This is a genomic window from Modicisalibacter sp. 'Wilcox' (assembly GCF_010993675.1).
Taxonomy (GTDB): domain Bacteria; phylum Pseudomonadota; class Gammaproteobacteria; order Pseudomonadales; family Halomonadaceae; genus Modicisalibacter; species Modicisalibacter tunisiensis.
On record NZ_WNXF01000004.1, the window covers coordinates 1 to 53642 of the forward strand.

Genomic DNA, 53642 nt, shown 5'->3' on the forward strand with positions numbered 1-53642 from the left:
GTCCCTCCACCCCGGCAAGTCTTCTCCATACTGCCCGTGTTGGGTCATTTCCAACATACAAGCGACTTCAGTCGCGATGAACCCGCCACCGGGACACCGCTGTCGGGGATGAATCCCCTCCCACAGGTGACTCCGGTTAGCCGGCCGGGCCTTTCCGTGAACAACCTGGTGGGTTTACACGGCTAGCACAGCCCGCCGTTGACCGAGAGCACCTGGCGGGTGATGTAGCCGGCGTCCGGGCCGCACAGGAAGCTCACCGCGCCGGCGACCTCGTCGGCGGTGCCCGGGCGCTGCATGGGAATCGCGCGCCGGGCCGCCTCGGTGGCCTCGGCGTCGACCATGTCGGTTTCGATCAACCCCGGCGCCACGGCGTTGACGGTAATGCGCCGCTTGGCCAGCTCCACCGCCAGCGCCTTGACCGCGCCGATCAGCCCGGCCTTGGCGGCGCTGTAGTTGACCTGGCCGCGGTTGCCGATCAGCCCGGACACCGAGGACATCACCACGATGCGGCCCGGCCGCCGCCGACGAATCATCGGCATGACCAGCGGGTGCACCACGTTGTAGAAGCCGTCGAGGCTGGTCGACAGCACGCTGTCCCAGGCCGTGTCGGTCAGCGCCGGGAAGGCGCCGTCGGCCGTGATGCCGGCGTTGCAGACCACCCCGTAATAGGCGCCGTGGGCCTCGATGTCGGCTTCCAGGGCGACGCGGGCCGCCGCGCGATCGGTCACGTCGAAGCACAGCACCCGCGCCGCGCGCCCCAGGGCGCGAATCTCCTCCGCGACCCTCTCGGCCTGCGCCTGCTGGCGACGGCAGTGCAGCACCACATCGAAGCCGTCGCGGGCCAGGCGCAGGGCCACGGCGCGGCCGATGCCGCGGCTCGAGCCGGTGACGAGGACGGTGTCGGGGCGGGAGTCAGGCATGCGTGGCCTCCTCGTCGGCGGGCTGGAAGATGGTCAGCCGGCCCTCGGCCAGCAGGGTGTCGTCGTCGGCCGCAAGCACCCGGCCCGCGAAGTGGGCCAGGCCGTTGTCGGCGACGAAATCACGCGTGACCTGCACGCGCAGCGCCCGGTCCACCGGGAAGGCGGGGCGGTGGCTGGTGAAGCGTCGCGTGCCGACCAGAAAGCCCACCGCCGGGGTCGCACCGTGCCGGGCGGCGTGCCAGCCGGCCCAGGCGGCGACGCCCTGCGCCAGCCACTCGAGGGCGACCCAGCCCGGCACCGCGCCGTCGCTATGGAACAGGCGATTGGTGGCGGGGTCGACGCTGGCACTCAGCGAGGTCTCGTCCACCGCCAGCAGGCGATCGAGCAGACACATGGCCCCCTGCTGGGGGACGTAGGGCGCGATCGCGCAGGGCAGGGGCGTCATGGACCGTCCTCCGGCGCGTCGCGGGCCAGCAGCAGGCTGACGTTGTTGCCGCCGAAGGCGAAGGAATTGGACAGCGCGACGCGGGGCGCCCCTTCGGGAGTGTTGACCAGCGGCAGTCGCGGCAGCTCGGGGTCGTCGACGCCGTCATGCACATGGCGCGGCAGGAAGCCGTGGTGCAGGGCCAGCCAGCAGAACGCGGCCTCCAGCGCGCCGGCCGCACCCAGCGTATGCCCGGTCAATGCCTTGGTGGAGCTGCAGGCCGGGGGTGTGGCGAACAGCTCGCTGACCGCCCGGGCCTCCATGGCATCGTTGTGGCCGGTGCCGGTGCCGTGCAGGTTGAGGTAGTCCACCGCCTCGGGCGCGCAACCGGCCTGGTCCAGGGCGGCGGCCATCGCCGCGCGGGCGCCGCTGCCGTCGGGGCGCGGGGCACTGACATGGTAGGCATCGCTGCTCTCGCCGGCGCCGAGCAGCTGAATGCCGCCGGGCTCGCGGGTCACCAAGAACAGCGCGGCGGCCTCGCCGAGGTTGATGCCGGCGCGGTTGGCGGAAAACGGCAGGCTGGGCGCGTCGCTGACCGCCTCGAGACTGGCGAAGCCGTTGACCGTCAGCCGGCAGAGGCTGTCGGCGCCGCCGGCGATCACCGCGTCGCACTCCCCGGCCAGCAGCAGGCGTCGCGCGCTGGCCAGGGCCTGGGCGCTGGAGCTGCACGCCGTGGACAGCACATGTACCGGCCCGGTCAGTCCCAGCCGCTCGGCGACGAAGCGGGCCGGGGCACCCAGCTCCTGGCGCGCATACTGGAAGTCCTCGGGCAGCGGGCCGTCACGCCCGGCGACGGCCAGGGCCTGCTCGGTCTCGCCGATTCCCGAGGTGCTGCTGCCCAGCACCACGCCGATGCGCTCGCGGGGGTGGCGTGCCAGCACGGCCTCGAGGCTTGGCCCCAGGCGCTCGAGGGCCCGGGCCAGCAGCCGGTTGTTGCGGCTGCGGTGCGCCGCCGGCCAGGCCTCGTCGGCGGGCAATGGCACGGTCACCCGGCCCAGCGGCAGGCGTCGGCCGGGGGTGAAGGTATCGCTCGTCGTCAGCCCTCGGCGGCCTTCGCGCAGGGCCGCGATCAGGTGCCGCGGGTCGTCGCCCAGGCTGCAGACCACGCCGGGGGCGGAGAGACGGCACGGCGATCGAACAGTGGCATCACTCATGGGAGGTCTCCGGCAGCGGGGAAATGCGCAGGCGGTAGCCGCCCCGGCGATCGTCGAGCCGCACCGTCTCGGCGCGGGCGAACTCGGCGTCGGCCGGGGTAATACGAGCCACCGTGCGCCCATGATGGCGAATGATACGGGCTCCGTCGGCGACGTCCACCGTCCAGGGCGTGCCGTCGAAGGCGGCCTGCAGCGCGGCGACCGGCCACAGGCACCAGTCGAGCCGGGCGGCGAGCCAGTCGGCCGGCGGCAGCGTGTCGCCGAGCGTCGCCAGCGGCACGTCGCCCTCGCGATAGCGGCTGTCGCCGTCCTCGTGGATCAGGGTCACCAGCCGCTGACCGTAGGGCGTGAGGAAGGCCGCCCGCCAGCCGGCGCCCCGGACGCGCAGCACCGCCAGCAGGGTCCGGGGTGCGCGCCGGGTGTCGTCCGGCATCAGGCTGATGCGCCGCTGGACGGTGGTCGCCGTCGCGGCCAGAGACTGGCGCGGCGCGGGCGGCAGCGGCGGGGCCAGCGAGCAACCGCCGAGCAGCAATGCCAGGCAGGCGGCCGGCCAGACCGGACGGCGTTTCATGGGCGGGCCTCCGGAAGAGGCCCGCACAGCTCGGCCAGCAGGTCGAGCCGCCGCCGGCTGGCGGTGACCAGGGGGTTGCCGCGGTCCCAGGCGTAGCCGGCGAGTACCGCGCTGATCCGGCGGCGCAGCTCGGCGGGCGGGTCGGGGTGAAAGATGATGCGCTGCAGGCGGCCGTCGTACCAGGCGTCGACGAAGGCGCGGAAGGTGGCAATCCCGGCGCGCAGCGGGCGTTCGAACTCGGCTGCCCAGTCGGGCGACTCGTCGGCCAGCGTACGCTCGACCAGCGGCACGGCCATGTCCGCCGAGCGCAGCGCGATGGTCACCCCGGAGGAGAACACCGGGTCGAGGAATTCGCCGGCGTTGCCGAGCAGCGCAAAGCCCGGGCCGTGCAGGCGCTCGACGTCGGCGGAATAGCCGGCCAGTGACTCCACCGGACGCACCGGCTGGGCCCCGGCGAGCAGCTCGCCGAACCGCGGTTCGGCGTCGACCAGCGCCCGCCAGCGGCTTTCGGCATCGCTTCCGGCGGCCTCGAGGGTTGCGGTGTCGCCGACCACGCCCACCGAGGCGCGGCCGTCGCGAAACGGGATCAGCCAGTACCACAGCCGCGCGTCGTCAGGATGCACGCCGATCAGGATCTTGTCGCGGTCGAAGCGCGCATCGAGATCGGTCGCCACATGGGTGAACAGGGCCGTGCGTGACTCGAGTCGCGGGTCGCGGGCCAGCCCCAGTCGGCGGGCCAGCACGCGGCCGTAGCCGCTGGCATCGAGGATGAAGCGCGTCTCGAGATGCCGGGTGTGGCCGGTGTCATCGTGCACCGTGAGCCGGGGGTGCCGGGCGTCGGGTTCGACGGTTTCCACCGTGGTGGCGAAGTCGACCCGCGCCCCGCGTGCCCGGGCGGCGTCGATCAGGCGCTGGTCGAAGTCGGCCCGTTCCACCTGAAAGGTGGTGGACCAGCCCGGCGTGGTCTTGTCGTGGAAGTCGATGACGGTCGATACGCCGCGATGGGTGAAGGCGGCGCCGTTCTTGAGCTGGTAGTCGCCGGCCAGGACGGTATCGAGCAGCCCGGCGCGCTCGAGGTGTTCCATGCACTGGGGCAGCAGGCTCTCGCCGATCGAGAAGCGGGGGAATTGCGTGCGTTCGACGACCTGCACTCGATAGCCGGCATCGGCGAGTCGGGCGGCGGCCAGGGCGCCGGCTGGGCCGGCGCCGATCACGACCACGTCGCTGGTGTCAGTGTTCGCCATGCGGTCTCTCCTTGATGCGAGGCGGGGCGGGACGCACCCAGGGCACCAGCAGCCCGACCAGCGTCAGGCCGATGAGGCAGGTCAGTCCCAGATAGTGCAGCGCCGGGGTGGCGCTGAACGCGAGCAGGCCGAAGGCCAGCACGCTGGTCAGCGTGGACAGGCTGACCGCCAGCCAGGTCGCCGGGCGCCGCGCATGCTCGGCGCTGAAGATGCCGGCGTCCAGACCGATCCCCAGCACCAGCAGCATGCCCAGCTGGCTGAACACGTTCAACGGCACGCCGACGATGGCGTACACCGCCAGGGTGCCGAGCAGCGCCCCCAGCGCGGGCGTGACCACGCGCCAGGCCTGCCGGCGGTAGCGCAGGACGAGCCCGGCCGTCAGCAGGGCCAGGGCCAGGCCGACCCACAGGCTGACATGCCGGCGCAGTTCGCCGAGCAGTCGCGAGAGACGGGTCACGCGATCGACGTAGGCGATATCGGGCCGGGCGTCGGCGATGGCCGCCAGGCGCTGGCGCTCCGCGGCCGTGTCGACGCCGTTCAGCACCAGGGTGGCGGCCAGGCGCGTGGCGCCATCGTCGGTCGTGACCGGCCCCAGCCACAGCCGGCGGTCCGCCGCACCGGCGGGCGCATCGAGCCAGGTGGTGACATCCAGCCGTGGCACGCTGTCGAGCGTGGCGCGGGCCTTGTCGATCACCGAACGCGGCAGGCCGGCGCGCTCGACCAGCGTCGCCAGCGGCTCGCCGTAGAGGCGGCGTATCGCGGCGAGGTTGGCGTCCTGAGTGCCGGGCGGCGGCACATGGTCGGCCAGATTGCGGTAGCCGATGGTCAGGCCGTCGGCGATGGCCGTGTCCAGCTGGTGTCCGAGGGCGGCCAGCCGCTCGAGCAGGGCGCCTTCGACGCACCGGGTCGGGTCCGGATCGCGCCAGCGAGCCCGGCGCAGGGAGGAGTCGTTCATGACGAAGCCCTCTTCTTGACGCGCTGGCGCACGAGCCACTCCCCCGCGAACAGCAGGGCCATGGCCAGATAGGCCAGGCCGCCGTTGTACAGTGACCATAATGCAGGATCGCCATGGATCACCGTGGCCAGGGCCAGCGTGCCGTTGACGGCGAAGAAAGCGCACCACAGCTGGGTGACCCGGTAGGTATAGCGCACCCCGCTGGGCGGCAGGTCCGGGGTCCGACGCCGCGCGAGTCGTTCGATGGCACTCGGCGGGTGGCGCAGCGAGCGGGCGAACAGGCCCAGCAGGACGGCGTTGACCAGCACCGGCCAGAGCCGGATGACCAGGCTCGCCTGCCCGCCGGCCGCCAGCAGCACGACGGGGATGCCCAGCCAGGCGGCCCAGTGCCTGTGACCGGCCGGCAGGCGCCAGGCGGCGAGCCCGACCAGCATCACCAGCCAGGGCCAGCCGCCGGCCAGCGGCCAGCGGGTGACCAGCCAGGGCCAGGCCAGGGTCGCGGCAGCGATCAGCAGGCCGGCGGGCGGGCGTGCGGGGGAGGGCCGGTCCATGCGGTGGCGTGCGTCAGCGCGGGTTACTGGGTGCGGCGCGCCTCGACCAGCGCCGCCAGGGTGCGCAGGTTGGCGAAATGGCGCCGGGTTTCCTCGCTGTCGGCTTCCAGCTGGATGCCGTAGCGCTTCTGCAGTGCCAGGCCCAGTTCGAGCGCGTCGATGGAATCGAGCCCCAGGCCCTCGACGAACAGCGGCTCGTCGGGGTCGATGTCCTCGGGGGTGACGTCCTCGAGTTCCAGGGTGTCGATGATCAGCTGCTTGAGCTCGTGTTCCAGGTCTGTCGTCATGGCTCCCTCATCCCTTGTGGGGGCGGTTGAAATAGGCTTCCAGATGCTGCGTCAGGTCGCCGATCGTCCGCGGTACGGCCTGCACCGGCATGCCCGGGGGGATCGGCGGGCCGACCTCGATGCGAAACGCGGGACGGCGCGGCGGCACACGATACCACGGCTCGCCCTTGGTCAGGGTACTGGGGCGGCAGTCGATGCGCACCGGGGTGATGACGGCCTGGCTGGTCACGGCGATGGCGGCACCGCCGCGGCGCAGCCGCACCGGCCGTCCGGGCGTCGAGCGGGTGCCCTCGGGGAACACGATCAGCGACTGGCCGTCGGCCAGCGCCCGGCATGCCGCCCTGAGCGTGGCGCGTGGCCGGCGGTTGGTGATGAAGCCGGCGGCGCGGATCACGCCGGCCGTGACCGGGTGGCGGGCGAGCGGTCCCTTGACGATACAGTTGGCATTCGGGGTGAAGGCGAGCAGGAACAGGGCATCGATCAGGGTGGGGTGGTTGGCCAGCAGCAGGCGGCCGCCGGCGGCCAGCCGCTCGACGCCGGACACCCGGTAGTCGATCAGCCGGGCGTGGCGCAGTGTGGCCAGAAAGCCGCGGCAGGTCAGGCGTACCAGATGACGGGTGCGCCGCTGGGCGACGGCCCGGTCGGGGCTGGTCAGCCGCATCAGGGGCGCGCACACCGCGCCCACCGTCAGGGCGGCGAGGGCGAAGCCGGCAAAGGCCAGGGGGGTGACCGACTGGCGCCACAGCTGATCGAGATGGCGGGTCATGCGGATTGCCGGAGTCGAGGCGAGCGCCATCAGGGGGCCAGTCGCCAGGCACGGCCGCGCAGCGGGCTCCCCAGTTCGCCGCCGTCACGCAACCAGGCGATGGCATCGGCGGGCTGCGGCGGCTCGCCGCCGCCCGGCCAGGGGGACTCGTGGATCACCGGCCCGGTGTCGAGCGCCAGGCGCATGGCGAGCGCCGCCGCCCCGCGGGACGCCGGCGCGTGGCCGGCAAAGCGCGACGGTACCGGCACGTCGCTGAACACGGCGACGACCTGCGGCGCCCCTTCGGCCAGGTAGCCGCGTGCCTCGCTGAACAGGGCGGCCAGTTCGTCGCCGCCGGCGGCAATCGCCTGCAGGGAGCGACGGTTGCCGCTGGCGATGGAGTAGACGCCCAGCACGGCGTTGTGCACGGAGAGCCCGAAGCGGGCCGGTGACAGCGGGGCGTCCTCGGCGAGCGCGTAGAGCAGTTCGAGCGTGCGCTCGCCGTCCCCGTGGCGCGAGGCGTGCAGCAGGATGCTGTCCGCGCCGGGGTCCAGCTCGGCGAGCAGGTCGGCGACCGCGCGCCCGGCCAGGTTGACGCGGCGGCGCAGCATCGCCGGCAGCGAGCGGCCGGCGGGGCGGGCGTCGGTGACGATGCGGGCATCGCGCTCGGCGTCGCCGTCGGGGAGCCAGGCGCGCCAGTCTTGGAGATGGAGAGAGGGCGAGGTCATGGTGCCGGATCCTGTCACTGCCGGGGGCGCTGCGCGTCGTGCCGGGACGGCCGTCGGCGCTGGCTATACCCTACGCGAGTCGCCGCCTGCGGGCCACCGCGTTCGAGCCACCGTGGCGCCCATGGCCCGACTCAGGCCAGCACGCCGAGGTGCTCCATCAGCAGCAGCGAGCCGATGCCGATCAGGATCACGCCGCCGACGATCTCGGCGCGCTGACCGACCACCTGACCGAGCACGCGGCCGAGCATGACGCCCAGCGTCACCATGGTCAGGGTCGCCAGGCCGATGAACGCGGCGGTGGAGACGATGTTGACATCGACGAAGGCGAGCCCGACGCCCACCGCCATCGCGTCGATGCTGGTGGCGAAGCCGGTCAGCGCCAGGCGCAGGAAGGAGTGCCGGGTGGGGCGTTCGTTTTCCTCGTCCTCACTCTGCGAGAAGCCTTCCTTGATCATGTGCCCGCCGAGCAGCAGCAGCAGGGTGAAGGCGATCCAGTGGTCCCACTCGGCGACGTAGCGCGAGGCGGCCATGCCCATGGCCCAGCCGATGACGGGCGTGGTGGCTTCGATGCTGCCGAAGATGAGGCCGGTGCGCAGGGCTTCACGGAAGTGGGGGCGCTGGAGGGCGGCGCCCTTGCCGATGGCGGCGGCGAAGGCATCCGTGGACATGGCGAAGGCCAGCAGAAGGGTGGAAGCCAGGGTCATGGTCATCTCCGGGTCGGGCGATTGGCCAGGGGCATGCCGCGCGCGCCCGACCACGAGCGCGCGGTATGCCCTTGGTCTCGCCAACCGGAATCGGTCGCCTGCACCACGACGTGGGCGTCGAGCTTGTTGATGCAGGCCTCCTCGCCGTCGTCAGCAGCGAGGATCGGCTACTCCCCAAAGGAGCGCCGATGCTAAGGCATCGGCCGGGAAAATGCCAGGAGAGGGGGCCGCCTCGGCCTGTTAACGGCCGAGACGGCGATGGGTGGCGCGTCCGTCTCGGCCTCGGGCCACCGCCAGGGGCAGCACGCGAGGCTCGGGCGACTCGGGCACGGCAGGGACCGGCGAGAGCACCATCAGACGGTCCCCGCGGGCGAGGGTCTCGAGTGCCGCCAGGTCGTGAATCCGCACTTCACGGCCCCGGGTGGTCACCAGGCCCTGCTGCTGGAACTGGCCGAGCACGCGACTGACCGTTTCCATGGCAATGCCCAGGTAGCTGCCGATTTCGGCGCGGGACTTGGAAAAACGAAAGCAGTGGGCGGAGTAGCCGCGGCGGCGAAAGCGCTCCGACAGCTCGCAGAGCAGGGTGGCCAGGCGCTGCTCGGCCGACAGTGCCCCATCAGCAGCCGATCCTCGCGCAGCGTCCGGCTCATGCTGCGGAACAGCTGGGTGCGCAGGTCGGGCAACTGCGTGGCCAGCGTGTCGAGGCTCGGATAGGGGATGTCGCAGATGGTGGCGGCTTCCAGCGCTCTCACCGACCCCGGGTAGCGCAGTGTGTCCAGGCCATCCAGGCCGACCAGTTCGCCGGGCAGGAAGAAGCGGGTCAACTGTTCCCGTCCGCCGGTATGGCTGACCTGCTTGAGGCTGCCCGAGCGCACGACGAGCAGGCTGTGCAGGGGCGCGCCTTCCCGTGCCAGCAGGCTGCCCTTCTTGAAGTGGCCCGGCCGTCGCACGATGGCGTTGAAACGCTCCAGATCCCGGTCGTCGAGCGACTGCGGCAGGCATAGCGATCTCAGGCTGCAATGCCGGCAATGGACGTCGTCGGCGTCGCCGCGACGTTGGGGCCGATCGTTGTGGTCCGCCATCGAGTCCCTCCCTGAACTGGTCTTACCAGTCCGAAAGTATAGTGAGACGTCTCAACTTTCCAGCCTAGCAGCCTTGATGACGATCAATATTCGGCGCGATGTCTAACTTTAGTTGGGGGAGGCGAGCAGGCGGAGTGGTCACACCCCGCGGACCGAGCAGGATAGTCGCGCGAAGGATCACGCCGACGGGGCACGCAGCCCGGGCGAGCGGGCCGCAAGCCGCGGCGGCGGGGGGGAGTCAGGTGTGCGGGCTTCGATACCCTCGGCACGGTGAGCGGCGTGGCCAGCGGCCACGGCAGCGTGGCCCTGGATCGAGCGGGAGTGCGGACTAGCCCCTTTTCGCCAGTCGGGAAAGATCGGCAACCACATTCGCGGTGGGGTCGCTGTCGCGAATCATGAACTCCGCCTCGCCCTGTTTATTGAAGGCGAAGGCGGCACTCGAGTGGCTCACGTCGTAGTTGCCTTCCTCGTCCTTGTCGCCGTATTCGTAGGTAATGCGATACCGATTGGTCAGCTCGTCTATCTGCGCGGTACTGCCCGTCAGGCCGATAAACTGAGGGCCGAAGTAGTTCGTGTAGCGCTTCATGACATCGGGCGTATCCCGGCCGGGATCCACCGATACGAAAAGCACCTGAATGTCGTCGCGAACCTCGGCATCGACCTTCCGGATGGCGGTCGCGAGCCCGGCCAGCGTGATCGGGCAGACGTCGGGGCAGTGGGTATAGCCGAAATACAGGATCGTGTTCTTGCCCAGGTAGTCCTCGGCACTCACATCTCGGCCGTTTTCATCCACCAGTTCGAAGTCCAGGTCCGGCATGAACTCGGAGACATCGGTCGTGCGCCAATTATTGTCGCTGCATCCGGCCAGCCACAGCGAGCCGAGCAGCGGGAGTAGCCATTTATGCATCATCACCATTCCTGCAGGCGTCGGCTACAGCGAGGCCGGCGAAACCACGTCAAATACCACGGGAAGCCGCGTGTCGTCGGCGAAATCGAGCGTGACATCAACCTTGTCGCCCATGCCCAGGGGCCCTTGACGTTTCATGAACATGAGATGATAGCCCTTGGGAGCGAAATCGAGGGTCTCGCCGGGGTCGATCGTCAGTTCGGAAATCGGCTTCATGCTGGCCATTCCGTCCTTGTTCATGCTCATGTGCATCTCGACCCGGGCAAAGGCATCGCTGTCGGCGCCCACCAGGGTGACGGGGGCGTCGCCGCCATTATGCAGATGAAAGTAACCGGCTCCGGGGGTGTCGCCGGGCATCAGGCTCAGGCGGGCATCGGTCACCGTCAGGCCTTCGGCATGGGCGGTGCCGGTCATCAGCAGGAGGGCCAGCAGACCCGGGATCAGCCGATGGGGAGAGGCTTGCCATCGAGTTTCACGTCTGTCTGTTGCCATCCTGTCTTGTCTCCATTCGGTGCCATCGAGGGTCCGGACCGGTCAGGGAAAACCGGTTGGTCGCCCGCGAAAGGGATCGCGGCATGCCTGGCGGTATCCGCATTACCTTAGCGATTGCCCGGCTTTCTTCAAGGCGCTGCGACATTATGTCAAGGGCCGGTATTCGGCGGGAAATCGCGCTGCCGGGAGGCGTCACGCCCTGTCGATGCCGCGAAAGATCCGGCAGCACCGGTCAGCAGGGTACCGGCACGAATTGGCGCGGCATGCATCGCTATCCGGCCGTCAGGAGCAGAGGTCCGACAGGTTGCAGTTCGACTGGAAGGCGCGTGACTTGACATCCAGCGAGAGGCGATCGTTGACGGTGTCGTAGAAGAAGGAGGCATAGCCCTTGTCGGAGTCGCTGGTGCGGTACAGTCCGCAGACCCCATAGCCGTATTGCACGTCCTGCAGGTTGAGAAGCTCGACCTGGCCCGAGGTCTTCAGGCTGGCAGCAATGGTCTGCTGAATCTGCTGGTCCCGGCGAGAGTCGGCGATGACTTGACCACCGAAGATGACGGCGGCCAGTGCCAGCATGATGAGCACCGGCGTCGCCAGCAGCAGAATGAAGGGGCGTGAGTACATCATGAAGCGAAAGCCTATGCCGATCGCGGCCGGCAGGCAAGCGGGTCGGGTGCGTTCGAAGCGCGGCGTTTGGCCGCATGGCCCTGTCGAGGGAGTCAGCGGCTGCACGGGTCATCCATCACTACCTCGCGGGGCCGGTAACGCCGTGCCAGGGCGTCGACGGCGATGTTCAGCCCGGCGGTGACCAGCAGCAGGAAGAACGCCTGATCGAACATCAGATACTGGAAGCTCGAATCGATGTGAAAGCCCAGGGTCGCGACCCCCAGCATGCCGAGCAGGGCGGTTTCGCGAATGATCACTTCGGCGCGGTAGAAGACCAGGGCGAGCAGGCCGGGATAGAGACGCGGCAGCAGTTCGTAGGCGTAGCGGCCGCTGGCGGAGAGTCCCGGCATGCCGGGTTCGAGGCTGTCGGCGTGGCGGGCGGCGAGAAAGGCGATCAGCGCGCCGTTGTGCAGCGCGAGCGCCAGCCAGGCGGGCAGCATCGACGGGCCCAGCAGCAGCAGGAAGATGAACGCCAGCATCAGCTCCGGCGTCGAGCGCAGTCCGACCAGCAGGGCGCGTCCGCCCAGCCGCGTGGCCGGGTTGCCGAAGTGGCGGCTGGCCAGCGGCCACAGCAGCAGCGCGATGACCAGCGCACCCACGGTGCCCATCAGCCCCAGCAGCAGGGTGTTGCCGATCGCCGGGCCGAGATCGGGGATGTCGCCCAGCCAGGCGATGAGCCCCGCCCAGTCGCCATTCAGCAGCGGCGCCGGCCACAGGTCGTGGCTGAGAAAGCGCCACAGCAGGTCGCCATCGACGTGCGGCCAGGGGCCGAGCAGGAACAGGCTGGCGAATGCCAGCAGCGGCAGCAAACGGCGGTGCCCCCAGACACCGATCGTGCCGATCAGCAGGTAGAACAGCCAGAGCAACGCCCCGGCCTGATGGTAGTGGCCCTCGCGGAAGGCGCTTTCCAGGTGGAAGCCCAGGGTCGGCAGGCCGACGAAGCCCAGCAGCACACTGGCACGCAGCGAGCATTCGAAGCGGTAGCGGGTGTAGGCGGCCAGTCGCTCCCAGGCCAGCGGCAGCTCCGCGTAGACGAAGCGCGACAGGCGGCCGACGCCGGGGGGCAGGCTGTCGGCGGCGTCACGCGGGGTCTGCTCGAGAATCTCGGCGTAGACCTTGGCGAAGATGCCGGCATAGGGCACGGCGAGCGCCGCCAGGGCGGTCACCGCCGAGAAGCCGAAGACCTGCAGGAACAGCAGCGCCCAGAACAGCTCGTGGATGGCCCGCACGAAGGCGCAGCCGGTGCGCACCAGCCGCGAGCGGAAGAACACCAGCGCCAGCGGGAAGCCCAGCAGCACGCCGAGCAGGGTGCCCCACAACGCCACGCTGACCGTCAGGCCGATGGCCTGGAGCGGCGAGCTCAGCTCGCCCCAGTGCGGCAGCGCCAGACCCGTCGCCATGCGACCCAGCTCCGCCCAGGGGTCGTGAGCGACCACCGACAGGTCGGCGAAGGGCAGCAGCACGGCGCACAGCGCGACCAGCACCAGCGAGCGTCGGGCCAGTCGCAGCCCGGGCGAGTCGCCGCGCAGCATGCCCGGCGCGGTGGGTTCAGCCATGCGCGGCCTCGTCGGCCGGGGCGCTGGAGGCGGCGTCGGCGTCGGGGTAGAGACGGTCGAGGTCGTCGAGCGTCAGCGTATCGGTCGCGGCGTCGAGCACCAGCCGGCCGTCGCGCAGCCCCCAGACACGATCGAAGTGGGACAGCGCCAGCTCCCGCTGGTGCAGGGCGACGACGCTGGTGTCGTGACGGGCATCGATCAGCGCCAGCAGGCGCAGGGCCTGGTGGGGGTCGACGCTGGCCACCGGCTCGTCACCAAGGAAGAGGCGCCGCCGCTGGTAGAGTGCGCGGGCGATCGCCACGCGCTGGCGCTGGCCACCCGACAGCCGGGCGACCGGGCGTCTGAGCAGGCCGGCCAGGCCCAGCTCGCCGCACAGGGTCTCGATCTCGGTCCAGGCCCGGCGGTCGGGCCGGATCAGGTTCCACAGGTTGGCCAGCGCCGAGTGGCGCTCGAGGCGGCCCATGTAGACGTTGTGGTAGACCGCCAGCTGCGGCACCAGGCCGTGGCTCTGCGGGCACCAGGCGGCGTCGGCGGCGAGGCGCCGGCGCAGGGTGGCCAGCAGCGTCGACTTCCCGGCCCCGCTCTGGCCGAGCAGGGCGATGCGTTCGCCGACGCGCAGGGTCAGCGACAGCCGGGGGAGAACGACCTGGCTGGCGTGGCCGACATCCTCGTCGGCCAGCGACAGCAGTTCGGTGACGCTCATGCTCAGCGCAGCAGGCCGAGGTCTTCGCCGACGGTCTCGATCGGTGCATAGGCATCGTTGGAGACCGGGATGAAGCCCTGGCGCGGGAAGCTCTCGAGCAGGTCCGGGTCGGTCATGCCCAGCAGGGCCTGACGGACGCGGTCGGTGAAGCCGTCGCCGAAGCGCGCGTCGACATCGCCGCGGATCGTCCACTGGTAGTCGGGGTAGGCGGGGGTCTCCCAGACCACGTGAACCTTGTCGGTGTCGACGCGGCCGGCTTCCACGGCGGCGTTCCACACCGAGTAGTTGACCGCGCCGACGTCATAGGTGCCGGACTCGACCAGGGCGATGGTGCGGGTGTGATCGCCGGAGAAGCCGACCCGCGAGAACAGTGCCTCGGGGGCCTCGCCGAAGCGCTCGCGCAGGTAGTACTCGGGCATCAGCCGGCCGGAGGTCGAGGTCTTGGCGCCGAAGGTGAAGGAGTGGCCCTCGAACGACTCGGGCAGCTGGTCCTGGTCGGCGGCGATGCCGGTGTCGGCATTGGCGATGAAATAGCTGTGGAAGGCGGCGTCCTCGACGCCCTGGGCCAGTGCCTGCGAGCCCGGTACCAGGCGGCGCGCCTGCACGCCGGACAGGCCGCCGAACCAGGCCAGCTGCACCTGGTCGTTGCGGAAGGCGCTCACCGCGGCGCTGTAGGACTTCACCGGCACGTATTCGACGTCGACATCCAGGGTGTCGGCCAGGTAGTCGGCGACCTTCTGGAAACGCTCGACCAGACGGGTCTGGTCCTCGTCGGGAATGGCGGTGAAGCGGAAGGTGTCCTGGGCCTGGGTCTGGGCCACCGGGGCCAGGCCCAGCAGCATCAGGGTGGTGGCGATCAGCCGTCGCATCGCGGGGCTCCTGTCTAGAATGGGGGCGCTATTGTTGAGCCTGGCGGCGGAGGGGGCAAGTCCGGCGTGGCCGCCCTGCTAGGATTCGGCGTCCGGGGCGGGAAAGCGTGTGGCCTGCAGGCTGTCCTTGATCTTCTTGAGATGGGTCTGGAAGTCCTCGCCGCGGCGCAGCGTCACGCCGGTGGCGAGCACGTCGATCAGCGCCAGGTGGATCATCCGCGAGGTCATCGGCATGTAGACGTCGGTGTCCTCGGGAGCGATCACCTCGAGCGTCTCGGTGCACTCCCGGGCCAGCGGCGAGTCGGGGGCGGTGATTCCCAGCACCACGGCGCCGTTGCTGCGGGCGAGGCGGGCGATCTCCACCAGTTCGCGGGTGCGTCCGGTGTAGGAGATGATCACGATGGCATCGCCGGTGTGGCTGGCGGCGGCGACCATGCGCTGCATGAGCACGTCCTCGTAGACCATCACCGGCAGGTTGAAGCGGAAGAACTTGTGCTGGGCGTCCTGGGCGACCGGGCCCGAGGCGCCGAGGCCGAAGAAGCTGATCTGCTTGGCCTGGATCAGGTAGTCGACGGCGCGTTCCACGCGCTTGGCGTCGAGTGCGCGGCGAGCGTCGTCGAGGGCGGCGATGGTGGCGCCGAAGATCTTGTCGCCGTAGCGGGCGGCGTCGTCCCCGCGTTCGACGCTGCGGCTGACATAGGGCGTGCCGCCGGCCAGACTTTGTGCCAGCTTGATCTTGAAGTCCGGGTAGCCCTTGGCGTCGAAATTGCGGCAGAAGCGGTTGACGGTGGGTTCGCTGACCGAGGCCGCCTGCGCCAGGGTGGCGATGCTCAGTCCGGTGGCGGTCGCCGGGTCCTGGAGAATGACATCGGCCACCTTGCGTTCCGAGCGGTTGAGCTCGTCGAGGCGGGCGCGAATGCGCTCGAGAAGGTCATGGCTGGCCATGCGAATAACGGCTCCTGATGCAATATGTAGTGATTTAACTACATTGGTAGCCACATCCTAGCGTGACGCTCGGGATAACGCCAAGCGCGGGCCACGACAGGATGGCATGTTTGGTAGTAAAATTACCGATTAATCTTGCCGTGAAACGCATCAATGGCATATTTTATACGTAAGATTACCAGATTGAAGGGGTTCGAGGCATGACCCAAGACACCACGCCCGACATCGATCTGGCGCTGTTCGGCGCCCTCGGTGACCTGGCCCTGCGCAAGCTCTACACGGCGCTTTACCATCTCGATCGCGACGGCCTGCTGGGCGCGTCGACGCGCATCCTCGGCCTGGCGCGCCAGGACATCGACGCCGAGGCCTTCCGCCAGCGCGTCCAGCAGGCGCTGAAGAAGCACGTCAAGACGGCGCTGCTGGAAAAGACCTGTCTGGAGCGCTTCATCGCGCGCCTCGACTACCTCCAGCTCGATTTCGCCACCGTCGAGGGCTACGACGCCATCGCCCGGTGGCGCAAGGACGTCGAGCGGCCGATGACCGTCTATCTGGCCGTGCCGGCGAGCATCTACGGCGATATCTGCCGCAACCTGAGCGCCAGCGGCAGCCTGGACGAGCAGACGCGCGTGGTGGTGGAAAAGCCCATCGGCTACGACCTGGAATCCTCGCGGCAGATCAACGACGCGATCGGCGAGGCCTTCCCCGAGTCGCGCATCTATCGCATCGATCATTACCTGGGCAAGGAAACCGTCCAGAACCTGATCGCCCTGCGCTTCGCCAACCCGCTGTTCGGCAACCAGTGGAATCAGAACCAGATCTCGCACGTCGAGATCACCGTGGCCGAGCAGGTGGGCATCGAGGGGCGCTGGGGCTACTTCGACAAGGCCGGTCAGCTGCGCGACATGGTGCAGAACCACCTGCTCCAGCTGCTCTGCCTGATCGCCATGGACCCGCCGTCGAATCTGGATGCCGATGCCATCCGTGACGAGAAGGTCAAGGTGCTCAAGGCCCTCAAGCCCTTCACCCAGGAGACCATCGGTCGCGACGTGGTACGCGGGCAGTACATCGCCGGGTCGATCAACGGCGAGAGCGTGCCGGGCTATCTGGAAGAAGAAGGCGCCAACACCGAGAGCCGCACCGAGACCTTCGTCGCCATGAAGACCGAGGTCTCCAACTGGCGCTGGGCCGGGGTGCCATTCTATCTGCGCACCGGCAAGCGGATGCCCGAGAAGCTCTCGCAGATCGTCATCCACTTCCGCCAGCAGCCGCACTACATCTTCGATCCCGACCAGCGCGACCTGGCCGCCAACAAGCTGATCATCCGCCTGCAGCCGGAAGAGGGCATCGCCCTGCAGGTGCTGACCAAGGACGGCGGGCTCGACAAGGGCATGCGCCTGCGCCCGGGGCCGCTGCACCTGGACTTCAACAGCGCCTTCCCCAAGTCGCGGATTCCGGATGCCTACGAGCGGCTGCTGCTCGAGGTGATGAAGGGCCAGCAGTACCTGTTCGTGCGCCGCGACGAGGTGGAGTACGCCTGGCGCTGGTGCGACCAGCTGATCGAGGGATGGAAGGCCCGCGACATGCCGCCGCGGCGCTATCCGGCGGGGTCCTGGGGGCCGGTGGCGTCGATCGCCATGATCACCCAGGACGGCCGTAGCTGGTACGAGGACTATTGAGCGAGGCGTGACTCCATGACGACCGAGATTTCTCCGCGGGAGCGGCTTGCCGCGCAACTGGCCGAGGCGGTGGCCGGGGCGTTGAGCGCCGACCTGGAACAGCAGCCCCGGGCGCTGCTGGTGGTGTCCGGCGGCTCCACGCCGGTGACGTTCTTCGCCCGGCTGGCGGCCATGGCGCTGCCCTGGGAGCGCATCGACGTGACCCTGGCCGACGAGCGCTGGGTCGGCGAGGACAACGCCGACAGCAACGCCCGGCTGGTCCGCGAGCAGCTGCTCGTCGGTCCGGCGGCAGCGGCGACCTTCCATTCGCTGACCAGCGGCGAGGCGACGCCCGAGCAGGGCGCGGCCACCGTGGCCGAGCGCATCACCGCACTGCCCTGGCCGGCCAGCGTGGTGATTCTGGGCATGGGCGGTGACGGCCATACCGCCTCGCTGTTTCCCGACAGCGGCGAGCTGGGGCTGGCACTGACCACCGATGAGGCGGTCGTGGCCGTGCGCGCGCCGAGCGTTGCCCAGCCGCGCATCACCCTGAGCGCCGCCTATCTGCACCGGGCTCGCCGCCATGTTCTGCACATTGTCGGCGACAACAAGCGCTCGGTGCTGGCGCAGGCCCTGGCCGGCGACGATGCCCGCGAGCTGCCCATCCGTGCCTTTCTGGCCTGTCCACTGGCCGTCTACTGGGCACCCTGAACCGAATTGCTGGAGCATGACATGACCACTGAAAAGCAGCTGCCTTCCACCCGTACCACCGAGCTCGACAGCATCTGCCAGAAGGCGGAGGTGATTCCGGTGCTGACCATCGAGCGACTGGAAGATGCCGTGCCGCTGGGCCGTGCGCTGGTTGAAGGCGGGCTGCCGGTCCTCGAGATCACGCTGCGCACCGACTGCGCGCTGGCGGCCATCGCGCGCATGCGCGAGGCATTGCCGGGGGCCAGCATCGGCGCCGGCACTGTGCTGACGCCGGCCCAGTATCGCCAGGCCGAGCAGGTCGGGGTCGACTTCGTGGTGACCCCCGGCGCGACCGAGGCGTTGTACCGTTATGGCGTGAGCAGCCCGGTCCCCATGCTGCCGGGCGTGGCAACGATTTCCGAGCTGATGACCGGCTGGCAGTTCGGGTACCGGCGCTTCAAGTTCTTCCCGGCTGAAGCCAGTGGCGGCGCACCGGCGATCAAGGCGTTCGGTGGGCCGATCCCCGAGGCGCGCTTCTGCCCGACCGGCGGCATCACCCCGGACAATGCCGAGGACTATCTCAAGCTGCCCAACGTGATGTGTGTCGGCGGTTCCTGGGTAACGCCCAAGAAACTGATCGAGGCGGAAGACTGGGCGGGCATCAAGGCCCTGGCCCGCGAGGCCGCCGAGCGCTTTCACCACTGAGCCATCCCGCCGGTGAGGCGGGCGACTGTTCTCTCTCGACAGCCTATGCTGTTGCTTGGCCCGCTCCCCTGGGAGCGGGCCTCTTTTTTTGTCCTGCCCTTTTGCGCGGCTGCCTTACTCTGGCGTTCGCCGGGGCGGGGGTGGCGGCACGTCGTGAGCGAGCGCTGCTAGCGAGAGCGCTCCTGATAGGGCTCGGCGCGGTACTGTGTCTTCCATTCCAGGAAACGCTCGGCCGGCAGCGGTGCCGAGAACCAGTAGCCCTGGGCGTGCTCGCAGTTCAGCGAGGCCAGCAGCCGGGCCTGCTCGGGGTTCTCGATGCCTTCGGCGACCACATCGCAGCCGAAGCTGTGGGCCAGCTGGATCACGGTATTGGCCAGATTGCGGTCGTGGCTGCTGTGGAGCATGTCATTGATGAAGGCACGGTCGATCTTCAGCGTGTTGACCGGCAGCGTCTTGAGGTAGGCCAGCGAGGAATAGCCAGTACCGAAGTCGTCAATGGCGATGCGGATGCCCTGATCGGCCAGTGTCCTGAGTGTCTCCCGCGCCAGGCTGACGTCCTCCATCAGTCCCGACTCGGTGACCTCGACCTCCAGGGCATGAGCCGGCAGGCCGGCATAGCGCAGGCGTGTCAGTACGCGCCTGGCGAACCCTGACGTCATCAACTGTCGGGCGGCGACGTTGATGGCGATGCTGAAGTCGTCATCGACCTGGCCCTGGCCGCGCCATTTCCGGGCCTGACGTATGGCTTCGTCGACCACCCAGTCGCCGATGGCGAGAATCTCGCCACTGGTCTCGGCCAGGGGGATGAAGTCCCCCGGCGAGACATGACCCAGTTCGTCGCTGGTCCAGCGCAGCAGGGCTTCGGCGCCGATCAGCCGGCCGGTGCGTAGCGACACCTTGGGTTGGTAGACCAGTTGCAGTTCGCCCCGTGAGGTTGCGTCGCGGAGGAGCTGCTGCATGCGGGCCCGTTGCTGGTGGCGCTGCTCGAGGCCGGCCGAGTAGAAGCCTATCGGCGTATCGCCCGGCGACGGCAGGGCAAGGCTGGCCTGGCGGACCAGTTGCTCGGGTGTGTCGGCCTCCTTCTCCGCGCGGCTGATACCGATGCGGGCGGTCAGCGACATCAGTGCGTCGCCGATCTGGTGGTCGCGCGCCAACAGGGTCAGGATGCGCCTGGCCCGGATGTGCAGGGTGTCCTCGTCCGAGGGGGCGTGGCAGATCAGCAGCAGCTCGGCCCCGCCCCAACAGCCCATCACGTCACGCGAGTGGGCCTCGCTGGCCAGCAGGTGGCAGGCATGCTTGAGCAGGGCATCCGATGCCGGATAGCCATGCAGGCGTGCGATGTCGTCCAGACCGTCGAGGGCGATGAACAGCAGGCAGGTGCCGCGGCCCGTCGTCAGGTGGCGTTCCAGCCACTTGACCAGAGCGCTGCGGTTGGGCAAGCCGGTGATCGGTTCCTGATAGGCCAGGCGCTCGAGTTCGGTGGTTCGCTGGGCCACCAGCTGTTCGAGCCGGGCGTTCTGGTCCGTGCGTTCCCGATACAGGCGGCCGGCCTGCAGGGCGTTGTGGATTCGCTGCAGGGCTTCCTGATGATCGAAGGGCTTGTTCAGAAAGTCGCGGGCGCCGAGCTCGAGCGCCCGTGAGCGGGTGTCGCGATCGGTCTGCGCGGTCAGCACGATCACCGGCGGTCCTTCACCGTTCCAGCGCTGCTGCAGCTCACCGAGCAGGGTCAGGCCGTCGATATGCGGCATGCGCACGTCGAGCAGCAGCAGGTCGGGCGGTGTGTCGTGGCAGTAGTCGACTACCCGGCGCGGATCATCGAGCGTGGCGACCCGGGTGAAGCCCTCGTCGTCCAGCAGGTCCTCGAGCAAGGCGAGATTGGCGGGGTTGTCGTCGACCACCAGGATGTGGCTGGCGAGCAGGGCGTCCTTGTCAGGCATCGCTGGCTTCCTTCTTGAAGCGGGTCTCGAGGGCGGCGGGCGGCGGCTCGGGGTCGCCGGCCGGTGCGTCATCGGCGCGGCGAAGCTCGATCCAGAATCGGCTGCCGGCGTCCTTTTCGCTGGTGACGCCGATGCGGCCGTGCATCTGTTCGATCAGCTGGCGGGTCAGTGTCAGACCGATGCCGGTCCCTTCAATGGTGCTGCCTTCCGCCTCGAGGCGGTTGAAGGGCTGGAACAGCTCGGCGATGCGCGCCTCGGAGATGCCGACGCCGGTGTCCTCGACACTTACCCGAAGGGTGTCGCCGTGCTCGGCCAGGGTGACCACGACGCGGCCCTCGGGGCGGTTGTACTTGATGGCATTGGACAGCAGGTTGAGCAGCACCTGCTTGAGGCGGGTCGGGTCGGCGAGCACGCAGGGATCGGCCGTCTCCGCTGGGCCATGCAGGGTGACGGCGGCCTCCCGGGCCAACGGTGCCAGGCTTTCCAGCGCCGCGTCGCAGATATCCCTGACCGATACTGCCTCGAGGGCCAGCGTCATGCGGCCGGCCTCGATCCGGGAGAGATCGAGGATGTCGTTGATCAGGGCCAGCAGGTGTTCGCCGCTGCTGCGAATCTGGGCGACCTGCCGCTGCTGGCGTTCGGAGAGCGGGTCGCGGCGGCCGTTGGCGAGCAACTGGGCGAAGCCGAGAATGGCGTTGAGCGGGGTGCGCAACTCATGGCTCATCGCCGAGAGAAAGTCGCTCTTGGCGCGGCTGGCCCGCTCCGCCTGATCGCGGGCCCGGGTGATTTCCTGCTGGATGCGGTCGCGCTCGGAAAACTGGCGGTAGAGATTGATCAGCAGCGCGCAGGTGGCGTTGAATGGCTCCAGCCATGCCACGGTCTCGGGAGAATATCCGTCATCGCTGTTGGCGGTGGCGTACATGCCGATCACCCGGCCGTCGTGGACGATGGGCACGCCCAGGTAGTTGTGGATCGGCGGGTGTCCGGGCGGAAAGCCGCCCCGGAGGGGGTGGTTGGCCAGATCGTCGGTGATGATGGTATCGCCATGGGCGAATACGCGACCCAGCAGCGAGCCGGGGTTGGTCAGGCGCATGTCCCCCGAGCGCAGTTGTTCCATCAGCCGGCGGGATTGCGCGTTCCACGAGAGGTCGGTGATGGCGTGGATCTTCAGGGCCGGCCCCTCGGCCTCGTGCAGCACTTCGCCGATCAGTGCGTAGTCGCTGCCGGTCAGTTCGCGCAGGGCTTCCATCAGGAAGTCCCACAGGCGGCGGCCCGACATCAGGGCGCGATAATCGGTGATGCCCTGATGCAGGACCCGCAGCAGCGTCTGCTGGCGATGATGCCGACGCTCACGACTTTGCGCCTTGCGGTGGGCCAGGTGCAGGCGGATCAGCTCTTCCGCCTGGGCGGCCAGCATCGCCAGGCTTTCCTGCTGGCGGGCATCGAAGCGGCGCGGCCGGGTGTCGATCAGGCACAGGGTGCCGACGACGTGGCCATCGAGGGGGCGCAGCGGATGGCCGGCATAGAAGCGGATGCCGTCGATCCGATCCACCAGCGGGTTGTCCCGAAAGCGCGCGTCCAGTTGCGTGTCCTCGACCACCAGCGGTCGATCGTCGGCGACGACATGGCCGCAGAAGGAAACGTCCCGCGGGGTCTCCCGGCAGTCCAGGCCGCGCGCCGACTTGAACCACTGGCGGTCGACGTCGACCAGCGAAATCAGCGCCGTGGGCACGTCGAACAGGCGTGCGGCCAGCTCGGTCAGCTGGTCGAACTCGATTTCCGGGAGGCTGTCGAGGAGTTCGAGGCGGTGCAGGGTCCGCAAGCGTTGTGCTTCGTTGTCGGGAAGGCGTGGTGGCTGCATGGCAAGACTGATCGTTCCTGACGCTTGATGACCCGCGGTGGCGAAAATGGCGCCGCGCCCTGATCCCTGGCATGGCAGACCGCATTTGACGTCTTATCGGCCTGTAGCCGACAAAACTTGAACGGGATGGCACCCGAGCGAGGACGAATCGGAGCGTCACCGCCGATACCCAGGCGAGTACCGAGCAAGGTACCGAGGAGAGTGTCACGATGCAGAGCATGGACCCGATGACGGGCCATTCGGACGAACGCCTGTCCAGCCCGGCGGCCCAGCGCAACCGCGAGCCGATTCTGGCCACGCTCGCGCCGCTGCTGGGCGGGGTTCGAACGGTGCTGGAGCTGGCTAGCGGTACCGGCGAGCACGCCGTGCATTTTGCCGCGGCGTTGCCGGACGTGCGCTGGCAGCCCAGTGATCCCAGCGAGTCGGCCCGGGCCTCGATCGCCGCCTGGCGAGCGGAGAGCGCCCTCGGCAACCTTGCCGAGCCGCTGGCCCTGGATGTGGAGCGGCGCCCCTGGCCGGTCGATGCCTTCGACGCCCTGGTGGCCATCAATCTGCTGCACATCGCCCCCTGGTCGGTGACCGAGGCCCTGCTCGGCGAGGCCGGCGACCGCCTGCCGGCCGGCGCCCCGGTGTTCCTCTACGGCCCCTTCCTGCGCGACGGCGTGCCGACGGCACCCAGCAACGAGGCCTTCGATGCCGAGCTGCGCCGCCGCGATCCCCGCTGGGGCCTGCGCTCGCTGGCGGCGGTGTCGACCCTGGCGCGTGCCAGCGGGCTGCACCTCGAGCAGGTCGTGGAACTGCCGGCCAATAATGTGGGCGTGGTGCTGCGGCGGCAGGGGGCTCGATAGGCCGGGTGCTTGATAATCGGGCCGATGCCCCAAACACTGGAGGCAGGGTCGATTGCGGCCCTGCCTTCACCATCAAGGGAGTGAGTGCCAATGACCGATCATGACCTGTCCGAGGATTTTCGTCTGCCGGTGGGGTGCCCCGCGTGCGGCAGCCATCTGATGCGGGTGTCCGAGGTCCACAATCCCGACGACAAGGTGTTCTGTGCCTCCTGCAACGCCTATGTGTGCCTCTATCACGAGGCGCAGGAGATCCTGCGCAAGGGGCCCGGCAGCGAAAGCGAGGCGCTGCTCGAGAAGGCCGTGAACGCACGGCACTGACCCGTTTCCCGGCCCGGTGACGCCGGCCTGGCGGCCCGTCGTGCGAGCCGCCGGGCCGGCGTCGTCGTGTGTGGCGCCTTCTACAGCAGGTCTTCCGCGGCCATGGCCAGCCGCGAGCGCTCGACGCTCTTCAGGGTGATGTGGCCGGCATGCGGCCAGTCGCGGAAGCGTTCGACCACCGCGGCCATGCCGCAGGTGTTGGCGGTGAGGTAGGGCGTGTCGATCTGGCCGACGTTGCCCAGACAGATGATCTTGGTGTTGCGCCCGGCCCGCGAGATCAGCCCCTTGAGCTGCTTGGGGGTGAAGTTCTGGGCCTCGTCGATGATCAGGAAGGTGTCGTTGAGCGTGCGCCCGCGCATGAAGGTCGGCGAGCGGATCTGCACTCGCGAGCCGATCAGCTGCCGGGTGGCGCCCTCGCTCCAGTTCGTGGTGCCGTCGCGCTCGTCGCGCAGCAGGTTGTCCATGTTGTCGTGGAAGGCGCCCATCCACGGTGACATCTTCTCCTCCTCGGTGCCCGGCAGGAAGCCGATATCCTCGCCCATGGGGATCGGCGCGCGGGTGAAGACGATGCGCTCGAAGCGCTTCTGGTCGAAGGTCTGCTCGAAGGCGGCGGCCAGGGTCATGTAGGTCTTGCCGGTACCGGCGGTGCCGGCGATGGTCACCAGGTCGATCTCGGGGTCCATCAGCAGGTTGAGCGTGAAGTTCTGCCGGCTGTCATGGGCGTGCACGCCCCAGACCCCGGCGTGATGGCGGTAGTTGGTGAGCAGCTCGAGCCGGGCGCCGCCGACCCCGCATTCGCGCACGATGGCCTCGAAGTCGGCCCCGTTGTCGCTGTCGGCCACCAGCATGCCGGCATGCCAGTCATCGGGCAGCGCGCCGGTCAGTGCATAGCAGGTCTGCTGGTCGATACGCTCGACGCTGACCTCGACGTCGAGGGACTCCCAGAGCCCGGCGCCATCCGGCCCGGCCTGGGCGTAGACCCGGGCTCCCTCGATCATGGCGTCGTTGTCGCTGAACGCGCGGTCGTTGCGATAGTCCTCGACCGGCACGTTGAGCGCCGCCGCCTTGACGCGCAGGTTGATGTCCTTGGTCACCAGGATGACCGAGGCATCCGGGCGTTCGTCGCGCAGCCGGCAGGTCTCGGCCAGCAGGCGGTTGTCGGGACTGTCCTCGAGCGGGTCGAGCGGCTTGAGGTCGCTGTAGCAGAGAAAGCGCAGGCGTCCGGTCTGGCCGGTGCCGGGGAGTGGAATGCCGGCACGGATCTCGTCGAAGGTGGCGCTGGCGGTGAGTTCGGAGAGGGTGCGGCTGACCTGGCGCGCGGTGCGGGCGATGTCGCGCAGGCCGTTCTTGTGCTTGTCGAGTTCCTCGAGCACGGTCATGGGGATGACCACATCGTGCTCCTCGAAGTGATACAGGGCGGCAGGGTCGTGGATCAGGACGTTGGTGTCGAGCACATACAGGCGGGTTGCCTTCTTGTCGATACGTACCATCGGCGTGAGCACTCCTTGGTTGATGGCCCGCTCGACGCTGACAGCCGAGCATGGCGCGATGATGACAACCACGGGCGTGAGCCCTGAACGGGGTGGCGGGAGTCGCGTGTCGATGGTTCTCCTTGGGTCGGGAGGCCGGGCGGGAGCCTTTCCGTCAAGATGGGACGAGTTGGCGTGAAACGCCAGTCACGGCGTTTCACGCAACGGCGGCTGTCGCGTCACGTCTTGATGCCGCCCCAGCCGTGCTGATGGCAGTCGCAGTTCGCATCCTGGCAGGGCTGACGGTCGGGATGGGCGCTGGCACAGGCCGAGCAGCAGTAGTAGTGGCCGTTGACCGGCAGCGCCGTGTCGGGCACGACGCACTGGCAATAAGGGCACTCGCAGATGCGTTTCTCGTCCATTCGAAGCCTCCGTTACCATGTCATGATGGGATTCAGTGTAGAAGGGGGAAGCTCGGGTGTGGCAAGCGCCTGCCGGGGTCGGCGGGGCGAGTGACACGCTGCGAAAAAGTGGGCAGGGTAAACAGTCGGATCAGGGGCAGAGGTGGGTCATGCCGGAGGGGCGTCGTGTTCTGCAGGTCGAGGACAGCGAGTCGAGGGTCGCCATGACACGGGCGGCACGGAAAGCGGCGGGCCGGGCGGGCCAGCCGCACGGTGCGGGACGGTCGGGAGGGACGTTGCATGACTCCCATGGCTAACGCCGATATTCGGGCCAGGCTCGAGCGCATGCGCCATGACTACGGGCTCTGGCTCGGCCGGGAGTGCGCCGATCTGTCGGCCCGGGCGCAGGAGCTGGGCAATCCCATCCTGAACGGCGCTCCCTGGGAGCCGGTTCGCGGACGGCTGCATCGCATCGCCGGTTCGGCGGGCACCTTCGGCTTTCAGGAGGCCAGTGAAATCTGTCGGCTGCTGGAGCATCGCCTGGAGCGGATCCTGCAGACCGGCGCCTCCGGCGACGCCGGGGTCTTCCTGCGCGAACTCGGCTCCCTGCCGGCGCTGGTGAAGTCGCTGACTCCCGAGCGGCTCTCCATCGCCGACGACCTGCTGCACTCCCCGGTCGTGGCCCGGGCACCGGAAGACCGGGAATCCCGCCAGCCGCTGATCTTCGTGCTCGATGACGACGATGCCACGGGGCAGCAGCTGTGCCGCATGCTCGAGAGCTTCCACTACCGGACCTGCCGGTTCGGCACGGGGGAGGCGCTCGAGCGGGCGTGCCGCGAGCAGCGCCCCGATGCGCTGATCCTCGACCTGCACCTGGCGGTCGAGGATGGCCTGGCCATCGGCGAGGCGGTGCAGCACCTGTTCGCCGAGCCTTTGCCGCTGTTCGTCACCAGCCGGGCCCAGGCCTTCGAGGACCAGCTGCGGGCCGTGCGGGCCGGCGTCGTGGGGATCATCTCTCATCCGCTGGATCCGATCCGGCTGGCCGACATGCTCGAGACGCACCTGCGCCGGCATCGCCTGCCGCCGGCACGGGTCCTGCTGGTCGATGACGACGAGATGATGCACACCTATCATCGCCTGTTGCTGGAAGAGGTCGGCTTCACGGTGATGACCCTCAGCCGCCCCGAGGGGATACTCGAGGCCATGGAGGGGTTCGCGCCCGACGTGCTGGTGCTGGACGTGCACATGCCCCAGTGCAGCGGCCCCGAACTGGCCCAGATCGTGCGCTACCATCCCCGCTGGCTGCAGGTGCCGATCATCTACCTGTCGGCCGCGCTCGATGCCGGCGCGCAGCTCGAGGCGATGACCAAGGCCGGCGACGACTTCCTCACCAAGCCGATCGCGCCCGAGGCGCTGGTTGCCGCGGTCACGGCACGGGCCCGGCGCTCCCGGGAGCTGGCCGCCGCGCTGTCCCGCGACGGCCTGACCGGCCTGCTCAAGCACGCCGACATCAAGGCGCGGCTGCAGGCCGCCATTGCCCAGGCCCGGCGGCGTGATGCCAGCCTGTGCCTGGCCATGCTCGACATCGATCACTTCAAGTCGGTCAACGATACCCACGGTCATCTGGCCGGCGACGAGGTGATTCGTGCGCTGGCCAACCTGCTGCGCCGCCGGCTTCGCGAGAGTGACCTGATCGGCCGTTACGGCGGCGAGGAGTTCCTGCTGGTGCTCAATGACTGCGAAAGCGCCCAGGCCTTCAAGGTGCTCGACGAGTTGCGCGAGTCCTTCGGCGCGCTGACGTTCCATGGCGACGAGCGGGACTTCCAGTGCACCCTGAGCGCCGGCATCGCGGTCATGGCGTCCGACGTCGCCGGCAGCGATGCCCTGATCAACGTGGCCGATCAGCACCTGTATCGGGCCAAGCAGGCCGGTCGCAACTGCGTGATCGGGGCTCGCGGGTCCGGCACGCCGCGCTGACTCGTCAGGGCGCCTCGGGCCGGCGGCGCCTGGCCTGTCTGGCGATCAATCGCGCGAGGTGCGGTCCGAACAGCAGCACCAGCACGAAGCGGGCGAGCTGCATCGCCATCACGTAGGCCACGTCGACATGGGTCGAGGCGGCGATGATCGCCACCGAGTCGGCGCCGCCGGGGCTGGTGGCGAGATAGGCGGTGAGCGGATCGAGCCCGGCGAACACCACCAGCAGGACAGCGAAGCCCCCGCAGATTGCCACCAGGCAGACAATCGAGACGAGCACGCCGGGCAACGAGCGGGCGACATGGACGAGGATGGCGCGGTCGAAGCGCAGGCCTATGTTCCAGCCGACGAAGGCGTAGCTGACGGCGAGCAGGGGCGCGGGCAGCGCGAGGGTCACGCCGCCGAGATCCTGCAGCAGTGTGGCTCCCACCAGCGTTACCAGCAGCGGGCCGGCGGGCAGGCGCGAAACCCGGCCGGTGACGGCGCCAAGGACGATCACGCCCAGTGTCATTGCCAGGGCGGCAGGCTCCACCGCAACGAACCACTCCCGGCCGGACGAAGCACCGCCGGCGCCTTCCGGCATGAAGAACGAGGCCACCAGCGAGGCGACCAGGGTCACGATCACCACCCGCAGATACTGCATGAAAGCGACCAGTCGCACGTCGGCGCCGAACGACTCGGCCATCAGCACCATGGCGGTGGCCGCGCCCGGTGCCGAACCCCAGATCGCGGTGGTGCCCGGCAGTACCTGCCAGCGTGCCAGCAGCCAGCCGAGCAGGCTGCTGGCGGCGATCACCGCCACCACCGCCAGGCCGAAGGTGGGCCAGTGCCGGCCGATCTCGTGAAGGATAGGCACGGTGATGCTCTGGGCGATCAGGCAGCCGATGCTCGCCTGGGCGAGCAGAAACGGCCGCCGAGGCACGCGCACCCGTCCCCGCCCCACGGCGACCACCACGGCGGCGGCCATCGGCCCGAGCAGCAGCCCGGCAGGCACGTTCAGGCTCACCAGGGCGACGGCGAGCAGCGCCGAAAGCAGGCTCAGGGCCAGCCACTGCACCGCGGGGCTGCGCGAGGCCAGGTCGAATGTCGGGGCTCGGGCGCCGCCGGGCATCAGGCCAGTGCCAGGTCGGCACCGACCACGACCTCGCCGCTGCGCGGCGCCAGCGGCATGCCGACGCTGCCGCGCTGCAGGTCGACGAGGACGAGGGCGGTGGTTCGAGGATCGAGTTCGAGCATGGAATACCCCGGTCGTGGGAACGGAAGGAGGTCGTGGCGACAGTGTAAGCCATTCGCAGGGTAATGGTTGAGTCGAGAGGAGGAAATGCCGGGGAAGGGGCCGCCACCCGCGATGGCGGGATGACGGCCGCTCCGGGCGGGGCTCAGCTGAACAGCCAGGGATCGAGCAACCCGCTGGGGTAGGTCAGCGTCAGGAAGTGCGCCATGCCGACCAGGAAGACCACCACGCCGACGGCCATTCCCGCCGATGTCCACGGCTTGAGTCGGGCGATGCCCACCAGGAAAGCCAGACAGAAGATCGCCGCCGTACTGATGAAGCCCAGCCCGATGATCGCCGCGATCAGCGCGCAGAAGCCCGCCAGCCAGATCAGTTCCTCCCGGCAGGCCTGACCCTGCCACTGGGGCCGGCGAAGGACGTAGCGCGCCGTCTCGGCGAGACAGCCCACCGCCATGATCGCGATGGCCAGCTTGGGAAACACGCTGCCCAGCAGCGAGAGGCCGGCGACATCGCTCCAGGCGAACGCGGCCAGACCCAGCAGCCCCGCCAGCAGCACGACGTCCACCGCGCCGAAGACGGGCCGTGCCCGCTCGGCCAGGATCGCCGCTTCGGTGTCGGCGGTGTCGCCATTCACTCTTGCCTGGCGGCGTTTCAGCCACAGCGCCTTGAGGGCGGGGATGAACAGCACCGCCAGGATCAGCGCACCGATGATCATCACGCCGGGGCGGGCGAACGCCGCGCTGCCCTGGAACTGGACCGCCTGATAGAAGTAGGTCTCGGCACCCGGTGCCAGGACGAAGCCGATCAGGAAGGCCGGGCGGGACCAGTTGGCCTTCTTGAACAGCACGCCGATGGCACCGACGGCGGCCAGCGCGACCAGGTCGCCGGTGGCCCGGGTCGCCTGGTAGGCGGCGAACAGGATGAGCACGGTGATCAATGGGGCGAGAATGGTAAAGCGCACCCGCGTGAGGCTGGCCACCGGGCCGGCCAGCCCCAGGCAGAGGCCGGCACCGAGGATGTTGGCCAGCGCCAGCGACCAGATGATGGTATAGGTCAGATCGAGGTGGGTCTCGATCATGCCGATGCCCGGTTGCAGGCCGAGCAGGAGCAGGCCGCCGAGGAACACCGCCGCGCTGCCCGAACCGGGGACGCCGAACAGCAGCGTGGGCACCATCGCGCCGCAGGCGCAGGCGTTATTGGCCGACTCGGGGGCGATGACGCCGCGGATGTCGCCGCGACCGAACTCGCTCTTGTCCTTGGCGCTCTGCACGGCGTGGCCATAGGTCATCCAGTCGACGACCGAACCGGCCAGCCCGGGGATGGTCCCGATCAGGCTGCCGAACCCCGCGCAACGGGCCACCAGGCCGCGCTCGCGCCGCACGTCGCGAAAGCCCTGGCGCCAGCCCTCGCCGAGACGACAGGGTTCGCTGGCGATGGCGCCGCGCTGGACCAGCAGGTCGATGATCTCGGGCAGGGCGAAGATGCCCAGGCCCACCACGACCAGCGGCAGGCCGTCATAGAGGTAGTCGAGGCCGAAGTTCAGACGAAACTCGCCGGTCGCCGGAGCCATGCCCATGCCGCCGACCAGCAGGCCCAGTCCGCAGGCGGCGAGCCCCTTGAACAGGTCGCGCCCCGAAAGCACGGCGACCATCGACAGGCCCAGCAGCGTCAGCATGAACAGTTCCGACGAGGAGAACGCCAGCACCAGCGGCCGGGCAATGAGGATGAAACCGGTCAGGACTGCAGCGCCGATCAGGCCGCCGATCATCGATGACAGGAAGGCACTGGACAGCGCCCGGGCCGCCTGGCCGCGCTTGGCCAGGGCGAAGCCGTCGATCACCGTGGCCTGCGAGGCACTGGAGCCGGGGATGCCCAGCAGCACCGAGGCGAAGGTATCGCCGGTGGGGATCACCGCCACCAGCCCCATCAGCATGCCCAGGGCCACCGAAGGGTCCATGCCGTAGAGGAAGGGCAGCAGCAGCGACATGCCGGCGATACCGCCGAGGCCGGGGATGATGCCGACCACCAGGCCGACACTGACCCCGAGCAGCATGTAGAGAAGATGGGACGGGGTGAACACCTGCCCCAGACTGGAAAGAAGGATGTCGAGCATGGCGTGGTTCTTCGCGTTGTCGTGTCGGAATCGTGCCGGCCCCGGCGCGATGCAACGGGGCCGGGGAGATCAGCGCGTGGCCAGGTGGACGTCGAACTTGTCCGCCAGCCAGGTGATCAGCCACTGGCGCGTCTCGTCCTTGATCGCCATGGCATCCTCGAGGTGCTTGGAGACCGTCTCACCGACGATCGGCGTGTAGGGACCGAGCTGGGCGGCCGCTTCTTCCTTGAACTTGTCGGTCTTGATGAACTCGCGAGCCGCCTGGCGGTAAGTTTCGACGAGGGACTCGGGGGTGTCGACCGGGACCATCACCAGCTTCTGCAGGGCGTAGCCGGAGGCGAAGAACTTGCGATAGGCCTCGTAGGCGTTGCCCGACGGCGCCTTGCCCTGGGTCTGTTGGTAGATCTCGTTGAAGGTCGGCAGATCCGGGAAGGTCGGATCACGCACGATGTTGCCGTCGTCGTCGAGCACGCCGAGGCTGAACAGCGGGATCGCCTTGCCGTCGTCGACCAGCGGCTGGACGTTGCTCAGGTAGGCCGAGGTGGTCTGGAAGTCGATGGTCGCCTCGCCACGCTCGAAGGCCAGGCGACCTTCACCGCGGCTGCGCATGCCGAATACCGGATCGATGTCGACGCCCAGCATCTCGAGGGCGATCAGTACCGGCAGTTCGACCCCGGTGGGAGATTGTGCGGCCAGCTTGACCGGCTGTTTCAGCAGGGCCTTAAGGGCGCTGTCGGCGTCCTTGCCCATCTTGGGGGAGGCGTAGACCACGCCCCCGGTCGGGGTGGCGAGGATCGGTTTCCAGTCGGCGTAGTCGTAGCGCACCCGCGGGTCGCCGAGCATGGCCGGGTACTGGGTCGAGGCCGACGTACCCAGCCACTGGCTGCCATCGGACTTGGCGCGGACCGCGAACAGGTTGGCGCCGTTGATCGAGCCGCCACCGGGCACGTTGTCGATCACGAGGGTCGGCTTGCCGGGCAGGTAGTCGCTGAACCAGGGCGCGAAGAAGCGTGCCCAGACATCGGTGCCGCCACCCACCCCGAAGGGGATGGTCCACTTGATGGTATCGGGGACGTCGGGGTCCGCGGCGTTCGCCGTCGCGGGAAGGACCAGCGGGCTCAGGCCGGCGCACAGCAGGCCGAGGCCGGCGGCGCGCTTCAGACGGGTGGCGAGAGTCTGTCGGGATTTCAAGGGGCGCATGGCGTGACTCCTTGTTGTTGTGTCGCTCTTTGGGATTCGTCGGATGGACTACGATCTAGCCGGTCCTGGCCGTCATGGCAGCGGCCGGCCGGTGATCGGGCGTGGTGCCGGGATAATACAGCGTGCCGGCCATGATCTTGCGGGCGGTGCGGACCAGCGAGACCCGGGCGACGTCATGCGGGTCCTGCCCGCGGTGCTCGACATCGAGATCGATGTAGCCCGAGGGGTGCTCGAGACGCACGTGCGCCAGTGACTCGCCGTCGGTCAGCCGGCCCGCCGCGGTGGCAATACGGTTGGCGACGGTCCCCGGAACGCTGATCGCCGTTGCCAGGGCGATGGCACCGGTCACGGCGAGCGCCTTGTGGCAGCGGTGCGGCACGAAGTAGCGGGCGCGCAGCGTCGCCTCGGTGGTGCCGGGGGCCGACAGCAGAACCGGCTTGGGCAGCACGCCGTGGCTGACGTCGCCGAGCCCCATGCGCCGCCCGGCTTCGCGGCGGATGGCCTCGAGGCGGGCGAGCATGGGGCCGTTGGCGTCGAGTTCGGCGGGCGTTTCGTCGCCTGTCAGGCCGAAGGCCTCGGCGGCGATCAGCAGGGTCGGGGTCGCGGCGTCGAGGCAGGTCACCTCGATGCCGTCGATGATCTCCCGCGCCTGGCCGGTGGGCAGCAGGGCGCCGGTCTTGGTGCCCACCACATCGAGAAAGCTGAGCTGGATACCCGCGGCGCTCCCCGGCACGCCGCTGATGCGGGTGTCGCCTTCGTAATCCACCTGGCGTCCCGGCGTGGGGACGTGGCATTCGATGAGGCGTTGCGTGTTGAGGTTGCAAACCCGCACCACGGTGATGCCGTCTTGCGGTTCGACCAGCCCGGTCTCGATGGCATAGGGGCCGACCGCCGAGAGCATGTTGCCACAGTTGGGGTTGAAGTCGACGCGGCGTCCGGGGCCGTCGACCTGAGCGAACAGGTAATCGACGTCGGCGTCGGGATGGTCGGAGCGTTCGACGATCGCCACCTTGCTGGTCAACGGGTCACTGCCACCGATGCCGTCGATCTGCAGGGCATGACCGGCACCCATCAGGTTGAGCAGTGTCTCCGTTCGTGCCTCCACCGATTCGGGCAGGTCGCTCATGCGCAGGAAGGGGCCCTTGGAGGTGCCGCCGCGCATGATGATGCAAGGGATGCTGTGGATCATTGCCGTTTCACTTTCCGTGCCTGAACTCATGAAACGAGCATGTCACCGGCTTTTTAATGCCTCAAATGCAAATAAAATGCGCATTCGATGTGGTAAAAGTATTAATGTGATAATTTGTTCAATAACATATTTTCAATGCAAGAATCGTTTATGCAGCATCGCATCGAGTTTCTCGACCTGCAGGCCTTCGTCCAGGTTGCCGATCTGGGCAGTTTTCACGAGGCGGCGCAGCGCCTTCATCTGTCACAACCCGCGCTATCGCGGCGTATCCAGAAGCTGGAGGAAGCGCTCGAAGTGACATTGCTCGAGCGCACCACGCGGCGTACCTGGTTGACGGCGATCGGCGCCGACTTCCTGCCGCGGGCCCGCCGGATGATCGACGACTATGAATCGTCGATCCTCGGCATCCGTGAGTTGGCGACCCACCAGAAGGGCACGCTGACCATCGCCTGCCTGCCCACGGCGGCGTTCTACTTCCTGCCCAGCGTCATCCGGCGTTTCAACGAGGCATGGCCGGGGATCCGTATCCGGATTCTCGATGTCAGCGCCAACGAGGGCCTGGAACGAGTGGTCAACGGGGAGGCGGATTTCGGCATCAACATGATCAGTCCGCAGCTGCCCGAGGTCTCCTTCACGCCACTGTTGCGTGATCCGTTCGTGCTGGCGCTGCGCTCCGACCATCCGCTGACCGCCAAGGAGACAATCACCTGGGCCGATCTGGAAGCGGTGCGCATGATTACCGTCAGTCGCGACAGCGGCAATCGCACCCTGCTGGACAACGTGCTGTCCTCGGAGGGCATTCGTCTCAACGGCTTCTACGAGGTCCAGCACCTTTCCACATCGCTCGGGCTGGTGGAGTCCGGGCTGGGGGTCGCCATCCTGCCGCGCATGACCATGCCGGGTGCCGACCATGACACGCTTTGCTCGAGACCCCTGCCCGAACCGCGAATCGAGCGCACCATCGGCCTGATTCAGCGCAACGATCACCACCTCTCGAGCACCGCCGAGCTGTTCATCGAGACGCTGCTGGCACTGTGGGGCGACGAAGGTGGGCCGGGGCACGGATGATCGGGCGGGGTACCCGGCAAATGCGCGTCGGTCGGCACGGTGGACGGAAGCCAGGTTGGGCAATGCGTCGCGACCGATTACACTGCGCGCTCATCTCTGTTATCGGACATCGTTCATGAGCCAGTTGCCTCCCTGCCCGCAGTGCGGATCGGAATTCACCTACCAGGATCAGGACCTGCTGATCTGCCCGGAATGCGCCCACGAGTGGGTCGCCGATGGGGCGGTCGAGACTGACGACGACACGCCGGTGGTCAGCGACGCCCACGGCAATCTCCTGCAGGACGGTGACACCATCACCGTGGTCAAGGACCTCAAGATCAAGGGGTCGTCGTCGGTGGTGAAGGTGGGCACCAAGGTCAAGAATATCCGCCTGGTGGACGGCGACCACAACATCGACTGCAAGATCGACGGCATCGGCGCGATTAAGCTCAAGTCGGAGTTCGTCAAGAAGGTATAACCCGCCGGGCGATGGGGCGCTCGGGCCGCTTCAGCGGCTTTCGCGGGCGGTCAGGTGCCGCGCGACCCAGTCACGCACTTCTCCATAGGGATAGCCCTCCAGCGCCGCGAAGCCCGGCAGCCGGCGCGCCTTGAGCCGGGTCAGGCGTGGCGTGGTCAGCCCGCACAGGAAGCGGGTGACGAGTTCGCGGCCCGCCGGATCGCCCTCGTCGGCGTCGCGCTCGAGGAACTCGCCGGCAAGCTCGGGGAAATTCCGCTCGGCCAGGGGCTGCGGTGCCGGTGGTTCGGGCAGGCGCGCCACGCGTCCGGCGCACACCGAGCAGTGGCCGCATCGGCGGGGGGCGCGCTCGTCGCCGAAATGCTCGGCCAAGCGACGGCTCAGGCAGGTGTCGCTCTCGAAGAATGCCAGCATGGCGTGGATTCGGGCGATCTCGGCGGCTTCCTTGGCGCGGAAGTCGGCGTGCAGCTCGGCGGTGAGCCGCTCGGGGTCGACGTCGCTTTGCAGGACCTCGTAGACCTCGGTCATCTGGCGGGTCTCGAGGCGGATCCAGCCCTGGTCGTGGAAGTAGTCCAGTGCGGCGATCACCCGTGCGCGTCGAGTGTCCAGACCACGTTCCCGGCCGTCGCGGTGCAGGGCCTCGAAGTCCAGCTGGCACCAGGTCCGGGCGCGTTCGGCGGCGGCGACGATGGCCGCCACGAAGTCGCGGCGCTCGCCGGAGAAGCGTGCCACCAGCTCGTCGGGTTCGATCCGGTACTGGAAGCGGTACTCGGCGAAGTAGGCGTAGCGCGGGGCGATCACGCCGCGCATCTCGAGCTGCACCAGCAGCGTCTTGAGCGGCAGCGGGCGGATGTCGCTGCGCTGCGAGAGCCGGTTGAGGATCAGTTCCCAGTGATTGCCTTCGCGCTCGGTGAGGATCGCATCGATCACCGTGCGGATGCCGCCCGGTTCCGGCGTGTCGCCATAGACGAAGTTCTCCAGCACCCGCAGGTTGTCGCCGCCGGCCAGCACCAGGCAGTCGGAGGGTTCGCCGTCGCGGCCGGCTCGGCCGATCTCCTGACTGTAGTTCTCCAGCGACTTGGGCGGGTCGAAGTGCACCACGTTGCGGATGTCGCGCTTGTCGATGCCCATGCCGAAGGCGATGGTGGCGACGATCACGCCGACACCATCGTTCATGAAGTCGCGCTGGATGCGCTCGCGACTCTCGGCGTCGAGGCCGGCGTGGTAGGCGACGGCGTCGAGTCCCGCCTGGCGCAGGTAGCCGGCGACCCGCTCGGCGGTGTGCTGCAGGGTGACGTAGACGATGCTCGGCTGCGGCGCGTCCCCCGCCAGTCGGGGCCGCAGCCAGTCGCGCAGGAGGCGTGGCTTGGCCTCGGCCGCCAGCGGCTCGACGAGCAGGTTGAGATTGGGCCGGTAGAAGCCGGTGGTGGTGACGTCGTCGGCGGCGATGGCGAAGCGCCGCGCCATGTCGTCGATCACCCGGGGCGTCGCCGTGGCGGTGAGCAGCAGCGCCTGGGGAATGGCGAACTCGCGCTGGTAGTCGGGCAGCTTGAGGTAGTCGGGGCGGAAGTTGTGGCCCCATTCGCTGATGCAGTGGGCCTCGTCGACCACCAGCAGCGAGATCGGCACGCCCTTGATGAAGGTGCGGAAGCGCTCGTTCTTCAGGCGTTCCACCGAGATCATCAGGATGCGGATCTCGCCGCGCTTCACGCCCGCCATCACCTGTGCGGTGCGCTCGCGGCTCTGACCGGAGTCGATGCTCGCCGCGGCGATGCCGTGGCGCTCGAGAAACGCCAGCTGGTCCTGCATCAGCGCCAGCAGCGGCGAGACCACCAGCGTCAGGTGCGGCAGGTGCAGCGCCGGCAGCTGATAGCACAGCGACTTGCCGGAGCCGGTGGGAAAGATCGCCGCCGCCGAGCGTCCGGCCGTCACCGCCTCGATCACCGGCCGCTGGCCGGGGCGAAACTCGCCGTAGCCGAAGACGTTCTGCAGGGTCTGCTCGATCATGACCACTCCTGGCGGTGAAGGCGGCGGGGGCTATGCTGGGAACGGCATTCGTCACTCGAGGGGCGCCGATGACCGCTCGCCAGCCGCGTACATTCTCGCACATCGTCGGCTTCGACGATTGCCCCTTCGCGCGCGACCATTGCGGGCCGGTGACCGTGATCGGCGCCATGTACTCGGGCCGCCGACTGGCCGGCGTGGTGTCGGGGCGCGTCGAGCGCGACGGCCTCGATGCCACCCGCGAGTTGTTGCGCCTGACGAGCGGGACGCGCTTTGCCGCACAGCTGCAGCTGATCCTGCTGCAGGGCGTGGCGCTGGCCGGCTTCAACGTCGTCGATGCGGCGCGCCTGCATCGGCTCTCGGGGCTGCCGGTGCTGGTGGTGGCCCGTCATGCGCCGCGTCCCGAGGCGCTTCGCGAGGCCCTGCTCGCGCACATTCCCGGCGGTTCGCGAAAGTGGGCGTGGATCGCCCGGCTGGGGCCGATGGAGCCGCTGGCCGGCGTGTACGTCCAGCGCCAGGGGCTGAGCCGTGACGAGGCCGAGCGGGTGATCCGCACTACCGCACTCGAGGGGCGGATTCCCGAGCCGCTGCGCACCGCCCACCTGATCGCCGGTGGGATCGCCCGCGGCGAGAGCCGGGGGCGCACCTGAGCCTCGCGGGTGGCTGTCGAGTCGAGTCACTGGAGCGAAGCGTCGGGGCGTTCCTACACTCAAGCAAGGCCGCGTGATCCCACCAATTCCGCTTCTGCCGCCGTCTGCGGCAAGGAGGCCGACCATGATGCTTTCGCCCCGGACCGTCACGCTCGAGGCTGCCGGCGTCGGGCTGGAAGGTGACCTGATCCTGCCCGAGGGCGCCACCGGCATCGTGGTGTTCGCCCATGGCAGCGGCAGCAGCCGCTTCAGTACCCGCAATCGCCAGGTCGCCGAATACCTCGCCTCGCTGGGGCTGGCCACGCTGCTATTCGACCTGCTTACCCCCGAGGAGAACATCATCGACGAGATCACCCGCGAGCTGCGTTTCGACATCCCGTTGATCGGCCGGCGTCTGACCGGGGCGGTGGACTGGGTGGTCGAGAACGCGCCCACCCGCGGGCTTGCCATCGGCCTGTTCGGTGCCAGTACCGGCGCGGCGGCGGCACTGATTGCTGCCGCCGAACGGCCGCAGGCGGTGCACGCCGTGGTCTCGCGCGGGGGGCGGGTGGATCTTGCCGACACGGCCCTGGCACGGGTCGCGGCGCCCACGCTGCTGCTGGTCGGCGGGCGTGATCATCAGGTCATCGACCTCAACGAACAGGCACGAGAGCGGATGACCGCGCCCTGCGAGCTGGTTACCGTGCACGGTGCCACTCACCTGTTCGAGGAGCCGGGCAAGCTCGAGGAGGTGCAGCGTCTTGCCGCCCAGTGGTTCCTCGAGCATCTCGCCCCGCAGCGCTCGACGCCATGACCCGGGGCGGGCGCATTGGCACAATGTCCCTTTTCGCCGTTGGTGCGCGACGAGCCGAGGAGGAGAGAAACGATGACGGTGTATGGCGTGGGTGACAGCACACTGCGCGCCCTGGGGGGCGAGGCCGCGGTGGTCGAACTGGTCGAGCGCTTCTATGCGGCGATGGAGCGGCTGCCCGAGGCGCGAACGATTCGTGCCTGGCACCCTGACGACCTCGCCCAATCCCGGGACAAGCTGGCGACCTTCCTGATCGGCTGGATGGGGGGTCCCAGCCGCTATCGGGAGCGCTTCGGGCCGATCGCCATCCCTCGCGCCCATCGCCATCTGCCGATCGGGCCGGCGGAACGCGACGCCTGGCTGGCCTGCATGGCCACGGCGCTGGACGAGATGGGCGTGGCGCCGGAACTGCGTGGCTACCTGCTGGAGCGCTTGTCTCACCCGGCGGAGCTCTGTCGGAGCCACTGAGCGTCTGGCCTGGCCGGGGTCATTTCCTATCGTTTGCTGCCGGTGGCTTGGGCGAGCGCCAGGAGAAGGCGTTTTCGCCGGCAGTTGTTTTAGGTATAATTTATTAGTTGGCTAACATGTGATAGTCTATTTGACATGCAAACTAAATACCTGCCTGATGCCGATGCCTCGCTGGGAATGCGCCTGGGCCATGTCCATCGCCTGTGGCGGGCGGTGGTGGACCGCACCGTTGCCGCCTCGGGGCTGACCCAGCCGCGCTGGACGGTGCTGTTCATGCTGCACCACATGGGCGATGGCACCACCCAGAAGCAGCTGTCCGACTCGCTGGGCGTCGAGCTGCCGTCGCTGTCACGGACCCTGGCCCAGGTCGAGCAGCAGGGATTGATCGTGCGCCGTACGCCGCACGGCGACCGTCGTGTTCGCCAGATCTACTTCACCGCTGCGGGCCGTGAGATGCTGAACACGCTCGAGGCGCGTGCCGATGAGGTCAGGACCCTGATCCTGTCGGGACTGGCACCGGCCGATCACGAGGCGTTCCACCGTGTGCTGTGCCACATCGAGTCGAATGCGGAGCATTGGTTGAAAGGCTATTGAGCCTGCTTCCCGACTCCTCCCGTCATGACTTTCTCTTGCGTCCCCACCCGTACGCCCGGCGGAGTTTCAGGTCGGCTGAAGACCCGGTGGCGGCCGTTGCGCCTGGCGGTGTAGACGCGCCGATCGACACGTTCGAGCAGTGATTCGGCGATGTCGTTCCGGTACTCGGTGATGCCCCGGTTCTCCCCGGACACGGGCATGCCAGATCAGAAGGTCGGGACTCTCCGCGGCATCGGACCGCGTGAGATCGGGGGCATCGGGTGACGCCATGCGCTGGTCCAGGAGCAGAAGCCTGCCGCCGATCGGCAACCGGATCCGCACAAAGCGTCACGCTATACGCCCGAAATGAAGCGCGCGTCATGCCACAGATCGCGTCAGCCTCGACCCCGAAGACGAGTCAGCAGTTTCCTGCAGCCGCGACCGTTCAGCGCGGGCTGTCGTAGCGACCCGGCCGCCCCTTGGAGAAGACCACCTGCCAGAGCTGGATGTCCCGGGCGCGAAAGGCGCCGGCACAGGCTCCCAGGTAGTAGCGGAACATGCGGCGGGTCTTCTCGTTGTAGTTGTCGGCGATCTCGTGCCAGTGAGCGTCGAAATTGTCCTGCCAGGCCATCAGCGTGCGATCGTAGTCGGCGCCGAAATTCTGCCAGTCCTCCATCAGCAGCCGCCCCTCGGTCGCCTGGGCGATATGCTTGATCGACGGCAGAATGCCGTTGGGGAAGATGTACTTGTGAATCCACGGGTCGGCGCTGATCTCGGAGTTGTTGGAGCCGATGGTGTGCAGCACGAACAGGCCGTCGTCGGCCAGCAGCCGGTCCACGGTGTCGAAATAGGTCCGGTAGTTGCGGTGGCCGACATGCTCGAACATGCCGATCGAGACGATGCGGTCGAAGCGGCCTTCCAGATCGCGATAGTCCTCGAGGATGATCTCGACCGGCAGGCCTTCGCAGCGCTTGCGGGCCAGTTCGGCCTGCTCCCGGGAGATGGTGATGCCGGTGACGTGGGCCCCGTAATGGCGTGCGGCATGCTCGGCGAAGCTGCCCCAGCCGCAGCCGATATCTAGCACTTTCATGCCCGGCTCGATGCCCAGCTTGCGGGCGGCGAGATCGAGTTTCGCCACCTGGGCCTCGTGCAGTGTCTCGGCGTCCTTCCAGTAGCCGCAGGAGTAGCACATGGTCGGATCGAGCATGCGTTCGAACAGGTCATTGCCCAGGTCGTAGTGCGCCTCGCCGACAATGTAGGCCCGCGCCTTGCTCTGCAGGTTGAAGAAGCCGGCCTGGAGCTTGTACATCAGGCGCTCGGAGGGGGTGTGCGCATGCTCGCCGAGGCCGTGACGCAGCAGGCGATGGGTCATCTCGTCGATGCGCTCGCATTCCCACCAGCCTTCCATGTAGGACTCGCCGAGGCCGAGCGTGCCCTGGTGAAGAACTCGCGAGAAGAAGTCGGGATGGTGTACCTGAATGTCCCAGGGCGAGGTGCCGTTCAGCGCGACACCCGAGCCGTCGAGCAGGCTCTCGATGACGCGTCGGGCGCGGGTGTCGGGCAGTGCGATGGGGGCGATGCGAGTGTCACTGGTCATGCCGAACTCCGTTATCTGGGGCGCCGTTGCGCGATACGGTTTTCGGGCAAGGCAATCCTTGCCGCTGTACACAGCTCTCGTTTAGTTTGCTAATTGACTTGGCGACCTGCAAGAGGCTCAGTCTATGGTGGCAATAGCCTTGCTCAACAGCATAGACCACGAGCAATCAGTCATACGGATCGCGAAAGGAGTGAATCATGCAGGTCATTGTCGATTTCTGCCTGGTGCCGATGGGCGTCGGCGTTTCCGTATCCCGGCATGTCGCGGCGTGCCAGACGATCATCGAGGAGGCCGGCCTGGTGCATCGCATGCATGCCTACGGGACCAATATCGAGGGGCCGTGGGACGAGGTCTTCGCCGTGGTGAAGCGCTGCCATGAAGCCGTGCACGCCATGGGGGCACCCCGCATCAACACCACGCTCAAGGTCGGCACGCGTACCGATCGCGAGCAGAGCATGGATGACAAGGTGGCCAGCGTCGAAGACCTGCTTCGGCACTGAGGCGAGACGGGGGGATGTCGTGCGGCTGTCTCGTTCAGGCATGCCGATGCCTTTCTGAGCACAGTGGCCTCCCTCGCGCCGGGGCTAGGCTGGTCGAGGTCGTCACCGTGGGTGCGGTGACAGGAACAACGACAAAGGACGCCAGCCATGAGTCAAGCCAACCGCGGGGTCGTCTATCAGGGCCCCGGTCATGTCGAGGTGCAGTCTCTTCCCTTTCCCGAGCTTGCCCTGGGTAATCGTCAGTGCCAGCACGGCGTGATCCTCAAGGTGCTCACCACCAACATCTGCGGCAGCGATCAGCACATGGTGCGGGGTCGCACCACGGCGCCACCGGGGCTGGTGCTGGGCCACGAGATCACCGGCGAGGTGGTCGAATGCGGCCGCGATGTCGAGTTCGTCAAGGTCGGCGATGTGGTTTCGGTGCCTTTCAACATCGCCTGTGGCCGCTGCCGCAACTGCAAGGAAGGCAACACCCACATCTGTCTCAACGTCAACCCGGCGCGGCCGGGCGCCGCCTACGGCTATGTCGACATGGGCGGCTGGGTCGGCGGCCAGACCGAGTACGTCATGGTGCCGTACGCCGACTTCAACCTGCTGCGCTTCCCCGACCGTGACCGGGCGATGGACAAGATCCGCGACCTGACGCTGCTGTCGGATATCTTTCCCACCGGCTATCACGGCTGCGTGACCGCGGGTGTGGGGCCGGGCAGCACGGTCTACATCGCCGGCGCCGGCCCGGTGGGGCTGGCCGCCGCCGCCTCGGCGCGTCTGCTGGGCGCCGCCTGCGTGATCGTCGGCGACATGAATCCGCAACGGCTCGACCAGGCGCGCAGCTTCGGTTGCGAGACCCTCGACCTGCGTCAGGACACGCCGATGCCGGACATGCTGGAAGCCATCCTCGGCGAGCGCGAGGTCGATTGCGCGGTGGATGCCGTGGGCTTCGAGGCGCGCTGCCATGGCCACAACCACAGTCACGAGCAGCCGGCCACCGTGCTCAATGCGATGATGGACGTGACCCGGGCCGGCGGCCAGGTAGGCATCCCGGGGCTGTATGTCACCGAGGATCCCGGTGCCGAGAGCCAGGAGGCCAAGCACGGCAACCTGTCGATGCGCTTCGGACTGGGCTGGGCCAAGGCGCATTCCTTCCATACGGGGCAGTGCCCGGTGATGCGCTATCATCGCCAGTTGATGCAGGCGATTCTCTTCGAGCGCATCGACATCGCCAAGGCCGTCAATGTTCAGGTCATTTCCCTGGACGAGGCGCCCCAGGGCTATGCCGACTTCGATGGCGGCGTGGCGAAGAAATTCGTCATCGACCCCCACGGCAGCCTGGCGGCGTGATCGAGGGCCGGGGCGTCAAGGCGTCCCGGCTCACTGGGGGCTGGCGAAGGGGATCAGCCAGTGCCGGCACTGCGCCAGCAGGTGGTCGGTCAGTGCGTCCAGTACCTGGCCGCCGTGCCGCCAGTGGTGCCAGTAGAGCGGCACGTCGATATAGCAGCCGGGGTCCAGGTCCACCAGTGTGCCGCCCGCCAGTTCCCGGGTGACCTGTCGCTCGGGAATCAGTCCGTATCCCATACCCGCTTCGGCCAGCTGGATGAACCCTTCCGAGGAGGGGCACAGGTGGTGGGGGAAGGGTTCCCGAAAGCCCCGCATTTCCAGATAGCGGTGCTGCAACCGGTCGTCCGGACCGAAGACGATGGCGGGCGCCTCCCGCAGGGCTTCATGAGTCAGGCCGCGGGGGAAGTGGCGAGCGACATAGTTCGGGCTGGCCAGTGCCCGGTAGCGCATGTAGCCCAGCGGATGCTGGCGCGCTCCTTGAATCGGGCGCGGCGTGGCGCAGATACAGCCGGCGACTTCCCCATCCCTCATGCGCTTCAGGGCTACGTCCTGATCCTCCACCACCAGGTCGAGAAGTACGTCGTGCTGCCGGCAGAATGCGCCGGTGACCGGCGACCACCAGGTGGCCAGACTGTCGGCGTTGATCGCCAGACGCAGCCGTTGTTCCCGTTCGCCCAGGGCGGGAATCTGGTCGAGCAGGTCATGCTCGAGCAGGCGGACCTGCTGGACGTGATTGAGCAGCCGACGTCCCAGCGCCGTGGGGGCTAGCTTGGGCGTGCGAATCAGTACCGGTTGTCCCAGTCGGGCCTCGAGCAGCTTGATGCGCTGGGAAACGGCCGATTGGGTCAGGCCCAGATGCTTGGCGCCCCGCTCGAAGCCGGATTGGTCGATGACGGCGGCCAAGGCCTGGAGAAGTTTGTAGTCAAGCATCAGCCAGGTTAATCATCCATTCCTTGAATTAATTTCACTTATTGTAGCGTCAAACCTAACCTGTCGTCTTCCAGGGCCAGGGAGGCGACATCATGTGGGCATCCGCCCTTCAAGGGCTGGCGACCGGCGCCGGGCTGATCGTGGCCATCGGTGCGCAGAACGCCTTCGTGCTGGCGCAGGGGCTGCGGGGTCGCTCACCGTGGCGTGTCGCCGCGATCTGTACCGCTTGCGACGCACTGCTGATCGGTCTGGGCGGGTTGGGTCTCGGGCCGTTGATCGCCTCGCAGTCGCTGCTGGTGACGGCGGCGCGCTGGGGCGGGGCCGTATTCCTGATCTGGCAGGCGCTTCAGGCGTGGCGGCGTGCCGTGGCCCCCGCCGGCCTGGCCGCCGCGCCGCTGGCAGCCTCGCGTCGGGGCGTCACGGCCGAGACCCTGGCGGTTACCCTGCTCAATCCGCATGTCTACCTCGATACCGTGGTGATGCTGGGCGCCATCGGTGCCGTCCAGGCCAGCCCGGGCGGCTTCTATGCCGGGGCCATGAGCGCGTCGGGGCTGTGGTTCTTCGGCCTGGTGGCGGCGGCCGGGTGGCTGGCACCCCGGCTGGCGCATCCCGACGTGTGGCGGGGCATCGATGCGGTGATCGGGGGTGTCCTGTTGCTGGTGGCGGCGCAGCTGGTGACCTGAGCGTCAATGTTTCGTTACGCCTTGTCAGGGTTTTCGGCCACTCGTGAAAGCCACTGGCGTGGGCTGGTTCGGCTGTCAGCTTTTCTTGACGCGACGGGCGCCCGTGGCGGCATCGCGGGGCCCGTGATGCCGGCAATCGGCCATTCTCGCCGGCCGGCCGGACGCCTAGGCTGGGAGCCATTCGCCGTCCCTCGACGGCGCCGTTCCCTGCCATGACATCAACAAGGAGAAGGCTCATGACCGCACCGGCCAGCATTTCCCCCCGTGAAACCCAGGGCAACCCGATCGGGACCGATGGCTTTGCCTTCGTCGAGTTCACCGCGCCGAGTGCCGAGGAGCGCGAGGGCCTGCGTCAGCTGTTTCGCCAGCTCGGCTTCACCGAGACCCGCCGGCACCGTTCGAAGCAGGTGACCCTGTTCCAGCAGGAGGGCATCAACTTCGTGCTCAACGCCGAGCCGAACAGCCAGGCTTCCGCCTTCGCCGACAAGCATGGCCCCAGCGCCTGCGCCATGGCCTGGAAGGTGGCGGATGCCCGCCAGGCCTTCGAGCACGCCGTGGCGAAGGGCGCCGAACCGGTGGAAAATCCCGTCGGCCCCGGCGAGGCCGGCATTCCGGCCGTGAAGGGCATCGGCGGCTCGCTGCTGTACTTCGTCGACGACAAGCGTGACGCCGATGGGCGCAGCATCTACGAGATCGACTTCGAACCCATCCCCGGTGCCGAGAGGAACGCCCGCAGCGTGGGTCTGAAGATGCTCGACCACCTGACCCACAATGTCGACCGCGGCCAGATGGATGTCTGGGCCAGCTTCTACACGGCCATTGCCAACTTCCGCGAGATTCGCTATTTCGACATCGAGGGCAAGATGACCGGTCTGCATTCGCGGGCCATGACCGCGCCCTGCGGCAAGATGCACATCCCCATCAACGAGTCCGCCGACGACAACTCGCAGATCGCCGAATTCCTGCGCGAGTACAACGGGGAAGGCATCCAGCATCTCGCGCTGGCCACGGACGACATCTACGCGACGGTCAAGGCGCTGCGCGACAACGGCATCCGCTTCATGACCACGCCGGCGACCTACTACGAGAAGGTCAACCAGCGCGTGCCCAACCATGACGAGAACCTGGAGGACCTCAAGGCGCTGAACCTGCTGATCGACGGCGCGCCGGAGGAGGGGATCCTGCTGCAGATCTTCACCGATACGGTGATCGGTCCGATCTTCTTCGAGATCATCCAGCGCAAGGGCAACAAGGGCTTCGGCGAGGGCAACTTCAAGGCGCTCTTCGAATCCATCGAGGAAGACCAGATTCGCCGTGGCGTGCTCAAGGCCGACTAGACGCCGCCATCATCGATGAGCAAGGGCCGACGCCTCCGGGCGCTCGGCCCGAGAGCACTGCCCCGGCGAGACGCCGGGGCAGGGTATTTCCGTCTCGGAGTGCGTGTCCCGAAATGCCGACGGCGGCCAGGCTTACAGGCCGTATTCGGCGGGATCCTCGCCCTGCTCGCGCAGGAAGGCGGCGATCAGGTCGTCCTCGCCGTCGTGGTCCGAGCCATGGCGGTAGGCGAACTCGATCAGCTGTTCCTCCTCGAAGCCGTCGTACCAGGCCATGTCCTTGTAGTCGCTGGCGGCGTACCAGTCGCCGGCTGCCTCGTAACTGTCGAACAGCGGCATGAGCCTTTCCTCCCTCTGGAACCTGCCGATAACGTAGCATTCCCGCGTCGGGTCGCAAGCCGGGTCCGATCTCGCCTGGGTGTCTCTCAGGCGTCGCGCAGCTGCCAGCGGGCGCGGAGCTGGCCCAGCAGGCGGAAGGGCAGGGCCGCAAGCGAGAGGGTTTCCGGGGCACCGTGCTCTTCCCCGATGCGCAGGTCGCCCGCCGGTGTGCGGTCGAGACGGCGAATGGCCAGCCGGTCGAGGTAGGCCACCAGGTACAGGCCGTCGCCCTGGAAGGTGTCGAGCGGGCGGATGGCGGCCAGATCGCCGCTGTCGAGGAAGTCGAAGCGCTCGCCCTGGCCCGGGGTGACCAGGTGGCAGTCCTTGTCGACCCGGGCCAGGGGCAGGTCGCCCAGCAGCGAGATCAGCGAGGCATCATGGCGCTCCCAGGGGACCGCCTCCCGGGCATGGAGGGGCAGTATGCCCATGGTGGCCGAGGGGGCCGGCGTGTCCTCGAGGAGATCACCCAGGGTACAGTCAAGGGCGTCGGCCAGGGCCAGCAGGCGCTCGTGGCCGATCTGTCTGATGGTGCCCGACTCCCAGTAGGAAATGGTCACATCAGAAACACCGACTCGCCGGGCGAGGGCGGCCTTGCTCAGGTTTGCCTTCAGTCTCAGCGCTTTTATTCGGGAACCCAACGCATCCATTGATTGCATCTCGCCGTAACGTGAACGCCTAGCATAGCCAGTCGCCACCGAAGTATGTTTCGGGTTAATGAGACTCGCTTTGTCGAGAAATTGACGGGTGCCGTGGGTGATGATTCCCGTAAAAAAGTGTGCTTTTCCGTCACTCATTTACGCGGGAAGCCGCCAACAGGCGCGCGATGGCCGATAAATATTCGGAAAAGCTGAAGGAAATTCGCCACCATGATCTGAGCGTGCTTTCCCGATGACTCCGCAAGGAGGGCGCCATTCTGGACCGTTATACCCCGGGCACCGGCAGGACGAAAAGTGTGGGCGAATCGCGACACGGGACTCGGCACAAGGCCAGGAAGAAAAAGGCGCCGAGAGCTCGGTCGAGCAGGCTCTGGCGCACAAGAGATGATGCACTGAAGGCTTCGTCGACGCCGCAGCGGGCGAAGACAAGGCTTCAACGGCGCTATCCGTCGAAGTGCCGCCAGTATAGGCAGTCGTACTTTGCGGAATAAGTGGGTACAATTGAAATCCAGTGTTTCTATAATGGAAACAAAGACGTCTTGTCGCCGGATCGCGAGGTAACGGGCTTGGCCACGCTGGATGCGCTCAAGGTATTTGTCGAAGTCGTGCGTGCCGGCAGCTTCACCGCCGCGGCACGTCGCCTGGGGGTTTCCAAGTCCCTGGCGTCCAAGCGTATCGCCGCGCTGGAAGAGGAGCTGGGTGTTAGCCTGCTGAATCGCTCCACGCGTTCCTTGCATCTGACCGAGGCCGGCCAGATCTACTACGAACACGGCCTGCGAATCCGCGAGGAGCTGGCCGCCGCCGAGGCGCAGGTCCAGTCGGTGACGGCGCGCCCCCGCGGCCAGCTGAAGGTGAGTGCCCAGGTCAGCTTCGGTTTCATGTACCTGGCGCCGCCGACCACGGCCTTCATGCGTCGCTATCCGGATGTGGCCGTGGAGATCCTGCTCGAGGACCAGCGCTTCGAGCCGGTCGACGACGCCGTGGACCTGACGATCCGCATGGGCCCGCTGCCGGCCTCGAGCCTTGTTTCGCGCCCGTTGTGCAAGGTGGTCTATGGGCTTTATGCGGCGCCCGACTATCTGGCCCGGGCGGAGCGCCCGCAGCACCCGCGGGATATCGAGTCCCACGACAGCATCTTCTACGGCAACTATGACCTGGGTGCCCACTGGCGCTTCTCGCTCAATGGCCAGCCGCTGGACATCGAGCCCAATTCGCGGCTGGTGATCAACAACCTGCTGGGGGTGGTCGAGGCGGCCAAGGCCGGCTTCGGGCTGGCCTACCTGCCGACCTTCGCCGCCCAGTCCGCCGTGGCCGAGGGCGAACTGGTACCGCTGCTGCAGCCCTACTGGAACGAGCACGGCAGCATGCTGGTGCTGTTCCGTTCCCGCAAGTACCTGCCGGACAAGACGCGGGCCTACCTGGACTTCATCACCGACTGGTTCCGCGAGCGCCTGGTCCTGTAGGCGCCTACCAGGCGATGGGCTGGCCGGCCCAGTCCCAGAAGCTGCCGGTATCCTCGGGGCGGCGCGCGTTGATGACGGCGAACAGGCGTTCGGCGACGAAGGCGGGTGTGAACAGCTTGCCCTCGGGCACCCGGGACTGGAAGGGGCGCGACAGCGTGGTGTCGGTCGTGCCGGGGTGAAGGCAGAGCACGAGAGAGCGTCGGTTGTAGCGGGCCAGCTCGATGGCGGCGGTACGCATCAGCATGTTGTGGGCGGCCTTGCTGGCCCGGTAGCCATACCAGCCGCCGAGCCGGTTGTCGTCGATCGAGCCGACCCGCGCCGACAGGCTGGCGACGATCACCGGGTGGCGCCCCTTGAGCGATCCATGCAGTGCCTGGAGCAGCAGCGCCGGTGTCGTCGCGTTCACGTGGAACAGGTGGCCCAGCGTGTCGGCGTCCAGCTCCTCGAGGCGCTTCTCGGGCTGCACGCCCCGGGCGGTGTCGTGCAGCAGGCCGATGGCGTTGAACAGCAGGTGCACGGGCGCACCGTCGAGGCGACCGGCCAGCGTTTCGCGGCCTGCCTGGCGGGCAAGGTCCAGCGTCAGGGCTTCCAGGCGCGGATCCCGGTGCTCGATGGGGTGGCGCGAGACGGCCAGTACCCGTCCGGGGCGATCGCTGGCCAGCAGGTGATCCAGCACGGCGCGGCCGATGCCTCCGCCGGCGCCGGTCACTACCGCGGTAAAGTCATCCGGCAAGGCTTCCAGCATGGGTGTCTCCTGATAAAGGGAGGAGGGGAGCGGGTCATCGGCTGATGACGGCGCGCCGGGTGCGTATAATGCCGCCCATCCTGCAAGCCAATGGACGCACGTCATGACCACTGTACGTACCCGTATCGCGCCGTCACCGACCGGTGACCCGCATGTGGGCACCGCCTACATCGCGTTGTTCAATCTCTGCTTCGCCCGTCAGCACGGCGGTCAGTTCATTCTGCGCATCGAGGATACCGATCGCCAGCGCTCGACCGCGGAGTCCGAGCAGATGATTCTCGACTCCCTGCGCTGGCTGGGGCTCGACTGGGATGAAGGGCCCGACGTGGGCGGGCCGCACGGTCCCTATCGCCAGAGCGAGCGCGGGGATATCTACGCCGAGTATGCCCGCCAGCTGATCGAGACCGGACACGCCTTCCGCTGTTACCGTACCAGCGAGGAGCTCGACGAACTGCGCGAGACGCGCAAGGCCCAGGGGCTGCATCTGGCGCTCAAGCCGGAGGATCTGGCCCTGCCCGAGGCCGAACTGCGTCGGCGCGAGGCGGAAGGCTGGCCCCACGTGGTGCGCATGAAGGTGCCGGCGGAAGGCACCTGTGTCGTCAATGACATGCTGCGCGGCGACATCGAGGTGGACTGGGCCCAGGTCGATGCCCAGATCCTGCTCAAGTCCGATGGCATGCCCACCTATCACCTGGCCAATGTCGTCGATGATCACCTCATGGGCATCACTCATGTGCTGCGCGGCGAGGAATGGATCAACTCGGCACCCAAGCACAAGCTGCTCTACGAGTACTTCGGCTGGGACATGCCGGTGCTGTGCCACATGCCGCTGCTGCGCAATCCCGACAAGTCGAAGCTCTCCAAGCGCAAGAACCCGACGTCGATCAACTACTATCGGCGGATGGGCTTCCTGCCGCAGGCGGTGACCAACTACCTGGGGCGCATGGGCTGGTCGATGCCGGACGATCGCGAGAAGTTCACGCTCGACGAGATGATGGCGCACTTCGACATCCAGCGCGTATCGCTGGGCGGCCCGGTCTTCGACCTGCAGAAGCTGACCTGGCTCAACGGCGTCTACATCCGCGAGGATCTCGACGACGCGGCGCTGCTGGCGGCGCTGCGCGAGTGGGCCTTCAACGAGCGCTATGTCGGTCAGATCCTGCCGCAGGTGCGCCCGCGTATCGAGACGCTGTCCGACGTGGCGCCGCTGGCCGGCCATTTCTTCGCCGGGGTGCCGCCTCTCGACGAGCAGAGCTTTGCCGACATCAAGCTCGAGCGCGAAACCCTGCTCAAGCTGCTGCAGTTCCTGGTCTGGCGGCTCGAAGGGGTGACCCGTTGGGAAAAGGAAAGCCTGCTGGCCGAGATCAAGTCGCTCAGCGGCGCCTTCGATCTCAAGATGAAGGCCTTTCTGGCCCCGGTGTTCGTCGCCATCACCGGCTCGGCGACCTCGACCTCGGTGATGGATGCCATGGCGATTCTCGGCTCCGACATGACCCGTGCGCGCCTGCGCCATGCCATCGCCGTGCTGGGCGGTGTGTCCAAGAAGCAGGCCAAGCGCTTCGAGAAGGAGTACCGGGATCTGTGACCGGACGGGCGGCTTCGGGCGAGCCGGGGCGGATGCCCCGGCTCGCGCCTTGGCCCGTGAAATTCGCCGTTGACGAAGGGCTCAGGAATCAGTACTATACGCCTCGTTCTCACGGGCAACGCCGATACGGGGCCTTAGCTCAGCTGGGAGAGCGCGACACTGGCAGTGTCGAGGTCACCGGTTCGATCCCGGTAGGCTCCACCAGGCTTGCACGTTGTGAATCTGCTTGAAAGCTTCTCTGCGTCCCATTCGTCTAGTGGTCCAGGACACCGCCCTTTCACGGCGGTAACAGGGGTTCGAACCCCCTATGGGACGCCACTTTTCCCCGGCTGTTTCCTCCCCAATCTCTGCCTGACTGCCTCACCGGCAGCAAGCTTTGCCGACTGCGTCGCGACCCTGCTGGGCCTGCTGGCGGCACTTCGCGTATTGACTTTTCCCCACGGCTGTTCGCTGGCTGGCCGCTTGTGCACAAGTCGGCGCAGGTTTCGTGCTTCCGCACATCTCTTTCGTAAAAATTAATTAAATCAACAACTTGTAGTTGGTCAAAAATTGACCGATTTGTTGCCAGGCCGCTTGTCATGGCGATTCCGCGACCTTTTCGAAAGCTTATGAACAGGGTTGTCCACAGAATGTGTGGAAAAGGGCGGGCAGGCCCGATCCGGCGGGATCGGGCCTGTTCGATCAGTCGTGCTGCAGGTGCTTGAACGGGACGGCGGTGCTCCGGCGGCCTTCGTCCATGGCCCGGGCATCGCCGCAGAACGGCTCCGCCAGCGCCGCCACCGGGAGGCGGGCTGTCGTTTCAGCTGCCGCCATGCTCGTCGGTCCAGCGGCGAGCTGTCTCGAGGGGCGGTTGTGGACACGCATCGTGATGCCGGTGCGGGCCGGATGGCCGGCCATCGGGGGGGGGCGGGCCGATCAAGGCGGTGGTGCGAATTGGCCGGCTCGTGTGGGAAAGGCTCGCCGGGATGGCGGCCGGACCCGGAATATCATGGGGCAGTCGGGAACGAAAAAGGCCGCCTTGCGGCGGCCTCGGGGCGTTCCTGCTTACCTGTCGGTCGGGTAGTCGCGCTTGGCGTAGCCGGTATAGAGCTGGCGCGGACGCCCGATGCGGTAGCCGTTGCTGATCATCTCGTTCCAGTGCGAGATCCAGCCGATGGTGCGGGCAACGGCGAAGATGACCGTGAACATGTTGGTCGGGATGCCGATCGCCTTGAGGATGATGCCGGAGTAGAAGTCGACATTGGGATAGAGCTTGCGTTCGATGAAGTACTCGTCCTCCAGGGCGATCTGCTCGAGACGCTTGGCGATCTTCAGCTGGGGGTCGTCGGCCAGGCCGAGTTCGCCCAGCACCTCGTCGCAGGTCTCCTTCATGACCTTGGCGCGCGGGTCGAAGTTGCGGTAGACGCGGTGGCCGAAGCCCATCAGGCGGAACGGGTCGTCCTTGTCCTTGGCGCGGTCGACGTAGCGCTGGATGTTCTCCTCGGACTCGTCGCCGATCTCGTCGAGCATGTTGAGCACGGCTTCGTTGGCGCCGCCGTGGGCCGGCCCCCACAGCGCGGCGATGCCGGCACTGATGCAGGCGAACGGGTTGGCGCCGGTGGAGCCGGCCAGGCGGACCGTGGAGGTCGAGGCGTTCTGCTCGTGGTCGGCGTGGAGCATGAAGATGCGATCCATGGCCTTGGCGAACACCGGGTTGATCTTGTACTCCTCGCAGGGGTTGCCGAACATCATGTAGAGGAAGTTTTCGGCGTAGCTGAGGTCGTTGCGAGGGTAGTTGAAGGGCTGGCCGATGTTGTACTTGTGACACATCGCCGCCAGCGTGGGCATCTTGGCGATCAGGCGGACGGCGCTGACCAGGCGCTCGTCCTCCTTGGTGATGTCCAGGTTGTCATGGTAGAAGGCCGCCAGGCCGCCGACCACGCCGCACAGGATGGCCATGGGGTGGGCGTCGCGCCGGAAGCCCTTGAAGAAGTTGGCGAGCTGTTCATGGACCATCGTGTGATTGCGAATGGTCTTCTCGAAGTCGCTGTACTGCTTCTCGGTGGGCAGCTCCCCGAACAGCAGCAGGTAGCACAGTTCCACATGGTTGGAATTCTGGGCCAGCTGGTCGATGGGATAGCCGCGGTGCAGCAGCATGCCCTTGGCGCCATCGATGTAGGTGATGGCGGACTCGGTGGCGGCGGTGGCGACGAAACCCGGGTCGTAGGTGAAGAGGCCTTCGGCGGTAAGACCACGGACATCGATGACGTCGGGTCCGACAGTGCCCGAGTAGACCGGTAGGTCGAGGGGCTTCTCCAGCCCGTCCACTGTCAACTGCGCTTTCCTGTCAGCCATGATGGCCTCCTCTTTTTTTCCAATACCTAACGTAACTCGTTGTCTCGCCAGCAAACGGACATCTAAAGGTTCGCCCACTATAGAAGTGTCCCGAGTATTGTCAATTGATCGATGGTGGCCGATGCGGCGATGCAGCACAGGCCGGGGCGGCCTACTGGGCGTGCTCGGGACGGGCGTCATGCTGTCGGGCAGCAAGGTTACCTTGTTACCAAGGGTAACACCAAGGCGGCGATTTGGCGGTAACGATTTGTCATGCCAGTGGCCAATCCCTATAATCTTTGTCGCGCGACTGGCGGGAAGCGGTGACTGGTACACCTGACTTGGCCAACCATCGCTCTTCCTCAAACCACCGCCCGCTCGACCGAGCCCTATCGGAATCCTGGAGCGGGCCAAGAGAGTGTGTAGAGAGCCGTGAATAGCAAAAGACCCGTAAACCTCGACCTTTCCACGATAACGTTTCCACTCCCAGCCCTGACCTCCATTGCTCACCGCATCACCGGCGTCATCCTGTTCGTTGGCCTGATCTTCGTCTTCTGGGCACTCGACGCGTCGCTGTCTTCGCCTGAAGGCTTCGAGGCCGTCCGGGGCGCCCTCGAGCACAACTTCCTGGCCAAGCTCGTGGCCTGGGGCCTGCTCTCGGCGCTGGCCTATCACTTCGTCGCAGGCATCAAGCACCTGCTGATGGATGCCGGCTATGGCGTCGATCTCGAAAACGCCTACAAGAAGTCGCAAGTCACCGTGGTGGCGAGCGCCGTGCTCGTCGTACTGGCAGGAGTCTGGGTATGGTAACCAATATCACCAATTTCGGTCGCAGCGGCCTGTCGGACTGGCTGATCCAGCGGGTCTCGGCAGTCATCCTGGCGCTTTACGCGGTCTTCATGGTCGGCTATCTGCTGTTCCATCCCGGCCTGGACTACACCACCTGGAACGGCCTGTTC

General features: G+C 67.6%; 56 protein-coding genes, 2 tRNA genes, 1 pseudogene and 1 riboswitch (1 of these 60 running past the window's edge). Of the genes and pseudogenes, 22 read left to right on the top strand and 37 right to left on the bottom strand.

Annotated elements, in window-relative coordinates; all coding sequences use genetic code 11:
- Window positions 1-182 precede the first annotated feature (182 nt).
- From fabG to G7A98_RS04775, 20 genes and pseudogenes are all read right to left on the bottom strand, one after another.
- The gene (gene fabG, locus G7A98_RS04685) at window positions 183-920 is read right to left on the bottom strand and encodes a 3-oxoacyl-ACP reductase FabG (protein ID WP_163648331.1); all 738 of its coding nucleotides are present in this window, start codon (window positions 918-920) and stop codon (window positions 183-185) included.
- The gene (locus tag G7A98_RS04690; RefSeq protein WP_163648332.1) at window positions 913-1365 is read right to left on the bottom strand and encodes a hypothetical protein; all 453 of its coding nucleotides are present in this window, start codon (window positions 1363-1365) and stop codon (window positions 913-915) included. Before G7A98_RS04690 ends, fabG begins: the two co-directional genes overlap by 8 nt.
- Entirely contained in the window at window positions 1362-2558 is a 1197-nt protein-coding gene (locus tag G7A98_RS04695) for a beta-ketoacyl-ACP synthase (protein ID WP_163648333.1), read from the bottom strand. The genes G7A98_RS04690 and G7A98_RS04695 overlap by 4 nt, the downstream gene beginning before the upstream one ends.
- A complete protein-coding gene (locus G7A98_RS04700; protein ID WP_163648334.1) occupies window positions 2551-3129 on the bottom strand; it encodes a DUF3261 domain-containing protein in 579 nt (192 codons plus the stop codon). The genes G7A98_RS04695 and G7A98_RS04700 overlap by 8 nt, the downstream gene beginning before the upstream one ends.
- On the bottom strand, window positions 3126-4373 hold the full coding sequence (locus G7A98_RS04705; protein ID WP_163648335.1) for a tryptophan 7-halogenase: 1248 nt from the start codon (window positions 4371-4373) through the stop codon (window positions 3126-3128). The genes G7A98_RS04700 and G7A98_RS04705 overlap by 4 nt, the downstream gene beginning before the upstream one ends.
- The gene (locus G7A98_RS04710; RefSeq protein WP_163648336.1) at window positions 4360-5328 is read right to left on the bottom strand and encodes a hypothetical protein; all 969 of its coding nucleotides are present in this window, start codon (window positions 5326-5328) and stop codon (window positions 4360-4362) included. Before G7A98_RS04710 ends, G7A98_RS04705 begins: the two co-directional genes overlap by 14 nt.
- The gene (locus tag G7A98_RS04715; RefSeq protein WP_163648337.1) at window positions 5325-5879 is read right to left on the bottom strand and encodes a hypothetical protein; all 555 of its coding nucleotides are present in this window, start codon (window positions 5877-5879) and stop codon (window positions 5325-5327) included. The genes G7A98_RS04710 and G7A98_RS04715 overlap by 4 nt, the downstream gene beginning before the upstream one ends.
- A 23-nt stretch (window positions 5880-5902) precedes the next feature.
- Window positions 5903-6166: a phosphopantetheine-binding protein gene (locus G7A98_RS04720; RefSeq protein WP_163648338.1), complete on the bottom strand. Its 264-nt coding sequence runs from the start codon at window positions 6164-6166 to the stop codon at window positions 5903-5905.
- A 7-nt stretch (window positions 6167-6173) separates the two neighbouring features.
- Window positions 6174-6932, bottom strand: coding sequence for a lysophospholipid acyltransferase family protein (locus G7A98_RS04725; protein WP_163648339.1), 759 nt, complete (start codon window positions 6930-6932; stop codon window positions 6174-6176).
- A gap of 29 nt (window positions 6933-6961) precedes the next feature.
- Window positions 6962-7639, bottom strand: coding sequence for a beta-ketoacyl synthase chain length factor (locus G7A98_RS04730; protein ID WP_163648340.1), 678 nt, complete (start codon window positions 7637-7639; stop codon window positions 6962-6964).
- A 131-nt stretch (window positions 7640-7770) separates the two neighbouring features.
- Window positions 7771-8343, bottom strand: a complete 573-nt coding sequence (gene mntP, locus G7A98_RS04735; RefSeq protein WP_163648341.1) for a manganese efflux pump MntP — start codon at window positions 8341-8343, stop codon at window positions 7771-7773.
- An 18-nt stretch (window positions 8344-8361) separates the two neighbouring features.
- Window positions 8362-8524, bottom strand: a riboswitch (yybP-ykoY riboswitch).
- Window positions 8525-8583: 59 nt separating this feature from the next.
- Window positions 8584-9069: a helix-turn-helix domain-containing protein gene (locus G7A98_RS16860; RefSeq protein ID WP_346427264.1), complete on the bottom strand. Its 486-nt coding sequence runs from the start codon at window positions 9067-9069 to the stop codon at window positions 8584-8586.
- Between the two features lie 23 nt (window positions 9070-9092).
- A pseudogene (locus G7A98_RS16865) lies at window positions 9093-9425 on the bottom strand (cyclic nucleotide-binding domain-containing protein); the annotation flags it as partial.
- A 328-nt stretch (window positions 9426-9753) separates the two neighbouring features.
- Window positions 9754-10335, bottom strand: coding sequence for an SCO family protein (locus G7A98_RS04745; protein ID WP_318010302.1), 582 nt, complete (start codon window positions 10333-10335; stop codon window positions 9754-9756).
- Window positions 10336-10356: 21 nt separating this feature from the next.
- Complete coding sequence (locus tag G7A98_RS04750) at window positions 10357-10713, bottom strand: copper chaperone PCu(A)C (protein WP_240464675.1); 357 nt, start codon at window positions 10711-10713, stop codon at window positions 10357-10359.
- 393 nt (window positions 10714-11106) lie between these two features.
- Complete coding sequence (locus G7A98_RS04755; RefSeq protein ID WP_163648343.1) at window positions 11107-11448, bottom strand: hypothetical protein; 342 nt, start codon at window positions 11446-11448, stop codon at window positions 11107-11109.
- 92 nt (window positions 11449-11540) lie between these two features.
- Window positions 11541-13043 (bottom strand): ABC transporter permease subunit, encoded by a 1503-nt coding sequence (locus G7A98_RS04760; RefSeq protein ID WP_163648344.1) that lies wholly within the window; start codon window positions 13041-13043, stop codon window positions 11541-11543.
- Window positions 13036-13746, bottom strand: coding sequence for an ATP-binding cassette domain-containing protein (locus G7A98_RS04765; RefSeq protein WP_163648345.1), 711 nt, complete (start codon window positions 13744-13746; stop codon window positions 13036-13038). Before G7A98_RS04765 ends, G7A98_RS04760 begins: the two co-directional genes overlap by 8 nt.
- 2 nt (window positions 13747-13748) lie before the next feature.
- The gene (locus G7A98_RS04770; protein WP_163648346.1) at window positions 13749-14615 is read right to left on the bottom strand and encodes a putative selenate ABC transporter substrate-binding protein; all 867 of its coding nucleotides are present in this window, start codon (window positions 14613-14615) and stop codon (window positions 13749-13751) included.
- Window positions 14616-14693: 78 nt separating this feature from the next.
- Window positions 14694-15560 (bottom strand): MurR/RpiR family transcriptional regulator, encoded by an 867-nt coding sequence (locus G7A98_RS04775; protein WP_163648347.1) that lies wholly within the window; start codon window positions 15558-15560, stop codon window positions 14694-14696.
- Between the two features lie 200 nt (window positions 15561-15760).
- Between G7A98_RS04775 and zwf the strand changes: the two genes are divergently transcribed.
- The 3 genes from zwf to G7A98_RS04790 are packed head-to-tail and all read left to right on the top strand — an operon-like array spanning window position 15761 to window position 18610.
- Window positions 15761-17236, top strand: coding sequence for a glucose-6-phosphate dehydrogenase (gene zwf / locus G7A98_RS04780; RefSeq protein ID WP_163648348.1), 1476 nt, complete (start codon window positions 15761-15763; stop codon window positions 17234-17236).
- 15 nt (window positions 17237-17251) lie between these two features.
- Window positions 17252-17926, top strand: coding sequence for a 6-phosphogluconolactonase (gene pgl, locus G7A98_RS04785; protein WP_163648349.1), 675 nt, complete (start codon window positions 17252-17254; stop codon window positions 17924-17926).
- Window positions 17927-17947: 21 nt separating this feature from the next.
- Window positions 17948-18610, top strand: coding sequence for a bifunctional 4-hydroxy-2-oxoglutarate aldolase/2-dehydro-3-deoxy-phosphogluconate aldolase (locus tag G7A98_RS04790; RefSeq protein WP_163648350.1), 663 nt, complete (start codon window positions 17948-17950; stop codon window positions 18608-18610).
- A 167-nt stretch (window positions 18611-18777) separates the two neighbouring features.
- On the opposite strand, the gene G7A98_RS04795 is transcribed toward G7A98_RS04790, so the two are convergent.
- Window positions 18778-20547 carry an EAL domain-containing protein gene (locus tag G7A98_RS04795; protein ID WP_163648351.1) on the bottom strand — a complete coding sequence of 590 codons (1770 nt, stop codon included), beginning with the start codon at window positions 20545-20547 and terminating at the stop codon, window positions 18778-18780.
- Window positions 20540-22408 carry a GAF domain-containing protein gene (locus G7A98_RS04800; protein WP_163648352.1) on the bottom strand — a complete coding sequence of 623 codons (1869 nt, stop codon included), beginning with the start codon at window positions 22406-22408 and terminating at the stop codon, window positions 20540-20542. The genes G7A98_RS04795 and G7A98_RS04800 overlap by 8 nt, the downstream gene beginning before the upstream one ends.
- 209 nt (window positions 22409-22617) lie before the next feature.
- On the opposite strand from G7A98_RS04800, the gene G7A98_RS04805 reads away from it, so the two are divergent.
- Window positions 22618-23256 carry a DUF938 domain-containing protein gene (locus G7A98_RS04805; protein WP_205596218.1) on the top strand — a complete coding sequence of 213 codons (639 nt, stop codon included), beginning with the start codon at window positions 22618-22620 and terminating at the stop codon, window positions 23254-23256.
- Window positions 23257-23346: 90 nt separating this feature from the next.
- Window positions 23347-23574, top strand: coding sequence for a hypothetical protein (locus tag G7A98_RS04810; protein ID WP_163648353.1), 228 nt, complete (start codon window positions 23347-23349; stop codon window positions 23572-23574).
- 80 nt (window positions 23575-23654) lie between these two features.
- Here G7A98_RS04810 and G7A98_RS04815 read toward each other — a convergent pair whose 3' ends face one another.
- Both G7A98_RS04815 and G7A98_RS04820 read right to left on the bottom strand, forming a co-directional pair.
- Window positions 23655-25064, bottom strand: a complete 1410-nt coding sequence (locus G7A98_RS04815; RefSeq protein WP_163648354.1) for a PhoH family protein — start codon at window positions 25062-25064, stop codon at window positions 23655-23657.
- Window positions 25065-25282: 218 nt separating this feature from the next.
- Window positions 25283-25465, bottom strand: a complete 183-nt coding sequence (locus G7A98_RS04820; RefSeq protein ID WP_163648355.1) for a metallothionein — start codon at window positions 25463-25465, stop codon at window positions 25283-25285.
- A 279-nt stretch (window positions 25466-25744) separates the two neighbouring features.
- Between G7A98_RS04820 and G7A98_RS04825 the strand changes: the two genes are divergently transcribed.
- On the top strand, window positions 25745-27421 hold the full coding sequence (locus tag G7A98_RS04825) for a diguanylate cyclase (protein ID WP_163648356.1): 1677 nt from the start codon (window positions 25745-25747) through the stop codon (window positions 27419-27421).
- Between the two features lie 4 nt (window positions 27422-27425).
- Here G7A98_RS04825 and G7A98_RS04830 read toward each other — a convergent pair whose 3' ends face one another.
- From G7A98_RS04830 to G7A98_RS04850, 5 genes are all read right to left on the bottom strand, one after another.
- A complete protein-coding gene (locus G7A98_RS04830) occupies window positions 27426-28529 on the bottom strand; it encodes an AbrB family transcriptional regulator (RefSeq protein ID WP_163648357.1) in 1104 nt (367 codons plus the stop codon).
- Window positions 28529-28654: a hypothetical protein gene (locus G7A98_RS16795; RefSeq protein ID WP_276207473.1), complete on the bottom strand. Its 126-nt coding sequence runs from the start codon at window positions 28652-28654 to the stop codon at window positions 28529-28531. Before G7A98_RS16795 ends, G7A98_RS04830 begins: the two co-directional genes overlap by 1 nt.
- Before the next feature lie 143 nt (window positions 28655-28797).
- A complete protein-coding gene (locus tag G7A98_RS04840; RefSeq protein WP_163648358.1) occupies window positions 28798-30765 on the bottom strand; it encodes a tripartite tricarboxylate transporter permease in 1968 nt (655 codons plus the stop codon).
- A gap of 69 nt (window positions 30766-30834) precedes the next feature.
- Window positions 30835-31965: a tricarboxylate transporter gene (locus tag G7A98_RS04845; RefSeq protein ID WP_163648359.1), complete on the bottom strand. Its 1131-nt coding sequence runs from the start codon at window positions 31963-31965 to the stop codon at window positions 30835-30837.
- A gap of 55 nt (window positions 31966-32020) precedes the next feature.
- A complete protein-coding gene (locus tag G7A98_RS04850) occupies window positions 32021-33154 on the bottom strand; it encodes a 4-oxalomesaconate tautomerase (RefSeq protein ID WP_205596219.1) in 1134 nt (377 codons plus the stop codon).
- Window positions 33155-33304: 150 nt separating this feature from the next.
- On the opposite strand from G7A98_RS04850, the gene G7A98_RS04855 reads away from it, so the two are divergent.
- Together G7A98_RS04855 and G7A98_RS04860 are read left to right on the top strand one after the other, a co-directional pair.
- On the top strand, window positions 33305-34222 hold the full coding sequence (locus tag G7A98_RS04855; protein ID WP_163648360.1) for a LysR family transcriptional regulator: 918 nt from the start codon (window positions 33305-33307) through the stop codon (window positions 34220-34222).
- Between the two features lie 115 nt (window positions 34223-34337).
- Window positions 34338-34679: a zinc ribbon domain-containing protein YjdM gene (locus G7A98_RS04860; RefSeq protein ID WP_163648361.1), complete on the top strand. Its 342-nt coding sequence runs from the start codon at window positions 34338-34340 to the stop codon at window positions 34677-34679.
- Window positions 34680-34709: 30 nt separating this feature from the next.
- Here G7A98_RS04860 and G7A98_RS04865 read toward each other — a convergent pair whose 3' ends face one another.
- Window positions 34710-36683, bottom strand: a complete 1974-nt coding sequence (locus G7A98_RS04865) for a RecQ family ATP-dependent DNA helicase (RefSeq protein ID WP_163648362.1) — start codon at window positions 36681-36683, stop codon at window positions 34710-34712.
- A gap of 68 nt (window positions 36684-36751) precedes the next feature.
- On the opposite strand from G7A98_RS04865, the gene G7A98_RS04870 reads away from it, so the two are divergent.
- From G7A98_RS04870 to G7A98_RS04885, 4 genes are all read left to right on the top strand, one after another.
- Window positions 36752-37330 (top strand): DUF99 family protein, encoded by a 579-nt coding sequence (locus G7A98_RS04870; RefSeq protein ID WP_163648363.1) that lies wholly within the window; start codon window positions 36752-36754, stop codon window positions 37328-37330.
- Between the two features lie 124 nt (window positions 37331-37454).
- Window positions 37455-38123 (top strand): alpha/beta family hydrolase, encoded by a 669-nt coding sequence (locus tag G7A98_RS04875; protein WP_163648364.1) that lies wholly within the window; start codon window positions 37455-37457, stop codon window positions 38121-38123.
- A 72-nt stretch (window positions 38124-38195) separates the two neighbouring features.
- Complete coding sequence (locus G7A98_RS04880; RefSeq protein ID WP_163648365.1) at window positions 38196-38588, top strand: group II truncated hemoglobin; 393 nt, start codon at window positions 38196-38198, stop codon at window positions 38586-38588.
- A 135-nt stretch (window positions 38589-38723) separates the two neighbouring features.
- Window positions 38724-39182 (top strand): MarR family transcriptional regulator, encoded by a 459-nt coding sequence (locus tag G7A98_RS04885; RefSeq protein ID WP_163648366.1) that lies wholly within the window; start codon window positions 38724-38726, stop codon window positions 39180-39182.
- Between the two features lie 424 nt (window positions 39183-39606).
- Here the strand turns inward: G7A98_RS04885 and cfa are convergent, their stop codons facing one another.
- Complete coding sequence (gene cfa / locus G7A98_RS04890) at window positions 39607-40758, bottom strand: cyclopropane fatty acyl phospholipid synthase (protein WP_163648367.1); 1152 nt, start codon at window positions 40756-40758, stop codon at window positions 39607-39609.
- Between the two features lie 197 nt (window positions 40759-40955).
- Between cfa and G7A98_RS04895 the strand changes: the two genes are divergently transcribed.
- Window positions 40956-41258: an MTH1187 family thiamine-binding protein gene (locus tag G7A98_RS04895; protein WP_163648368.1), complete on the top strand. Its 303-nt coding sequence runs from the start codon at window positions 40956-40958 to the stop codon at window positions 41256-41258.
- A 147-nt stretch (window positions 41259-41405) separates the two neighbouring features.
- Window positions 41406-42599, top strand: a complete 1194-nt coding sequence (gene fdhA / locus G7A98_RS04900; protein WP_163648369.1) for a formaldehyde dehydrogenase, glutathione-independent — start codon at window positions 41406-41408, stop codon at window positions 42597-42599.
- Window positions 42600-42629: 30 nt separating this feature from the next.
- Here fdhA and G7A98_RS04905 read toward each other — a convergent pair whose 3' ends face one another.
- Window positions 42630-43526, bottom strand: coding sequence for a LysR family transcriptional regulator ArgP (locus G7A98_RS04905; RefSeq protein ID WP_163648370.1), 897 nt, complete (start codon window positions 43524-43526; stop codon window positions 42630-42632).
- A gap of 92 nt (window positions 43527-43618) precedes the next feature.
- Here G7A98_RS04905 and G7A98_RS04910 point away from each other — a divergent pair, with 92 nt between their 5' ends.
- Both G7A98_RS04910 and hppD read left to right on the top strand, forming a co-directional pair.
- Window positions 43619-44209, top strand: a complete 591-nt coding sequence (locus tag G7A98_RS04910) for a LysE family transporter (RefSeq protein WP_163648371.1) — start codon at window positions 43619-43621, stop codon at window positions 44207-44209.
- A gap of 236 nt (window positions 44210-44445) precedes the next feature.
- Window positions 44446-45546 (top strand): 4-hydroxyphenylpyruvate dioxygenase, encoded by a 1101-nt coding sequence (gene hppD / locus G7A98_RS04915; RefSeq protein ID WP_163648372.1) that lies wholly within the window; start codon window positions 44446-44448, stop codon window positions 45544-45546.
- Window positions 45547-45678: 132 nt separating this feature from the next.
- Here hppD and G7A98_RS04920 read toward each other — a convergent pair whose 3' ends face one another.
- Together G7A98_RS04920 and G7A98_RS04925 are read right to left on the bottom strand one after the other, a co-directional pair.
- Window positions 45679-45882, bottom strand: coding sequence for a hypothetical protein (locus G7A98_RS04920; RefSeq protein ID WP_163648373.1), 204 nt, complete (start codon window positions 45880-45882; stop codon window positions 45679-45681).
- An 86-nt stretch (window positions 45883-45968) separates the two neighbouring features.
- The gene (locus G7A98_RS04925) at window positions 45969-46577 is read right to left on the bottom strand and encodes a helix-turn-helix domain-containing protein (protein WP_346427261.1); all 609 of its coding nucleotides are present in this window, start codon (window positions 46575-46577) and stop codon (window positions 45969-45971) included.
- Window positions 46578-47143: 566 nt separating this feature from the next.
- Here G7A98_RS04925 and G7A98_RS04930 point away from each other — a divergent pair.
- Window positions 47144-48040 carry a LysR family transcriptional regulator gene (locus G7A98_RS04930; RefSeq protein WP_163648375.1) on the top strand — a complete coding sequence of 299 codons (897 nt, stop codon included), beginning with the start codon at window positions 47144-47146 and terminating at the stop codon, window positions 48038-48040.
- A 4-nt stretch (window positions 48041-48044) separates the two neighbouring features.
- Here the strand turns inward: G7A98_RS04930 and G7A98_RS04935 are convergent, their stop codons facing one another.
- Window positions 48045-48785 carry an SDR family NAD(P)-dependent oxidoreductase gene (locus tag G7A98_RS04935; RefSeq protein WP_163648376.1) on the bottom strand — a complete coding sequence of 247 codons (741 nt, stop codon included), beginning with the start codon at window positions 48783-48785 and terminating at the stop codon, window positions 48045-48047.
- A 103-nt stretch (window positions 48786-48888) separates the two neighbouring features.
- Between G7A98_RS04935 and gltX the strand changes: the two genes are divergently transcribed.
- The 3 genes from gltX (at window position 48889) to G7A98_RS04950 (ending at window position 50688) form a co-directional block, all read left to right on the top strand.
- The gene (gltX, locus tag G7A98_RS04940) at window positions 48889-50370 is read left to right on the top strand and encodes a glutamate--tRNA ligase (protein WP_163648377.1); all 1482 of its coding nucleotides are present in this window, start codon (window positions 48889-48891) and stop codon (window positions 50368-50370) included.
- A 128-nt stretch (window positions 50371-50498) separates the two neighbouring features.
- A tRNA-Ala gene (locus G7A98_RS04945) sits at window positions 50499-50574 on the top strand.
- Window positions 50575-50612: 38 nt separating this feature from the next.
- Window positions 50613-50688: transfer RNA gene (locus G7A98_RS04950), tRNA-Glu, on the top strand.
- Between the two features lie 363 nt (window positions 50689-51051).
- On the opposite strand, the gene G7A98_RS16800 is transcribed toward G7A98_RS04950, so the two are convergent.
- Entirely contained in the window at window positions 51052-51183 is a 132-nt protein-coding gene (locus G7A98_RS16800) for a hypothetical protein (protein ID WP_263479124.1), read from the bottom strand.
- 231 nt (window positions 51184-51414) lie between these two features.
- Window positions 51415-52704, bottom strand: a complete 1290-nt coding sequence (gene gltA / locus G7A98_RS04955; RefSeq protein ID WP_163648378.1) for a citrate synthase — start codon at window positions 52702-52704, stop codon at window positions 51415-51417.
- A 411-nt stretch (window positions 52705-53115) separates the two neighbouring features.
- Between gltA and sdhC the strand changes: the two genes are divergently transcribed.
- Window positions 53116-53493, top strand: coding sequence for a succinate dehydrogenase, cytochrome b556 subunit (sdhC, locus tag G7A98_RS04960; RefSeq protein ID WP_163648379.1), 378 nt, complete (start codon window positions 53116-53118; stop codon window positions 53491-53493).
- A protein-coding gene (gene sdhD, locus G7A98_RS04965; protein ID WP_163648380.1) for a succinate dehydrogenase, hydrophobic membrane anchor protein crosses the window boundary here: on the top strand, window positions 53487-53642 show its 5' portion. The gene runs 192 nt beyond the window's last position; 156 of the gene's 348 nt are visible here — the first part of the coding sequence; the start codon lies at window positions 53487-53489; its stop codon lies off the right edge, out of view. The genes sdhC and sdhD overlap by 7 nt, the downstream gene beginning before the upstream one ends.

Excerpts from the sequence above, each read along its gene's own strand:
- G7A98_RS04860 (WP_163648361.1), top strand. The coding sequence starts at position 34,338 with ATGAGCCAGTTGCCTCCCTGCCCGCAGTGCGGATCGGAATTCACCTAC.
- G7A98_RS04830 (WP_163648357.1), bottom strand. The coding sequence starts at position 28,529 with ATGCCCGGCGGCGCCCGAGCCCCGACATTCGACCTGGCCTCGCGCAGC.
- G7A98_RS04815 (WP_163648354.1), bottom strand. The coding sequence starts at position 25,064 with ATGGTACGTATCGACAAGAAGGCAACCCGCCTGTATGTGCTCGACACC.
- G7A98_RS04825 (WP_163648356.1), top strand. The coding sequence starts at position 25,745 with ATGACTCCCATGGCTAACGCCGATATTCGGGCCAGGCTCGAGCGCATG.
- G7A98_RS04765 (WP_163648345.1), bottom strand. The coding sequence starts at position 13,746 with ATGAGCGTCACCGAACTGCTGTCGCTGGCCGACGAGGATGTCGGCCAC.
- G7A98_RS04695 (WP_163648333.1), bottom strand. The coding sequence starts at position 2,558 with ATGAGTGATGCCACTGTTCGATCGCCGTGCCGTCTCTCCGCCCCCGGC.
- G7A98_RS04885 (WP_163648366.1), top strand. The coding sequence starts at position 38,724 with ATGCAAACTAAATACCTGCCTGATGCCGATGCCTCGCTGGGAATGCGC.
- G7A98_RS04910 (WP_163648371.1), top strand. The coding sequence starts at position 43,619 with ATGTGGGCATCCGCCCTTCAAGGGCTGGCGACCGGCGCCGGGCTGATC.
- G7A98_RS04720 (WP_163648338.1), bottom strand. The coding sequence starts at position 6,166 with ATGACGACAGACCTGGAACACGAGCTCAAGCAGCTGATCATCGACACC.
- G7A98_RS04710 (WP_163648336.1), bottom strand. The coding sequence starts at position 5,328 with ATGAACGACTCCTCCCTGCGCCGGGCTCGCTGGCGCGATCCGGACCCG.
- cfa (WP_163648367.1), bottom strand. The coding sequence starts at position 40,758 with ATGACCAGTGACACTCGCATCGCCCCCATCGCACTGCCCGACACCCGC.
- G7A98_RS04800 (WP_163648352.1), bottom strand. The coding sequence starts at position 22,408 with ATGCAGCCACCACGCCTTCCCGACAACGAAGCACAACGCTTGCGGACC.
- G7A98_RS04855 (WP_163648360.1), top strand. The coding sequence starts at position 33,305 with ATGCAGCATCGCATCGAGTTTCTCGACCTGCAGGCCTTCGTCCAGGTT.
- pgl (WP_163648349.1), top strand. The coding sequence starts at position 17,252 with ATGACGACCGAGATTTCTCCGCGGGAGCGGCTTGCCGCGCAACTGGCC.
- G7A98_RS04690 (WP_163648332.1), bottom strand. The coding sequence starts at position 1,365 with ATGACGCCCCTGCCCTGCGCGATCGCGCCCTACGTCCCCCAGCAGGGG.
- G7A98_RS04725 (WP_163648339.1), bottom strand. The coding sequence starts at position 6,932 with ATGACCCGCCATCTCGATCAGCTGTGGCGCCAGTCGGTCACCCCCCTG.
- G7A98_RS04880 (WP_163648365.1), top strand. The coding sequence starts at position 38,196 with ATGACGGTGTATGGCGTGGGTGACAGCACACTGCGCGCCCTGGGGGGC.
- G7A98_RS04840 (WP_163648358.1), bottom strand. The coding sequence starts at position 30,765 with ATGCTCGACATCCTTCTTTCCAGTCTGGGGCAGGTGTTCACCCCGTCC.
- G7A98_RS04790 (WP_163648350.1), top strand. The coding sequence starts at position 17,948 with ATGACCACTGAAAAGCAGCTGCCTTCCACCCGTACCACCGAGCTCGAC.
- G7A98_RS04810 (WP_163648353.1), top strand. The coding sequence starts at position 23,347 with ATGACCGATCATGACCTGTCCGAGGATTTTCGTCTGCCGGTGGGGTGC.
- G7A98_RS04850 (WP_205596219.1), bottom strand. The coding sequence starts at position 33,154 with ATGATCCACAGCATCCCTTGCATCATCATGCGCGGCGGCACCTCCAAG.
- G7A98_RS04705 (WP_163648335.1), bottom strand. The coding sequence starts at position 4,373 with ATGGCGAACACTGACACCAGCGACGTGGTCGTGATCGGCGCCGGCCCA.
- G7A98_RS04760 (WP_163648344.1), bottom strand. The coding sequence starts at position 13,043 with ATGGCTGAACCCACCGCGCCGGGCATGCTGCGCGGCGACTCGCCCGGG.
- G7A98_RS04795 (WP_163648351.1), bottom strand. The coding sequence starts at position 20,547 with ATGCCTGACAAGGACGCCCTGCTCGCCAGCCACATCCTGGTGGTCGAC.
- G7A98_RS04820 (WP_163648355.1), bottom strand. The coding sequence starts at position 25,465 with ATGGACGAGAAACGCATCTGCGAGTGCCCTTATTGCCAGTGCGTCGTG.
- G7A98_RS16800 (WP_263479124.1), bottom strand. The coding sequence starts at position 51,183 with ATGGCGGCAGCTGAAACGACAGCCCGCCTCCCGGTGGCGGCGCTGGCG.
- G7A98_RS04925 (WP_346427261.1), bottom strand. The coding sequence starts at position 46,577 with ATGCAATCAATGGATGCGTTGGGTTCCCGAATAAAAGCGCTGAGACTG.
- fdhA (WP_163648369.1), top strand. The coding sequence starts at position 41,406 with ATGAGTCAAGCCAACCGCGGGGTCGTCTATCAGGGCCCCGGTCATGTC.
- G7A98_RS04865 (WP_163648362.1), bottom strand. The coding sequence starts at position 36,683 with ATGATCGAGCAGACCCTGCAGAACGTCTTCGGCTACGGCGAGTTTCGC.
- fabG (WP_163648331.1), bottom strand. The coding sequence starts at position 920 with ATGCCTGACTCCCGCCCCGACACCGTCCTCGTCACCGGCTCGAGCCGC.
- gltX (WP_163648377.1), top strand. The coding sequence starts at position 48,889 with ATGACCACTGTACGTACCCGTATCGCGCCGTCACCGACCGGTGACCCG.
- hppD (WP_163648372.1), top strand. The coding sequence starts at position 44,446 with ATGACCGCACCGGCCAGCATTTCCCCCCGTGAAACCCAGGGCAACCCG.
- zwf (WP_163648348.1), top strand. The coding sequence starts at position 15,761 with ATGACCCAAGACACCACGCCCGACATCGATCTGGCGCTGTTCGGCGCC.
- G7A98_RS04905 (WP_163648370.1), bottom strand. The coding sequence starts at position 43,526 with ATGCTTGACTACAAACTTCTCCAGGCCTTGGCCGCCGTCATCGACCAA.
- G7A98_RS16795 (WP_276207473.1), bottom strand. The coding sequence starts at position 28,654 with ATGCTCGAACTCGATCCTCGAACCACCGCCCTCGTCCTCGTCGACCTG.
- G7A98_RS04845 (WP_163648359.1), bottom strand. The coding sequence starts at position 31,965 with ATGCGCCCCTTGAAATCCCGACAGACTCTCGCCACCCGTCTGAAGCGC.
- G7A98_RS04935 (WP_163648376.1), bottom strand. The coding sequence starts at position 48,785 with ATGCTGGAAGCCTTGCCGGATGACTTTACCGCGGTAGTGACCGGCGCC.
- G7A98_RS04715 (WP_163648337.1), bottom strand. The coding sequence starts at position 5,879 with ATGGACCGGCCCTCCCCCGCACGCCCGCCCGCCGGCCTGCTGATCGCT.
- mntP (WP_163648341.1), bottom strand. The coding sequence starts at position 8,343 with ATGACCCTGGCTTCCACCCTTCTGCTGGCCTTCGCCATGTCCACGGAT.
- G7A98_RS04700 (WP_163648334.1), bottom strand. The coding sequence starts at position 3,129 with ATGAAACGCCGTCCGGTCTGGCCGGCCGCCTGCCTGGCATTGCTGCTC.
- gltA (WP_163648378.1), bottom strand. The coding sequence starts at position 52,704 with ATGGCTGACAGGAAAGCGCAGTTGACAGTGGACGGGCTGGAGAAGCCC.
- G7A98_RS04745 (WP_318010302.1), bottom strand. The coding sequence starts at position 10,335 with ATGATGCATAAATGGCTACTCCCGCTGCTCGGCTCGCTGTGGCTGGCC.
- G7A98_RS04920 (WP_163648373.1), bottom strand. The coding sequence starts at position 45,882 with ATGCCGCTGTTCGACAGTTACGAGGCAGCCGGCGACTGGTACGCCGCC.
- G7A98_RS04895 (WP_163648368.1), top strand. The coding sequence starts at position 40,956 with ATGCAGGTCATTGTCGATTTCTGCCTGGTGCCGATGGGCGTCGGCGTT.
- G7A98_RS04770 (WP_163648346.1), bottom strand. The coding sequence starts at position 14,615 with ATGCGACGGCTGATCGCCACCACCCTGATGCTGCTGGGCCTGGCCCCG.
- G7A98_RS04755 (WP_163648343.1), bottom strand. The coding sequence starts at position 11,448 with ATGATGTACTCACGCCCCTTCATTCTGCTGCTGGCGACGCCGGTGCTC.
- G7A98_RS04875 (WP_163648364.1), top strand. The coding sequence starts at position 37,455 with ATGATGCTTTCGCCCCGGACCGTCACGCTCGAGGCTGCCGGCGTCGGG.
- G7A98_RS04870 (WP_163648363.1), top strand. The coding sequence starts at position 36,752 with ATGACCGCTCGCCAGCCGCGTACATTCTCGCACATCGTCGGCTTCGAC.
- G7A98_RS04775 (WP_163648347.1), bottom strand. The coding sequence starts at position 15,560 with ATGGCCAGCCATGACCTTCTCGAGCGCATTCGCGCCCGCCTCGACGAG.
- G7A98_RS04730 (WP_163648340.1), bottom strand. The coding sequence starts at position 7,639 with ATGACCTCGCCCTCTCTCCATCTCCAAGACTGGCGCGCCTGGCTCCCC.
- G7A98_RS04805 (WP_205596218.1), top strand. The coding sequence starts at position 22,618 with ATGCAGAGCATGGACCCGATGACGGGCCATTCGGACGAACGCCTGTCC.